This is a genomic window from Streptomyces sp. NPDC058685, assembly GCF_042714725.1.
GTDB lineage: Bacteria > Actinomycetota > Actinomycetes > Streptomycetales > Streptomycetaceae > Streptomyces.
The window spans coordinates 4,529-59,102 of record NZ_JBHXSL010000020.1; the positions used below are offsets into that span (position 1 = coordinate 4,529).

The 54,574-nt window shown below is 71.2% G+C and carries 55 protein-coding genes (1 of these 55 only partly in view); 22 read left to right on the plus strand and 33 right to left on the minus strand.

Annotated elements, in window-relative coordinates; genetic code table 11:
* Positions 1-545: 545 nt before the first annotated feature.
* Genes ACFWU3_RS18270 through ACFWU3_RS18290 form a run of 5 tightly spaced genes read right to left on the minus strand, consistent with a single transcriptional unit; the run spans position 546 to position 5,987 of the window.
* On the minus strand, positions 546-1,454 hold the full coding sequence (locus ACFWU3_RS18270; RefSeq protein WP_384438108.1) for a Gfo/Idh/MocA family protein: 909 nt from the start codon (positions 1,452-1,454) through the stop codon (positions 546-548).
* Positions 1,455-1,498: 44 nt separating this feature from the next.
* On the minus strand, positions 1,499-2,701 hold the full coding sequence (locus tag ACFWU3_RS18275; RefSeq protein ID WP_384438111.1) for an ROK family protein: 1,203 nt from the start codon (positions 2,699-2,701) through the stop codon (positions 1,499-1,501).
* Positions 2,702-2,713: 12 nt separating this feature from the next.
* On the minus strand, positions 2,714-3,580 hold the full coding sequence (locus tag ACFWU3_RS18280) for a carbohydrate ABC transporter permease (RefSeq protein WP_313948185.1): 867 nt from the start codon (positions 3,578-3,580) through the stop codon (positions 2,714-2,716).
* Positions 3,577-4,551 (minus strand): carbohydrate ABC transporter permease, encoded by a 975-nt coding sequence (locus ACFWU3_RS18285; RefSeq protein ID WP_384438114.1) that lies wholly within the window; start codon positions 4,549-4,551, stop codon positions 3,577-3,579. The genes ACFWU3_RS18280 and ACFWU3_RS18285 overlap by 4 nt, the downstream gene beginning before the upstream one ends.
* A 32-nt stretch (positions 4,552-4,583) precedes the next feature.
* Positions 4,584-5,987 (minus strand): extracellular solute-binding protein, encoded by a 1,404-nt coding sequence (locus ACFWU3_RS18290; protein WP_384438117.1) that lies wholly within the window; start codon positions 5,985-5,987, stop codon positions 4,584-4,586.
* A 124-nt stretch (positions 5,988-6,111) separates the two neighbouring features.
* On the opposite strand from ACFWU3_RS18290, the gene ACFWU3_RS18295 reads away from it, so the two are divergent.
* From ACFWU3_RS18295 to ACFWU3_RS18330, 8 genes are all read left to right on the plus strand, one after another.
* The gene (locus ACFWU3_RS18295; protein ID WP_384438120.1) at positions 6,112-7,158 is read left to right on the plus strand and encodes a zinc-binding alcohol dehydrogenase; all 1,047 of its coding nucleotides are present in this window, start codon (positions 6,112-6,114) and stop codon (positions 7,156-7,158) included.
* 14 nt (positions 7,159-7,172) lie between these two features.
* Positions 7,173-7,973 carry a sugar phosphate isomerase/epimerase family protein gene (locus tag ACFWU3_RS18300; RefSeq protein WP_384438123.1) on the plus strand — a complete coding sequence of 267 codons (801 nt, stop codon included), beginning with the start codon at positions 7,173-7,175 and terminating at the stop codon, positions 7,971-7,973.
* Positions 7,970-9,331 carry a trehalase family glycosidase gene (locus tag ACFWU3_RS18305; RefSeq protein WP_384438126.1) on the plus strand — a complete coding sequence of 454 codons (1,362 nt, stop codon included), beginning with the start codon at positions 7,970-7,972 and terminating at the stop codon, positions 9,329-9,331. Before ACFWU3_RS18300 ends, ACFWU3_RS18305 begins: the two co-directional genes overlap by 4 nt.
* Entirely contained in the window at positions 9,328-11,274 is a 1,947-nt protein-coding gene (locus ACFWU3_RS18310) for a glycogen debranching N-terminal domain-containing protein (protein ID WP_384438129.1), read from the plus strand. Before ACFWU3_RS18305 ends, ACFWU3_RS18310 begins: the two co-directional genes overlap by 4 nt.
* Positions 11,275-11,456: 182 nt before the next feature.
* A complete protein-coding gene (locus ACFWU3_RS18315) occupies positions 11,457-12,647 on the plus strand; it encodes a polyprenyl synthetase family protein (RefSeq protein ID WP_384438132.1) in 1,191 nt (396 codons plus the stop codon).
* Entirely contained in the window at positions 12,644-14,194 is a 1,551-nt protein-coding gene (locus ACFWU3_RS18320) for a phytoene desaturase (RefSeq protein WP_384438135.1), read from the plus strand. The genes ACFWU3_RS18315 and ACFWU3_RS18320 overlap by 4 nt, the downstream gene beginning before the upstream one ends.
* Before the next feature lie 12 nt (positions 14,195-14,206).
* Complete coding sequence (locus ACFWU3_RS18325) at positions 14,207-15,238, plus strand: phytoene/squalene synthase family protein (protein ID WP_384438138.1); 1,032 nt, start codon at positions 14,207-14,209, stop codon at positions 15,236-15,238.
* On the plus strand, positions 15,235-16,260 hold the full coding sequence (locus ACFWU3_RS18330) for a DUF5914 domain-containing protein (protein WP_384438141.1): 1,026 nt from the start codon (positions 15,235-15,237) through the stop codon (positions 16,258-16,260). The genes ACFWU3_RS18325 and ACFWU3_RS18330 overlap by 4 nt, the downstream gene beginning before the upstream one ends.
* A 126-nt stretch (positions 16,261-16,386) precedes the next feature.
* Here the strand turns inward: ACFWU3_RS18330 and ACFWU3_RS18335 are convergent, their stop codons facing one another.
* The 5 genes from ACFWU3_RS18335 to sigK all read right to left on the minus strand — a co-directional run bounded on the left by ACFWU3_RS18335 (position 16,387) and on the right by sigK (position 21,596).
* A complete protein-coding gene (locus ACFWU3_RS18335) occupies positions 16,387-17,880 on the minus strand; it encodes an FAD-dependent oxidoreductase (protein WP_384438346.1) in 1,494 nt (497 codons plus the stop codon).
* A 56-nt stretch (positions 17,881-17,936) separates the two neighbouring features.
* Positions 17,937-18,671, minus strand: a complete 735-nt coding sequence (locus tag ACFWU3_RS18340) for a class I SAM-dependent methyltransferase (protein WP_313948196.1) — start codon at positions 18,669-18,671, stop codon at positions 17,937-17,939.
* Between the two features lie 12 nt (positions 18,672-18,683).
* On the minus strand, positions 18,684-19,970 hold the full coding sequence (locus ACFWU3_RS18345; RefSeq protein ID WP_384438145.1) for a lycopene cyclase family protein: 1,287 nt from the start codon (positions 19,968-19,970) through the stop codon (positions 18,684-18,686).
* A 325-nt stretch (positions 19,971-20,295) separates the two neighbouring features.
* Entirely contained in the window at positions 20,296-21,036 is a 741-nt protein-coding gene (locus tag ACFWU3_RS18350; RefSeq protein WP_384438147.1) for an anti-sigma factor domain-containing protein, read from the minus strand.
* On the minus strand, positions 21,033-21,596 hold the full coding sequence (sigK, locus tag ACFWU3_RS18355; RefSeq protein WP_384438350.1) for an ECF RNA polymerase sigma factor SigK: 564 nt from the start codon (positions 21,594-21,596) through the stop codon (positions 21,033-21,035). The genes ACFWU3_RS18350 and sigK overlap by 4 nt, the downstream gene beginning before the upstream one ends.
* Before the next feature lie 280 nt (positions 21,597-21,876).
* On the opposite strand from sigK, the gene ACFWU3_RS18360 reads away from it, so the two are divergent.
* Positions 21,877-22,383 carry a DUF664 domain-containing protein gene (locus tag ACFWU3_RS18360; protein ID WP_384438150.1) on the plus strand — a complete coding sequence of 169 codons (507 nt, stop codon included), beginning with the start codon at positions 21,877-21,879 and terminating at the stop codon, positions 22,381-22,383.
* 700 nt (positions 22,384-23,083) lie between these two features.
* On the opposite strand, the gene ACFWU3_RS18365 is transcribed toward ACFWU3_RS18360, so the two are convergent.
* The gene (locus ACFWU3_RS18365) at positions 23,084-23,284 is read right to left on the minus strand and encodes a DUF4236 domain-containing protein (protein WP_313948202.1); all 201 of its coding nucleotides are present in this window, start codon (positions 23,282-23,284) and stop codon (positions 23,084-23,086) included.
* 153 nt (positions 23,285-23,437) lie between these two features.
* Here ACFWU3_RS18365 and ACFWU3_RS18370 point away from each other — a divergent pair, with 153 nt between their 5' ends.
* From ACFWU3_RS18370 to ACFWU3_RS18380, 3 genes are all read left to right on the plus strand, one after another.
* A complete protein-coding gene (locus ACFWU3_RS18370; RefSeq protein ID WP_384438153.1) occupies positions 23,438-23,794 on the plus strand; it encodes a VOC family protein in 357 nt (118 codons plus the stop codon).
* Positions 23,795-24,024: 230 nt separating this feature from the next.
* Positions 24,025-25,692 (plus strand): ricin-type beta-trefoil lectin domain protein, encoded by a 1,668-nt coding sequence (locus tag ACFWU3_RS18375; RefSeq protein WP_384438156.1) that lies wholly within the window; start codon positions 24,025-24,027, stop codon positions 25,690-25,692.
* Between the two features lie 186 nt (positions 25,693-25,878).
* A complete protein-coding gene (locus tag ACFWU3_RS18380; protein ID WP_384438158.1) occupies positions 25,879-26,607 on the plus strand; it encodes a beta-glucanase in 729 nt (242 codons plus the stop codon).
* A 92-nt stretch (positions 26,608-26,699) separates the two neighbouring features.
* On the opposite strand, the gene ACFWU3_RS18385 is transcribed toward ACFWU3_RS18380, so the two are convergent.
* Together ACFWU3_RS18385 and ACFWU3_RS18390 are read right to left on the minus strand one after the other, a co-directional pair.
* Positions 26,700-27,416, minus strand: a complete 717-nt coding sequence (locus tag ACFWU3_RS18385; RefSeq protein WP_384438161.1) for a PH domain-containing protein — start codon at positions 27,414-27,416, stop codon at positions 26,700-26,702.
* Positions 27,417-27,515: 99 nt separating this feature from the next.
* The gene (locus ACFWU3_RS18390; RefSeq protein ID WP_384438164.1) at positions 27,516-28,445 is read right to left on the minus strand and encodes an oxygenase MpaB family protein; all 930 of its coding nucleotides are present in this window, start codon (positions 28,443-28,445) and stop codon (positions 27,516-27,518) included.
* Positions 28,446-28,646: 201 nt separating this feature from the next.
* Here ACFWU3_RS18390 and ACFWU3_RS18395 point away from each other — a divergent pair, with 201 nt between their 5' ends.
* Positions 28,647-28,850, plus strand: coding sequence for a cold-shock protein (locus ACFWU3_RS18395; RefSeq protein ID WP_313948208.1), 204 nt, complete (start codon positions 28,647-28,649; stop codon positions 28,848-28,850).
* A 181-nt stretch (positions 28,851-29,031) separates the two neighbouring features.
* Complete coding sequence (locus ACFWU3_RS18400; RefSeq protein WP_384438167.1) at positions 29,032-30,393, plus strand: NAD(P)/FAD-dependent oxidoreductase; 1,362 nt, start codon at positions 29,032-29,034, stop codon at positions 30,391-30,393.
* Between the two features lie 69 nt (positions 30,394-30,462).
* Here the strand turns inward: ACFWU3_RS18400 and ACFWU3_RS18405 are convergent, their stop codons facing one another.
* On the minus strand, positions 30,463-30,888 hold the full coding sequence (locus ACFWU3_RS18405; protein WP_384438170.1) for a VOC family protein: 426 nt from the start codon (positions 30,886-30,888) through the stop codon (positions 30,463-30,465).
* Positions 30,889-31,680: 792 nt separating this feature from the next.
* Here ACFWU3_RS18405 and ACFWU3_RS18410 point away from each other — a divergent pair.
* Positions 31,681-32,043, plus strand: a complete 363-nt coding sequence (locus ACFWU3_RS18410) for a MerR family transcriptional regulator (RefSeq protein WP_352208060.1) — start codon at positions 31,681-31,683, stop codon at positions 32,041-32,043.
* A 240-nt stretch (positions 32,044-32,283) separates the two neighbouring features.
* Here the strand turns inward: ACFWU3_RS18410 and ACFWU3_RS18415 are convergent, their stop codons facing one another.
* The 5 genes from ACFWU3_RS18415 to ACFWU3_RS18435 all read right to left on the minus strand — a co-directional run bounded on the left by ACFWU3_RS18415 (position 32,284) and on the right by ACFWU3_RS18435 (position 35,758).
* The gene (locus ACFWU3_RS18415; protein WP_384438174.1) at positions 32,284-32,526 is read right to left on the minus strand and encodes a DUF6411 family protein; all 243 of its coding nucleotides are present in this window, start codon (positions 32,524-32,526) and stop codon (positions 32,284-32,286) included.
* A gap of 226 nt (positions 32,527-32,752) precedes the next feature.
* On the minus strand, positions 32,753-33,130 hold the full coding sequence (locus ACFWU3_RS18420) for a hypothetical protein (RefSeq protein ID WP_384438177.1): 378 nt from the start codon (positions 33,128-33,130) through the stop codon (positions 32,753-32,755).
* A gap of 11 nt (positions 33,131-33,141) precedes the next feature.
* Complete coding sequence (locus tag ACFWU3_RS18425; RefSeq protein ID WP_384438180.1) at positions 33,142-33,447, minus strand: SCO5918 family protein; 306 nt, start codon at positions 33,445-33,447, stop codon at positions 33,142-33,144.
* Between the two features lie 239 nt (positions 33,448-33,686).
* Positions 33,687-35,219: a DEAD/DEAH box helicase gene (locus ACFWU3_RS18430; RefSeq protein WP_384438183.1), complete on the minus strand. Its 1,533-nt coding sequence runs from the start codon at positions 35,217-35,219 to the stop codon at positions 33,687-33,689.
* Between the two features lie 335 nt (positions 35,220-35,554).
* Positions 35,555-35,758 (minus strand): cold-shock protein, encoded by a 204-nt coding sequence (locus ACFWU3_RS18435; RefSeq protein ID WP_030228921.1) that lies wholly within the window; start codon positions 35,756-35,758, stop codon positions 35,555-35,557.
* A 425-nt stretch (positions 35,759-36,183) separates the two neighbouring features.
* Between ACFWU3_RS18435 and ACFWU3_RS18440 the strand changes: the two genes are divergently transcribed.
* Positions 36,184-36,633 (plus strand): hypothetical protein, encoded by a 450-nt coding sequence (locus tag ACFWU3_RS18440; protein WP_384438186.1) that lies wholly within the window; start codon positions 36,184-36,186, stop codon positions 36,631-36,633.
* A gap of 182 nt (positions 36,634-36,815) precedes the next feature.
* Here the strand turns inward: ACFWU3_RS18440 and ACFWU3_RS18445 are convergent, their stop codons facing one another.
* Positions 36,816-37,304 (minus strand): hemerythrin domain-containing protein, encoded by a 489-nt coding sequence (locus ACFWU3_RS18445; protein WP_384438189.1) that lies wholly within the window; start codon positions 37,302-37,304, stop codon positions 36,816-36,818.
* Between the two features lie 317 nt (positions 37,305-37,621).
* Between ACFWU3_RS18445 and ACFWU3_RS18450 the strand changes: the two genes are divergently transcribed.
* Entirely contained in the window at positions 37,622-38,176 is a 555-nt protein-coding gene (locus ACFWU3_RS18450; RefSeq protein ID WP_384438192.1) for a cysteine hydrolase family protein, read from the plus strand.
* 16 nt (positions 38,177-38,192) lie between these two features.
* On the opposite strand, the gene ACFWU3_RS18455 is transcribed toward ACFWU3_RS18450, so the two are convergent.
* From ACFWU3_RS18455 to ACFWU3_RS18465, 3 genes are all read right to left on the minus strand, one after another.
* On the minus strand, positions 38,193-38,420 hold the full coding sequence (locus ACFWU3_RS18455) for a DUF5133 domain-containing protein (protein WP_313948219.1): 228 nt from the start codon (positions 38,418-38,420) through the stop codon (positions 38,193-38,195).
* A 142-nt stretch (positions 38,421-38,562) separates the two neighbouring features.
* Positions 38,563-39,018, minus strand: a complete 456-nt coding sequence (locus tag ACFWU3_RS18460) for an ATP-binding protein (RefSeq protein WP_384438353.1) — start codon at positions 39,016-39,018, stop codon at positions 38,563-38,565.
* 161 nt (positions 39,019-39,179) lie between these two features.
* Entirely contained in the window at positions 39,180-39,539 is a 360-nt protein-coding gene (locus tag ACFWU3_RS18465; RefSeq protein ID WP_384438195.1) for an STAS domain-containing protein, read from the minus strand.
* Between the two features lie 198 nt (positions 39,540-39,737).
* Here ACFWU3_RS18465 and ACFWU3_RS18470 point away from each other — a divergent pair, with 198 nt between their 5' ends.
* A complete protein-coding gene (locus ACFWU3_RS18470; protein WP_384438198.1) occupies positions 39,738-40,028 on the plus strand; it encodes an SCO0607 family lipoprotein in 291 nt (96 codons plus the stop codon).
* Positions 40,029-40,043: 15 nt separating this feature from the next.
* Here the strand turns inward: ACFWU3_RS18470 and ACFWU3_RS18475 are convergent, their stop codons facing one another.
* Positions 40,044-41,933 (minus strand): ABC transporter ATP-binding protein, encoded by a 1,890-nt coding sequence (locus ACFWU3_RS18475; protein WP_384438201.1) that lies wholly within the window; start codon positions 41,931-41,933, stop codon positions 40,044-40,046.
* A gap of 306 nt (positions 41,934-42,239) precedes the next feature.
* Between ACFWU3_RS18475 and ACFWU3_RS18480 the strand changes: the two genes are divergently transcribed.
* Entirely contained in the window at positions 42,240-42,482 is a 243-nt protein-coding gene (locus ACFWU3_RS18480; protein ID WP_384438356.1) for a DUF2630 family protein, read from the plus strand.
* 323 nt (positions 42,483-42,805) lie between these two features.
* Here the strand turns inward: ACFWU3_RS18480 and ACFWU3_RS18485 are convergent, their stop codons facing one another.
* Positions 42,806-43,429, minus strand: coding sequence for a CGNR zinc finger domain-containing protein (locus tag ACFWU3_RS18485; RefSeq protein ID WP_384438204.1), 624 nt, complete (start codon positions 43,427-43,429; stop codon positions 42,806-42,808).
* A 57-nt stretch (positions 43,430-43,486) separates the two neighbouring features.
* On the opposite strand from ACFWU3_RS18485, the gene ACFWU3_RS18490 reads away from it, so the two are divergent.
* Positions 43,487-44,287: an AzlC family ABC transporter permease gene (locus ACFWU3_RS18490; protein WP_384438207.1), complete on the plus strand. Its 801-nt coding sequence runs from the start codon at positions 43,487-43,489 to the stop codon at positions 44,285-44,287.
* Complete coding sequence (locus ACFWU3_RS18495; protein WP_384438210.1) at positions 44,284-44,598, plus strand: AzlD domain-containing protein; 315 nt, start codon at positions 44,284-44,286, stop codon at positions 44,596-44,598. Before ACFWU3_RS18490 ends, ACFWU3_RS18495 begins: the two co-directional genes overlap by 4 nt.
* A 180-nt stretch (positions 44,599-44,778) precedes the next feature.
* On the opposite strand, the gene ACFWU3_RS18500 is transcribed toward ACFWU3_RS18495, so the two are convergent.
* Positions 44,779-45,270, minus strand: a complete 492-nt coding sequence (locus tag ACFWU3_RS18500; RefSeq protein ID WP_327685859.1) for a peptidylprolyl isomerase — start codon at positions 45,268-45,270, stop codon at positions 44,779-44,781.
* Positions 45,271-45,408: 138 nt separating this feature from the next.
* On the opposite strand from ACFWU3_RS18500, the gene ACFWU3_RS18505 reads away from it, so the two are divergent.
* Positions 45,409-46,377, plus strand: coding sequence for an SDR family NAD(P)-dependent oxidoreductase (locus ACFWU3_RS18505; RefSeq protein ID WP_384438213.1), 969 nt, complete (start codon positions 45,409-45,411; stop codon positions 46,375-46,377).
* Positions 46,378-46,520: 143 nt separating this feature from the next.
* Here the strand turns inward: ACFWU3_RS18505 and ACFWU3_RS18510 are convergent, their stop codons facing one another.
* From ACFWU3_RS18510 to pgm, 7 genes are all read right to left on the minus strand, one after another.
* Positions 46,521-46,685, minus strand: coding sequence for a hypothetical protein (locus ACFWU3_RS18510; protein ID WP_384438216.1), 165 nt, complete (start codon positions 46,683-46,685; stop codon positions 46,521-46,523).
* A 185-nt stretch (positions 46,686-46,870) separates the two neighbouring features.
* Positions 46,871-47,575, minus strand: coding sequence for a class F sortase (locus ACFWU3_RS18515; RefSeq protein ID WP_384438219.1), 705 nt, complete (start codon positions 47,573-47,575; stop codon positions 46,871-46,873).
* Between the two features lie 190 nt (positions 47,576-47,765).
* Entirely contained in the window at positions 47,766-48,389 is a 624-nt protein-coding gene (locus ACFWU3_RS18520) for a hypothetical protein (protein ID WP_384438222.1), read from the minus strand.
* Between the two features lie 292 nt (positions 48,390-48,681).
* Positions 48,682-49,950, minus strand: a complete 1,269-nt coding sequence (locus ACFWU3_RS18525) for a PucR family transcriptional regulator (RefSeq protein WP_384438225.1) — start codon at positions 49,948-49,950, stop codon at positions 48,682-48,684.
* Between the two features lie 105 nt (positions 49,951-50,055).
* Positions 50,056-53,004 carry a LuxR C-terminal-related transcriptional regulator gene (locus ACFWU3_RS18530; RefSeq protein ID WP_384438228.1) on the minus strand — a complete coding sequence of 983 codons (2,949 nt, stop codon included), beginning with the start codon at positions 53,002-53,004 and terminating at the stop codon, positions 50,056-50,058.
* A 214-nt stretch (positions 53,005-53,218) separates the two neighbouring features.
* Entirely contained in the window at positions 53,219-54,169 is a 951-nt protein-coding gene (locus tag ACFWU3_RS18535; RefSeq protein WP_384438231.1) for an alpha/beta hydrolase family protein, read from the minus strand.
* A 336-nt stretch (positions 54,170-54,505) separates the two neighbouring features.
* On the minus strand, positions 54,506-54,574 hold the 3' end of the coding sequence (gene pgm / locus ACFWU3_RS18540; protein WP_384438234.1) for a phosphoglucomutase (alpha-D-glucose-1,6-bisphosphate-dependent). Its footprint extends 1,572 nt past the window's final position; the window shows 69 of its 1,641 coding nt (coding positions 1,573-1,641); its start codon lies beyond the right edge, outside the window — the gene reads right to left on this strand; its stop codon occupies positions 54,506-54,508.

Sequence of the window (54,574 nt, forward strand, 5' to 3'; positions counted from 1 at the left end):
TTTTCCTCTCTATTTCCGCGGGTACGTCGGGGTGGTGCGTATTGAGGGTGTGGTTCCGCTGGCGTAGGGGGCGGCGGACCCACGGAACGGCCGCGGGAGTGGTGCAGGGGGAGTGCGCGGTGGAGAGGCGCGGGCCGCGGAGGCGGGACCGTCACCGGTCGGGCGGGGAGCACGAGGGAAGGCGCCCGTCCCACGGGCCGCGCAGGCGTCGTGGACGGGAGTGGGTGCCCGGACGGGGCCCGGTCAGGAGATGGCTAGCCGTGGCCGTGGAGCGCGCGGCAACGAATCCGCGGCGCGAAGGGGCGCATCGCGGACGGGGCCCTTCGCAGGCACTCCCTCATCGCGTGTGTGCAACCCATGAGGGGAGTGTACGTGGCACGGAGCACACCGGAATCCACTCGCGGTGGTCGTGGCAGCGGACCGCGGTTCTCCCACCTCAGTGGCGGTACATGAATGGTCACGGTCGCCGTGGACACCACGTGCCCACAGCGGAGGCAGGGCGCGCTGCCGCAAGCGAGCCCTGCCCTCCAACCGGTTTCACCGTCCTACCGCGGCGACGCTCCCTCGGCCATCGCCAGCAGTTCCTGGAGCCGCAGGCCGCGGGCGGCGTTCAGGGGGTGATCGGCACCGGAGCGGACCGCGGCCGCGAATTCGCGGCGCAGCACCGGCCAGCACTCTTCGTGGTCCATGTCCGCTGTGTCGTAGACGAGTTCGTCGCCCGGCCCGAACAACTCGATCCGCGTCCGGGCCCGTTCCAGTTTCACCGAACCGGACAGTGACGCCTGGCTGACGGCTCCGTCGGCGTGCTCGCAGGTCAGCTCGATCCAGCGGCGGGGGTCACCGGTGCTGCGGATCGAGCTGATGGGGCCGACCGCGACGTCGAGCAGATCGAGCAGATGCGGACCGAGGTCCAGCAGGGCGCCGTGTTCGAGGCGCCAGGAGGTGGCGAAGTCCCCACCGAGGAACGCCCCGTGGAGGTAGCAGGACCGGGCTCCGCTCACCGCCAGTCCGGCCGCGCGGGCGAGGAAGTCCCGGGTGCGGGGGTGGTAGCGCTTGGTCAGGACGAGCTGGGTCACGACCTCGTGCTCGGCGACGGCGTCGGCGACCCTGCGGGCGGATGCGAGGTCGGGCCCGAGCGGCTTCTCCAGCAGCATCGGCCGGCCCGCCTTCGCGGCCCGTACGGCGAGTTCCGCCTGTACCGCCGGAGGGACGGCGAACGCGACCGCCTCGCACTGCTCCAGCAGTTCGTCGAAGGACGCGGCGACCCTGGCGCCGAAGGGAGCGGCCGTCTCCCGGGCCGCCTCCGGGCGCCGTGCCCAGACGGCTGTCAGTGTCGTCTCGGGGCCGGCGGCGAGCATTCGGGCGTGCATCGCCCGTGCCCAGGGACCGGCGCCGACCAGTCCGACCCGTACGGGAGCCGGGTGGGAGTCGTCCGAAGGTGAGGGGTGGTGCACGGGTGCTCCTGGGAGGACAGCGCGAAAAGCGTGGGGGAAGGTGGTCAGGAGGACGAGCCGGCCGTTGCCTGGAGGCGCGCGTCGGCCAGTTCGGGGGCGTAGAGGTGCTCCACCACCATCGCGGCGGCTCCGCTGAGGGCCGCGTATTCGCCGAGCCGCGAGGTGACCACGTTGAGGTGGGCGGTGGTGCGGGGCATGGCCCGCTGGTAGAGGAGTTCCCTGACGCCGGTGAGGAAGGGGGTGCTGGCCAGGTCGCCGGCGAGCACGAGGACGCCCGGGTTGAGGAGCGTCACGACCGTCACCAGTACCTCACCGACGCGTTGCCCCGCCTCACGCGCCAGCCGTACGGCATCGGGCTGCCCGGCGGCGAGATGGGTGCGCACGTCGGAGCCGGAGGACGTGGGGACACCCGCCGCGGCCAGCTGCCCGGCGATGGCCCGGCCGCTGGCCACGGCGGCGAGGCAGCCGTAGGAGCCGCACATGCACAGCGCGTCGGAGCGGTCGTGCAGCCGGATGTGGCCGATGTCGCCCGCGCCGCCGTCGATGCCCCGGTAGGGCTCACCGCCGACGACGACCCCGGCACCGATACCGGTGGAGACCTTGACGAGGACGAACGCCGAGCAGTCCGGGTAGTGGTGGCGCTGCTCGGCGTACGCCATGAGGTTGGCGTCGTTGTCGACGAGGACCGGGATGGGGGCCGCCGCCGGGTTCACCTGCCGGGCGTACGCCTCCTGCATCCGTGCCCGGATCGGGTACTCGTCCCATCCCGGCATGATCGGGGGCTGTACGACCCGCCCGGTGTCCCAGTCGACGGGACCGGGTACCGACAGCCCGATCCCGCACACCGCGGCGGCGTCGACACCCGCCCTGGCGAGCAGGTCCGGGAACCAGGAGGCGACGGTGTCCAGGACCGGATCGGGGCCGTCGGCGATGAGCAGGTTGGCCGTGTGCTCGGCCAGGATGCGTCCCGAGAGGTCGATGACGGCGGCTCGCCCGTGCCGGGTCTCCAGGTCGACGGCGAGCACCACGGCGTGCGTGGAGTCGAACTCCAGGCGCACCGAGGGGCGTCCGCCGGTCGAGGTCCCTGTGGTGTGGGACAGCCAGCCCGCGTCGAAGAGCTGGTCGAGGCGGTGGCCCACGGTGGAGCGGGAGAGTCCCGTGGCGAGTTGGAGCTCGCCCCGTGTGGTGGCCTGTCCGCTGCGGATCAGTTGCAGCAGATGGCCCGCACTCGCCTGGTTCGCCGGCATGGTTCTCGACTCCTAGCTCTTGTCCGCGCCGCTGGTCAGACCCTCGGTCAGCAAACGTTCCGCGGCGAAGAACAAGAGCACCACGGGAATGGTCAACACGACGGAGCCTGCCATGAGGACGGTCTTCGGGACCTCGATTCCGTTGGCGAGCTGCTGCAGGCCGAGGGAAACCGTCCAGGCGTCGGGGTCCGCCGCCAGGAAGAGGAGCGCGAAGAGGAACTCGTTCCACGCGATCATGAAGACATACAACCCGGTCGCCATCAGCGACGGCAGTGCCAGCGGAAGGATCACCTTGCGCAGTGCCTGGAAGCGGGTGCAGCCGTCGAGCGCCGCCGCCTCCTCGATGCTGTACGGGATGGTGACGAAGTAGTTCTTCATCATGTAGATCGACACGGGCACAGTCTGGGCGATGTAGACGATGGCGAGACCCAGCAGGCTGCCGGACAGCCCGACCTTGGCGAACATCACGAAGAGCGGGACGGCCAGCAGGGTCGCCGGGAAGAGGTAGACGGCGAGGAAGATCGCGCCCACCTGCCGGCTGCCGAAGAACTTCAGCCGGCTGATCGCATAGGCGCCGGGCACCGCGGCGGCGAGGGTGAGCAGCACCGTTCCGAGGGAGACCGCGGCGGAGTTCCCCAGCAGGCGCAGGAATCCCTGGCCGCCCTCCGAGGTCGGCCGCAGCACCGCGCGGTAGGTGTCGAGCGTGAAGTCCGTCGCCGAGACCCACAGGGAGCCTGGATCCAGCAGCAGTGCGTCGATCGGCTTCACCGACAGCAGGAGCATGTAGTAGAAGGGCACGATGGTGATGACGGCCAGGAAGGCGATGGTCACCCACCGCAGCACTCCGAACAGTCTCTCCTCGAACTGGGTACGGGTCATGACCCCTCCTCCTGGACCCTCTTGGCGAAGAACGTGAAGTAGATGCCGAGCAGGACGACCAGCACGCCGGCCAGGACCAGGGCCTGAGCAGCTGCCGCGCCGACGTCGTAGCGGGCGGTGAGGAAGTCGTAGACACGCACGGCCACGACATCGGTGCCCGAGCCGCCGCCGGTGAGCAGATAGACGTCGTCGAACTTGTTGAACGTCATGATGAAGCGCAGGACGCACAGCAGTGCCATGACCGGCATCAGCTGCGGCAGAAGTATGTGGCGGAACCGCTGTGTCGGGGTGGCGCCGTCCACCCGGGCGGCTTCCTCGAGGCTCTCCGGGACGGCTTGCAGTCTGGCCAGGAGGAACAGGAAGGCGAAGGGGAAGTAGCGCCATATCTCGAAGACGATGACGGTCAGCAGCGCGAGGGGGATGTCGAAGTGCGCGCCGAGGACGTTCAGCTCGTACGAGCGGGTGGACAGGAACGCGATCGGGTCGTCCCAGCCGAGAAGCTTCGAGCCCCACTCGTTGACGATGCCGTACTGGGGGCTGAGCGCCACCTCCCAGGCGAAGGCGACGGCGACGACGGGTGCGACGTACGGCAGCAGCATCGAGCCGCGCAGCACACCTCGGCCGCGGAAGGGCTTGCGCAGGGCCAGCGCGGCGACGAGGCCGAGCAGCACGGATCCGGCGGTGGCTCCCACGGTGTAGATCAGGGTGGTGCTGAGGCTGGTCCAGAATCCGGCGGAGCCGAAGATCTTGCTGAAGTTGTCCAGGGTCCAGTTGCCGAACAGGCTCATGTTCTGGATGTCGACGAGCCTGGCGTTCTGGAAGGCCAGCAGGACGGTCCACAGGATCGGGATGATGACGACGACCAGGACGACCAGGAAGGTCGGGGTGACGAAGGCCAGTCCGGCCCGGTTCTGGCGTTGTCCGGAGGTCAGATGGCGGCGCTTCGGTGCGCCGGGTGGTGCAGTGGTCATGGCAATCCTCGACGGGGCGGCGGGGGCCGCGGTTACTGGAGGGACTTCTGCAGGGCGGAGACTTCCTCGTCCGCCTCGCGGGCGGCCTCGCCCGGCGAGATCTGGCCGCTCGTCATGGCGCCGATCGCCTTGGGAACGGGCAGTTCGCCGTTGGTGGCGCCGACCAGGGCGCCCTGGCCCTCGGTGATGCCCCAGCGCTTCATGTTGCCGACGCCCTGGGTCAGTTGGTCCAGCAGCGCCGCGGAGTACGCCTCGTTCATGGGCTTGCGGGTGTCGACGCCGACCTCGCTCGCGCGCCAGGCGCGCTCGTAGCGTTCCGGGTCGTCGGCGGTGCCCGGGCGGACCGGGATCTTGCCCTCGGGCGCCATGCCGATCCAGTCCTCGTAGCCGCTGTTCATCATGTACTCGACGAACTTCTTGGACGCGGCGGTCTCCGCGGTCCTGGTGACCGCCCAGGAGGTGACCTCGCCGAACTGGGCGGGCTCGGCGCCGCCGGGCCCCTGGAGCGCGGTGACGATGCCGCTGTTGCCCGAGAGGAAGTCCTTGTCCTTCTTGCACAGGGCACAGCTGGGCAGCGCGTCGTCGCGCAGCCCGGCCAGCTCGTCGAGGAGGAACGAGGACCAGACGATCATCGACGAGGTGCCGGAGAAGTAGCTGGCCCGGGTGGAGTCGACGGACTGGGTCCCGGGGGCTCCGTAGGTGCGGCCGAGCTTGTCGTACAGATCGAAGGAGGTCTTGCAGGCCGGTGAGTCCAGCCGCACCTCTCCCTGCTCGTCGACGAGACGGCAGCCGTTGGCGAGGGCGAGGTTCTCGAAGCTCTGCTGGGTGAAGACGTCGCCGGGGTCGGTGGCGACCGAGATGCCGTCACGGCCCTTCGTGTCGAGTCCCTTGGCCGCCTGGAGCAGCTTGTCGTACGTGTCGGGGACCGGCAGCCCGGCCTGGGCGAGCAGGTCCTTGCGGTACACGAGGAGCTGCAGCCAGGCGTCGGAGGGGACGGCCAGCTGCGTGCTGCCCTCCGAGGTGAGCCGCAGGGCGTTCGCGTTGAACGTCTTCGTGCCGAGGCTGTCGACGATCTCGCGGCTGACCTGCGTGTTCAGCAGTTTGTTGCTGTACATCTGCCAGACCTGGCCCATGGGGACCGCGCCGATGACATCGGGCAGCTTGCCGGCGGCGGCCGCCGACATGATCAGCTGCGGCAGCTGGCCCTCGTCCACGCCGACGAGGTCGACCTTGATCCCGGTCTGCTTCTCGAACCGATCGATGATCTTGTTGGTCGCCGCCATCCGCGGAGGCAGGTTCTCCTGGGACCACACGGTGATCCTGTTGTCCGGCCGGGCCGCGTCGCCGGGGTCGGCGCAGCCGGCGAGGCCGCCGAGGCCCACGATCGCGGCCAGGCCCGCCGCCGTCGCCTTTGACCGACGGATCCACTTGAGCATGTGATGTCCTCACCGTGCTTATGTCGAGTTCGAAAGCATCACAGCATCACTTTTGCGTGTTGACAAGACATAACCCTGGGATATCTTCGACCTAAGTGGAGAGTCCAACCCCTCGGAGCCCCTCGTGGAACGTGTTGTCCAGTTCACCGGCCCTCGCCAGGTCGACGTCGCCGAGCACGCCGGTGCCGCGCTGCCTCCCGGTCATCTACGGGTCCGCACCCGCTACTCCGGCATCTCGGCCGGCACCGAACTCACGGCCTACCGGGGCACGAACCCCTACCTCACCCGCACGTGGGACCCCGAGGCGCGCCTCTTCCGCGACGGAGCGGCCGGGATCGAATACCCCGTCGCGGGCTGGGGGTACTCCGAGGTCGGCGAGGTCACCGAGGTCTCGCCCGAGCTCGTCGGCACCCCCGGCATGCCCGTCGTGGGCGACCTGGTCTGGGGCATCTGGGGCCACCGCAGCGAAGGCATCGTCCCCGCCGAGCGCATGCGCGGCCACACCCTGCCCGACGGGCTGGACCCCCTGGCCGGCGCGTTCGCCCGCGTCGGCGCCATCGCCTACAACGCGGTCCTCTCCTCCGACATCCACCTCGGCGAGGACGTCGCCGTCTTCGGCCAGGGCGTCATCGGACTGCTCGCCACCCGCCTCGCGCATCTGAACGGCGCACGGGTCACCGCGGTCGACGCCCTCGACAGCCGGCTCGCCACCGCAAAGGAGTACGGAGCGGTCCACACGCTCAACGCCCGGACGGATGCCGTCGCCGAGCGCATCCGCGAGGCCACCGGCGGCCGTGGCGCCGACACCGCGATCGAGATCAGCGGCGTCTACCCGGCCCTCCACGAAGCCCTGCGGTCCGTCGCCGTCGACGGCCGGGTCGTCGCCTCCGGCTTCTACCAGGGAGACGGCCTGGGACTGAGGCTCGGCGACGAGTTCCACCACAACCGAGTCCAGCTGATCTGCTCCCAGATCGGCGGCGTCCCACCGCAGTTGTCCGCCCGCTGGAGCGTGGAGCGCCTGCAGCAGACCTTCCTCGCCCTGGTCGCTTCCGGCCAGGTCGACGTCCGGTCCCTCGTCAGCCATGTCGTGCCCGTCGAGGAAGCCGCCGACGCCTACCACCTGCTCGACGAGCGACCCGCCGAAGCGCTCCAGGTCGTCCTGGCATTCTGAAAGGCCATCCACCCATGCTCAAGACCGCTTGCCAGGAACAACTGCTGCCCGGCGACACCCTCCAGGAGAAGTGGGACTTCGCCCAGGCCGCGGGCTACGACGCGATCGAGCTGCGCGGCAAGGGGGACCGTCACTTCGAGGGCCGGCTCCCCGAACTGCGCGCCGCCCTCAAGGACGGCGTCGTCATGCCCACGGTGTGCGTCGACATGCTGCACTTCTTCGGGGCGTTCGACGCGGACCTGCGCCGCGACGCCATCGACCAGATGAAGTCCCAGCTGTCCGTCATCGGCGAACTGGGCGGCACGGGGGCCCAGACGCCCGCCTCGTACGGCATGTTCTCCCGCCGGCTGCCTCCCTTCGAACCGCCCCGCGGCGAGGAGGAGGAACGCACCGTCCTGCTCGAGGGGCTCACCGAACTGGGCGAGCACGCCCGGCGCGTAGGCGTGACCCTCTACCTCGAACCTCTCAACCGGTACGAGGACCACATGGTCAACCGCCTCGACCAGGCCGTGGAACTGATCCGCACCGTCGGCCTGGACGCGGTGAGGATCGGCATCGACAGCTACCACATGAACATCGAGGAGGCCGACCCCGCCGCCGCGATCCTCGCGGCCGCGCCGTACATCGGGCACGCCCAGGTCAGCGACTCCAACCGGTTCCAGCCCGGCGCAGGACACCTCGACTGGCCGGCCTGGCTCTCCGCGCTGCGCACCATCGGATACGGCGGGTACCTCGCCGCCGAATGCCGTCTCACCGGCGACCCGACCGCCGCGGTCCGTTCCATTCCCGCCTTCCTGCGCAGGTCGGGAGCATGACGATCGCCCTCGCCGACGCCCCGAGCGCCGTCCGCGACCACCGCAGCGTGGAGCGGGAGGCCGCCCGGGTGCTGCTGACCAACTGGACCGGCGCGTCCACCGTGCCGTCCCACACCCTCTATCCCCACCAGTGGAGCTGGGACTCCGCCTTCATCGCCATCGGGCTGCGCCATCTCTCACCGCGCCGCGCACAGCGCGAACTGGAGACCCTGCTCGGCGGCCAGTGGGCCGACGGACGCATTCCCCACATCGTGTTCAACCCGGCGGTGCCGCTCGACGCCTACTTCCCGAGCCCCGACTTCTGGCAGTCCACGTCGGCGGGCAGGGCCGCGGGTGCACCGGCCGGCATCGAGACCTCCGGCATCGTCCAGCCGCCCGTCCACGCGCTCGCGGCCGCGCTCGTCCACGAGAGCGACCCCGAGACCTCCCGGCGGCGCGGCTTCCTCGAACGGCTCTACCCCCGGCTCGTCGCCTGGCACCACTACCTCACCCGCCACCGCGACTTCGGCGGCGGGGGACTGGCGGCCGTCCTGCACCCGTGGGAGCCGGGCATGGACAACAGCCCTTGCTGGGACGAACCTCTCGCCCGCGTCGAGCCCGCCCCCGCCGCCTCGTTCCGCCGCGCCGACCTCACCCATGGCGACGCCGCCGACCGGCCCACCGACCTGGACTACGGACGCTATGTCCGTCTGGCCGGCGACTACCGCGACCACGGCTACCGCGACGCCGGCACCGAGCACTCCTTCGTCGTCGAGGACCCCGGGTTCAACGCCCTGCTGATCCTGTCCGAGTACGCGCTCGCCGACATCGCCCAGGCCCTGGGACACGACGCCGAGGCCCACCGGACACAGGCCCGCCGGCTCACCGACGCCCTGGTGGAGCGGCTGTGGGACGACGACGCGGGTCTCTTCCTCTGCCAGGACGTACGGGCCGGGCGGGCCATCGAGGAGAAGAGCGTCACGGGCCTTCTGCCGCTCGCCGTTCCCGGCCTCCCCGACGACATCGCCCGGACCCTGCTGCGTACCGCAGCCGGTGAGCACTTCGGGCTGGGCTCGACGACCGCCCTCACACCCAGCTACGACCTGCGCGGCCACGTCTTCGATCCCTCGCGCTACTGGCGCGGTCCCGCCTGGTTCAACATCAACTGGGTGCTGGAACGAGGGCTGCGCCACTACGGCACCGCGGACTGTGCCGACACCCTGCGGCGGGCCGTACTCACGGCCGGCGCGGAGTCCGGCTTCGCCGAGTACGTCGACCCGTACACCGGCCAGGCGCGGGGAACCACCGACTTCAGCTGGACCGCCGCCGTCGTCCTCGACCTGCTGGCCGACGTCAACCGCGCGGGAGGGACACGATGACGGCACCTCAGCTGCTCGTCCACGCCGGCACGTTCGCCGCGCTCAGCGGCGGCGGGGACATCTCCGGCACCCGCGGCACCTCACCCGACGGACTGTTCGTCCGCGACGCCCGCCATCTCAGCCACTGGCGCCTCACGGTGGACGGCACCGAGCCCACCGTGCTCGTGCCGGCGTACGGCGACGGGGGAGCCGCCGCCGTGCTCACCGCGGCCGCGACCCGCGACGAACCGTCACCGTGGACGCTGCACCGCCGACAGGCCCTGTTCCACGGCCGGTTGACCGAGAACCTGCGGCTCGCCAACAACACCGCACGCGAGATCACCGTCATCGTCGCCATCGATGCCGACGCGGACTTCGCCGACCAGTTCGAACTGCGCAGCGACCGCCGGATCTACGACAAGGCCGGCGCGCACATCACCGTCTCGGACTCGGCGGACGGCACCCGCTTCGCCTATCACCGCGAGGAGTGGCAGGCGGACACCACGGTCACCGCCGACCCGGTGCCCGCGGTCACCCCGGCATCCCGGGGCACGCTCCGAACCCTTGCCTGGCGCGTCCGGCTCTCTCCGCACGACACCGCGGAGATCACCGTCGCAGTCACCGCCCATGCGGGCGGCGCCGATCCGAGCCCCGTCGGGCCGGCCGACGTCCGCTCGGTCCTCGCCCTGATCCGGAGCGAGAGGGACGACTTCACGCACGAGCCCCCGCTTCCGGTACGGGACGTCTCCGACGACCTCGTCCGTGCCTGCGAGCAGGGCCTGCGCGACCTCGCCCGGCTGCGCGTCCCGGCCGTCGGACCGGACGGCGAGGACCTCCTGATACCCGGCGCCGGCGTGCCGTGGTTCCTCACCCTCTTCGGCCGCGACTCGCTGCTGACCTCGCACTTCGCGCTGCCCTACCGGCCGGAACTCGCGGAGGCCACCCTGCGCGCCCTCGCGGCCACCCAGGCGACCGAGCACGACGCGGCACGCATCGCCCAGCCCGGGAAGATCGTGCACGAGATCCGCCACGGCGAACTGGCCCACTTCCGGCAGGTGCCCTACGGCCGCTACTACGGATCGGTCGACAGCACCCCCTTGTTCCTCACCCTGCTCGGAGCCCACGCCGCGCGGACCGGGGATACCTCCCTCGCCCGGCGACTCGAGTCCCACGCCCGCGCCGCGATCGGCTGGATGTTCGCCGACGGCGGCCTCGACGAGCGCGGCTACCTCACCTACGAGGCCGACACCCACGGTCTGCTCAACCAGAACTGGAAGGACTCCGAGGGAGCGATCTGCTTCACCGACGGCACCCAGGCGACGGGCAGCATCGCCGTCGCCGAGGCACAGGGCTACGCCTACGACGCCCTGCGCCGATCGGCAGAGCTGGCCCGCACCGTCTGGGACGACCCCGCGTGGGCGGATGAGCTCGACGCCCACGCCAAGGCCCTGCGCGAGCGCTTCCACACCGACTTCTGGATGCCGGAGCAGAACTACTACGCCCTCGCCCTCGACGGGAAGGGACGCCAAGTCGACGCGCTCGCCTCGGACGCCGGTCATCTGCTGTGGTCCGGCATCCTCGACGACGTCCACGCGCAAGCCGTCGGCCGTCGGCTGCTGGAGCCCGACTTCTTCACCGGCTGGGGCATCCGTACGCTCGCCGCGGGCCAGGACCCGCACCACCCGCTGTCGTACCACCGCGGCAGCATCTGGCCCCACGACAACGCCGTGATCACCCTCGGTCTGGCGCGCCACGGCCTGCACGCCGAAGCCGCCACCGTGACCGCCGCACTCGTCGAGGCCGCGGCCCACCACGGCGACCGGCTGCCGGAAGTGATCGCCGGTCACACCCGGCAGGAGGACGAGGGACCCGTCCCCTACCCCCATGCGTGCTCCCCCCAGGCGTGGGCGGCGGCGACCCCCCTGGCCCTGCTCACGGCGGCGGGAGCACGGGCGGAAACCTGACCTTCCGCCCGCGTCTGCCGGAGCCCCCGCGGGCTCCGGCAGACGTGTTTCCGCGCGGCCAAAGGGGCGAACGCCCAACGATTTCCCCGCCGAACGGGCAGAGATCACCGCATCCGAACCCGGTCTCCCGACCGAAGAGTGGATGTCCAGTGACAACTCCCCGTTGAACAGAGGCGGCGTGCATGCTCGGTACGCAGGTGGTGCAGAACGGCACGGACATCCTCACCGGCCGCCCGCAGACCGGCACCCCACCGACAGCAGGCCCGCACGTCGACCGGGACGTCACCGCCGCGGTCGAACAGGTCCTCGGCCGGTACGTACGCGAGCGGGTGCACGAGGCTTCCCGCGTCGACGCACGGTTCGCCGCCGATGTGGCCGAACAGCTCGCCCAGTTCGTCATACGCGGTGGCAAACGGCTGCGGGCGGGCTTCCTGTGGTGGGGCCGGCGGGCAGCCGGAGGCGCCACGGACGGCGAGGAGGCGGACGCGGCACTGCGGCTCGGAGCCGCCATCGAACTGCTCCAGGGGTGCGCCCTCGTCCATGACGACGTCATGGACGAGTCACCCGTGCGCCGTGGCGCACCCGCCGTGCACGCCGCCTTCGCCCAGGCGCACACCACACAGGGAATGCGCGGATCGAGCGCCGCCTTCGGGACCGCCGCCGCGATCCTCGCCGGAGACCTGGCGCTGTCGTGGGCCGACGATCTGATGACCTCCACCGCGCTGATGTCCCCTCAGGGTCCGCGCGTCCACCGGGAGTGGCAGGCGATGCGCACGGAACTCGTCGCCGGCCAGTACCTCGACATGCACGCCCAGGCCACCGGGTCCTCCTCGGTGGTCGAAGCCGTACGCATCGCGGGTCTCAAGAGCGCGCTCTACACGGTCGAGCGTCCGCTGGCGCTCGGCGCCGCCCTGGCAGGGGCCGACGAACGCACCACCGACGCGCTGCGGTCCGCCGGCCGCTGCGCGGGCATCGCCTTCCAGCTCCGGGACGACCTGGTCGGCGCGTTCGGTGACCCCGCGTGCACCGGCAAGCCCTCGGGCGACGATCTACGTGAGGGCAAGGCCACCTACCTCCGCGCCGTGGCCGTGCGTCTCGCCGCCCACGGTGGTGGCACGGACGTCGCCGACGCGCTGAACCCCAGCGGCGAGAGGCGTTCACTCACCGACGACGAGGTGGACCGGCTGCGGCAGGCCATCGAATCGACCGGCGCCCCCGCCGTGGTCGAGGAGAAGATCCACCGCCTGGTGGAGCTGAGCGTCCGCCACCTCGAGTCCCTGGACAGTGAGCCGCACGTCGTCGACGAACTCACCCGCCTCGTCGGCAGAGCCGCCGGCGTACAGCCGAACCACCGGACCGGAGAGCGGGCATGAAGACCGTACCCGGGGCCACGGACCATGTCGTCGTCGTCGGAGCGGGCCTGGCGGGGCTGGCGGCTGCGCTGCATCTGCTCGGCGCGGGCCGCAGCGTGACCGTGGTGGAGCGGGCGCCCGAGCCGGGTGGCCGCGCGGGACGGGCCGACATGGGCGGCTACAGGATCGACACCGGCCCGACCGTGCTCACCATGCCGCACCTCGCCGACGAGGCCTTCGCCGCCGTGGGGGACTCGCTCGCCCGGCGGGTCGAGCTGATCGAGCTGCACCCCGCCTACCGGGCGCAGTTCGCCGACGGCTCCGCGCTCGACGTGCACACCGGCGCCGAGGCGATGGAGGAGGAGGTCCGCCGCTTCGCCGGACCGGACGAAGCGGCGGGCTACCGGCGGCTGCGGCACTGGCTCCAGGCCCTCTACCGGGCTCAGATGCGCCGCTTCATCGACACCAACTTCGACTCGCCCCTGCAACTGCTCCACCCCGACCTGGCCCGGCTCGGCGCGCTGCGCGGATTCGGACGCCTGGACGCCCAGATCGGCCGCTTCCTCTCCGACCCGCGCCTGCGCCGGGTGTTCTCCTTCCAGGCCCTGTACGCGGGTGTGCCACCGGCCCGCGCCCTCGCCGCGTACGCCGTGATCGCCTATATGGACACCGTGGCGGGGGTCTACTTCCCCCGAGGCGGCATGCACGCCCTGCCGCGCGCCATGGCAGACAGCGCACGCGACGCGGGGGCGGATTTCCGGTACGGGACCGAGGTGACCGCCCTGCGCCGGTCCGGGGGGCGGATCCGCACCGTCGCGCTCTCCACCGGCGAACAGCTCGCCTGCGACGCCGTGGTCCTCACCCCCGACCTGCCCGTCACCTACCGGCTGCTCGGCCGTGAGCCACAGCGGGCCGTGGCCCTGCGGCACTCGCCCTCCGCCGTCATCCTGCACGCCGGCACCGACCGCACATGGCCCCAACTGGGCCACCACACGCTGTCGTTCGGCGGCGCGTGGGAGCGCACCTTCGACGAGATCACCCGCACCGGCCGTCTGATGTCGGACCCCTCCCTGCTGATCACCCGGCCGACGGCGCACGATCCGCAGCTCGCTCCCGAGGGAAAGCACCTGCACTATGTGCTCGCTCCCTGCCCCAACACCCGGACGGGACCGGGCGTCCGGGAATGGCGCGACCTCGCCCCCCGCTACCGCGACAGCCTGGTCGCCGAGCTGGAGCGGCGCGGACTGCACGGATTCGGCGACTCGGTCGAACACGAACGCCTGGTCACCCCGGTCGACTGGACCGAGCAGGGGCACGCGGCCGGCACGCCCTTCTCCGCGGCCCACACCTTCGCCCAGACCGGCCCGTTCCGGCCGCGGAACCTCGTCCGCGGCATCGACAACGCCGTACTCGCCGGCTGCGGCACCACACCGGGCGTCGGCGTCCCCACCGTCCTCATCTCCGGCAAGCTCGCCGCCGCCCGCATCACCGGACAGGCTCGCCCGCCGCGGCGAGGCTCCCGCATGGCCCCGAAGAGCACGTCCGACCTCTCCCTGCCCAGCCGGTGAAAGGCACAGCCGATGACCGCACGTGAACTCGACGCGGCAGGCATCACCGACGCCCGCCTGCGCTCCGCCTACACCCGGTGCCGCCACCTCAACGCCCAGCACGGCAAGACCTACTTCCTGGCCACCCGGCTCCTTCCGGTGGACCGGCGCAGTGCCGTGCACGCGCTGTACGGCTTCGCCCGCTGGGCCGACGACATCGTCGACGACCTCGCCGCAGACCTCACGCCCGTGGAGCGGGACCGCGCCCTCACCCGCCTCGACCGGCAGTTGGACGAAGGGCTGAGAGACGGTCGCAGCGACGAGCCGGTGGTGCAGGCGGTGGCGGACACCGCTCGCCGTTACGCCATTGATCCCGTGCTCTTCCACGACTTCATGGCGTCCATGCGCAGTGACCTCCATGTCACCCGCTACCCCACCTACGCCGACCTCCGCGCCTATATGCACGGGTCGGCGGCCGTGATCGGCCTCCAGATGCTGCCCGTCCTCGGGACCGTCGTACCGCGCGAGGAGGCCGCCCCGCACGCGGCCGCCCTCGGCGTGGCCTTCCAGCTCACCAACTTCCTGCGGGACGTGGGGGAGGACCTGGACCGCGGGCGGGTGTATCTCCCGGAGGATCTGCTCGCCGCGCACGGCGTGGACCGTGAACTCCTCCAGTGGAGCCGCGACTCGGGGGCCGGTGATCCGCGGATCAGGGCGGCGTTCGAGCAGGCGGCGGAGCTCACCCGCGGCGTCTACCGGGAAGCGGAACCGGGACTCGACATGCTGGACCCGCGGGTACGCCCCTGCATGCGCACCGCGTTCACGCTGTACGGCGGCATCCTCGACGCGATCGCCGAGGACGACTACCGCGTGCTGCACCGGCGCTCCGCGGTGCCCCGCCGGCGCCGGGCGGCCGTGGCACTGACCGCCCTGGCCGGGATCGTCGGTGCCCGGGCGCGCTCCCGCGTCACCCGGACACCCGCGAGTGTCCGGCCCCGAGCCGGTGCCCCCGTCACGGTGTCGGGCCCCGGCACGGACGCCGGACGGGAGGAGCGTCCCCGATGAAGGACCGCACCGGCCGGCGGCGCCGGTCCCTTCCGCTGCGGATGCGGCCCCGCCTCTCGTGGGAGAAGCAGCGGCCGACCTGGCAGGCGGCTCGCCCCGCGCTCATCGCGGGCGCGCTCAAACGCGCCGCGGCGCGGCCCTCCGGCAACTGGTACGTGATCGGCGCCTCGCGCGACATCGGCTCCGGCCCCCGGCCGTTCGGACGGACCGTGGGCGGCGTGGAGGTCGTCGCGTGGCGCACCGGGACCGGCGAACTCAGGGCGGGCCCGGGTGCCTGCCCGCACCTCGGGGCTCCGCTGCGCGACAGCCGGGTCGTCTGCGGCACGGTGGTCTGCCACTGGCACGGTCTGTCCCTGGACGGCGGCCCGTTCGCCGGCTGGGAGCCGTTTCCGGCGTACGACGACGGAGTGCTCGCCTGGGTCCGCCTCGACGCGCTCGGCGGGGAGGCACCCCTCGACCGGCCCGTCGTACCGCGGCGGCCGGAACGGGGCGCGCTGGACGCGGTGTTCACCGCGGTGGGGCGCTGCGAGCCCGAGGACATCGTCGCCAACAGGCTCGATCCCTGGCACGGCTCGTGGTTCCACCCGTACTCGTTCGTCGATCTGACGGTGGTGAGCGTTCCGGAGGGGCCGGTGGGGGACGACGGAGCGGACACCGAGGACGCCTTCGTCGTCGACGTCTCCTTCAAGGTGGCCGGACGCCTGGTGGTGCCGGTACGGGCCGCGTTCACCGCGCCCGAGCCCCGGACCGTGGTCATGCACATCACCGACGGCGAGGGGATCGGCTCGGTCGTCGAGACGCATGCCACCCCGCTGGGGACCGACGACCGGGGTGTGCCCCGGACGGCCGTGGTCGAGGCCGTCGTCGCCACTTCGGACCGTCCCGGATTCGTCGGCGCACGGGCTGTCGCTCCGGTACTGCGGCCGCTGATGCGCTGGGCCGCCGGGCGGTTGTGGCGTGACGATCTCGCGTACGCGGAGCGACGCCGGCAGTTGCGCAGCTCCGGCCGCTTTCCGGGCTGACTCCGCGAGGCACCGCGCGCTGCGGGCCCCGCCGGCTCCTGGCCGCCGCCGGTTCGCGGCGGCCAGGAGAACGGTCGGAGCAGACGACCGAGCCTGCGTCGGCCCACCCACCCGAACGCGAACGGCTCAGGAACGGCTCAGGGACGCCAGTGTGCGCAAGGTCCGGGACCGGCCCTCGCGCGGCACCGTCCACAGCGGATGCCCCCGGACGCCCCACCGCCGCAGCAGGGCGTTGGCCGCGAGAAAGCCGGTGGTGGCGGCCCGTTCCATCAGCGCCACCGGCAGATCCGTACGCACGATGTCACCGGCCAGCACCAGGGAGGGATGGGGCGTACTCACGGGCGGACGTGTGAGATGGCCACCCACCGGGAACATCGGGCAGTCCGCGCGCCACTCGTGGCGCGCGTCGATCACCTCGGCCTCGCGCGTCTCGGGGTAGACCTCGTGCAGCTGACGGAGCAACCGCTCCTGCATCCGCTGCCGGCCCGTCCCCTCGTCGACGGCGTATCCGTGCAACTCGACCACACTGCCGCCGGTGCGCCCGGCCCAGCGGGCGGCTTCGCCCTCCCAGCGGTCGAGCACACTCACGTTGTCGAGCCCGCCGAAGCCACTGGTGCCCAGGAACCCCGCACGGTCCGCGGCGACGGGCCGGTCGAGCCAGAGGCGCGAGACCACGAACGGCGGGGCGCAGCGCAGCCGTTCGACGTTCTCGCGCCAGACGGCGTCGCCCAGGTGCGGCGAGTCGGAGACGACTGTCCGCAGACCGCGGACGTCCAGCGCGAGGACGACGGCGTCGTACCGTTCGACGGGCCCGTCGGTGTCGAGGAGGAAGGTGTCATCGGTGTCCGGTCGCAGCGACGTCACGGCCGTGCCCGTCCGCACCTCGACCCCGAGACCCCGCAGATAGCGCTCCAGAGGGTTCCACAGCGCCTGCGGGAACGGCTCCCGGGGGACGTCGAAGAGCAGCCCCTCCGCGGATCCGAGGAAGTAGATGTGGAACATCACCAGCAGCTCCGCCGCGGAGAGTTCCCGGGGATCGGCGAAGAAGCTCCGTGAGAAGACCTCGAACGCCAGATGGCGCGCGGCCTCGGGGAAACGGATGGAGCCGAGGAAGTCCGACGCGCTGACGTCGTCGTAGCGCTCATAGACCTCCGGAACCCGCACATCCAGCAGGGGCAGGGCCGCGACCGGGTCCATTCCTGCCAGGTCCCGCCAGCCGAAGGTCGGGCTCAGGGCGACGAATCCCAGAGCGCTCCACGGCGGTGTGCGCGGCACGCGGGCGAAGCTGTCGGTGGTTCCGCTGCGGTGACGCAGCGGATAGTCCGGCAGAGGGGTGAGTACCGAGAGACCGGGGTCCGCACGGCGCAACAGCCCACGCAGGTTGTAGTACTGGCGGAAGAACGCATGGAAGCCGCGGCTCATCGTCGCCGTGGACCCGTCGGCCAGTTCCACCGGCCAGCCGGCGAGCCGTCCGCCCAGAACGGCCTCCCGCTCGAAGAGCGTCACCCTCACCCCGCGCTCGGCGAGAGCCGTCGCTGCCGCGAGGCCCGCGATGCCACCCCCGACCACCGCCGTGCGCGGCGCGTCCCCCGCGCATCGCTCCCGGCCCCGGGCGGGCATGAGGACCTGCGCCCTGCGGTCCCTGCCACGGCGGGCGGGACGGACGTCCGCCGCGCTCACGACGTGGACCTCCGCTCGCCCGGCGCGCCCCGCCGGGCGAGGAACGTCTGAAGGATCCCGGTCTGCCAGCCCGGCATCGGGAGGGCTCGCGCCTCGTGGAAGCCCCCGCGGACCAGCCGGTCGACGAACTCCGGTGCCCGGTCGAAGGCGAGCACGCTCCGCCACAGATAGCGGTAGAGATCGCGGTCGCCCATGAGGGTGCCCGCGGGGACGATGACGCCTCGGCACACCGCCGACCACAGCGCGTGGTGCACCGGCGAGCCGCTGAGGCTGTACTCGTGCACCGCCAGCCGTCCGCCCGGCCTCAGCAGTGCGTGCACCCTGTCCAGTACGGCGTCCGGGCGCGCCACATTGCGGAAGAGGTAGGCGGCGAAGACGGCGTCGAACGGCCCCTGGACTCCCGCACGCGCGACCTCTTCCACCGGTGCGTGCACCCATCGCACGTGCCCGGCCCACGACTTCGCGGCCGCTCGTTCCAGCATCCCCGCGGAGGCGTCGACGGCCGTGATCTCGGCCCCCGGCGCCACTCGCAGAAGTGCCGCGGTCGACGCGCCCGTACCGCAGCCGATGTCGAGCACCCGCAGGCCCTCGCCGCGGTCGGGCAGGCGCAGGCGGCGTGCGGAGCGCCTCAGGTCGGCGTGGTAGCCCGGGTTCATCGAGACGAGGCGGTCGTAGCCGGCCGCGGCATGGTCGAAGGCCCGGGTGAGATCCCGGTCCCGCAGAAGGGTCATCAGCTGCTCATTTCACGGGGGAGGAGGGTCATGGAGGAGAGGCGCGCCGGTGACCGGTGCCTGAGCGACGGCTGTCCGGGAGTCGCCGGCGGGCCGGCGGGGGAGGAACGGCAGCTCCAGCGCGGTGCGCAGCATCGGCCACATGGGTACGGCGAAGCCGATGCGGAGATCTTCGAAGAGGCCGGTACGGCCGTCCAGGAAGCGCAGCAGCCGTTCCGGTGGCGTACGGCGAAAGAGCGTGGAGAAGAAGTGCGCGCCCTCGACACGGCCGGTGTCGAGGGCCCGGAGCATCACCGCGTCCATCGCCATAGCCCTGCGGGACCAGGGCGCGGGCACGGCGTCCCCCCGTCCCTCGCGCAACGCGGCGGCGATGTCCTGTGTCTGCCGCCGTGAAGCCGAGAAGGTGTATCCGGTCGCCGGCCGGGTGGCGCCTCCGGCGGCTCCGATACGGAAGACACCTGCCCCGGCCCGTCGGGTAAAGCGGGCGTCGGTCATCGGGATCACCCCCTGTTCGGCGTCCCGGATCTCCAACTCGCCGAGCTTCAGCACGTCGGCCGTGTAGTGCCGCAGAGCCCGGTCGTACGACTCCCGCGACAGCGGGGCGCGTGAGAACCGCGTGTACTCCACCAGGGCGTCGCGGGGCCCGAGCGGCAGCACATAGCCGAACGCGAGCCCGTGGGGTGGCTGGGGCACACGGAAGTCCATCAGGTCGGCGACCTCGGGATCGAAGACCGGCCGCCGGGTCCGCACGAACCAGCCGCGGAAGTGCTGGAGCAGGGTGGTGCGCGCAGGCGGCAGCGAGGGGAGAGGCCGGGAGTCGAAGACGCTGCGGCCGCGCACGCGCGCGGGCAGTCCGTCGGTGGTGGTGCACCGGACCTCGGCGCCGTCCGCGGTGGCACGCACCTCGTGTGCGGTCGCCCGCAGGAGGCGGACGTGTTCCAGGTCGGAGAGCCGTGTGTGGACGAGACGTTCGAAGGCGCCGGAGCGGATCATCTTGTACCGCAGGGTGCCGAGATCGCCGCCGAACACGTGTCCGTCGGCTCCGTGGACGCGCAATCGGCGCCACGACGCGGTCACCGCGTCGTCGAACTCACCGGCCGTCTCCTCCCAGAAGCACCATGTGCGCTCGGCGGGGCGCAACGGGCCCTCGGGTGCCTCGACGAGGGCGACGGACAACCGGTCCGAGCCGCCGGAGGGCCTGCCCGCGTCGTCCGAGGTCGCGAGGGCGTGGGCCAGCGACAGGCCCGAGGCGCCACCACCGATGATCACGACGTCGGCGTCCGTCTCCCGCACGCTCAAGCCGGCTCCTTCGCTGACGTCTCTCTGCACGACTCCTGCACGACCACCCGGCGGTGCCGGCGACCGGGACCACTCCCGCACGACCGCCCGGCGGTGCCGGCCACCGGGACCATCAGAGCAACCGTGGCGCCGAAGTCCACGCGACACCCCGGATCCGGCTTTCACCGCATGAGAGGAATTCCCCTGGGGAGGTGCTCCCGGATGCACCCGTTCGGGTGGGGGCTTCTCCCCGGGCCGCGACCGGCGCAGTCGGCCGCAGAAGCAGGCGCCCGGGACGACGGTGCCGGAGCGGCTCCTGACAGCTGACCGGACCCGTGGCCGCGTATCAGGCTGTCGGCACCTTGATGACTCCGAGCGGAGCGGAGGTGGGCTGCTGGGAGCCGCCGGCCGGTTCGACGGTGATCGCCACAGCCGTCGCCCCGGCCACCGGTCCGTCGAGCAGCACCAGTTGCTGCTCCTCGGTGCCGCTGATCAGCCCGGCCGGCCTGGTGGCCCCCGTCCCGGCGAACCATGCCTCGTACACCTTGGTCGCGGGCAGCTCGGCCAGACCCGCCAGGATCAGAGCCGCGGCGTCCTTGCTGGGGGCGTACGCGACCGTTCCCGTGGACCCGTCCTTCCATTCCCGTGTCTGGAGCCGGACGTCGGGTGCGGCCAGCACATCGGCCACGCCCGCTTCCCGCTGCTCGGCCTGCCGGACCGAAGCCCGGGCCTCCTCGGCCTCCTGGTGCTGCCACAGGGCGATCCCGCCGCCCGCCACGGCGAGTGCCAGGCACGCCGCGAGAACGACCCGGGACACCTGCACGGTCCGCCTGACGCGCAACGCCGGCGGGAGCAGCCCCTCCTGACGGGTGTCCGCCACCCGCCGCATGACCCGGTCGCGCATCTCGGCCGGCGGGGTGACGGTCATGGCCGACCCGAGGCGTGCCGCCGTCGCCCTCAGTTCGGCGACTTCCTCCCGGCACGCCTCGCAGGCGGCCACATGGGCCTCGAAAGCCCTGCGCTCGTCGGGGGAAAGCGCATGCAGGACGTAGGCACCCGAAGCCATGTGCAGATCGGCGCCGGTCATCTCGACACCCCGAGGCAGTCCCTGAGGCGGATCAGACCGTCGCGCAGGCGGGTCTTGACGGTGCCCAGCGGGAGGGAGAGCGCTTCCGCCACTTCCTTGTGCGTCAGGCCCTGGTAGTAGGCGAGTGTCACGGCCTGCCGCTGCATGTCCGTGAGCAGACGTACGCACCGACGGACCTGCTGCCACTCCAGCTGTGTCTCGACGCGCTCGGTCACCTCGTCGAACGGCCGGGTCCGGTCCAGCAGCGCAGCCTTCTGTTCGCGCTCGTTCCTGGCCTCGGCGGACCGGATCCGGTCCACCGCCCGGTGATGAGCGAGTGTCATGATCCATGTCTTTGCGCTGCCCTCCTCGGGCCGGAAGCGTGCCGCCGTGGCCCACACCTCGACCAGTACGTCCTGGGCCACTTCCTCGGACTGCGCCGTGTCCCGGAGGATGCGGCGCACCAGCCCCAGGACAGGGCCGCTGGCCGCGTCGTACACGCCCGTGAAGGCGTCTTCGTCGCCCTGCGCGGTCCTGAGCAGCAGTTTGTCCAGGTCGTCCTCGCTGTGCGGAGGTCCGATCTCGGGTCCATGACTGACGGAAGGCACCAGGATCCCTCGCTGCCGGGTCAGGGGCCCTGCGCGCGCGTGACGGTGGTCGCGCCCGTGCGGAGCCACTCATCCATCTCAACATCGCTCGGCGTCCGCCGCATGTCACGCCCGGCCCGGTTCTGCGGTCCCGGGCCGGCATGGACCCCGAATGTCCCGGCACGTTTGCCTTTCGCGCCGACCGGGCCCGAAAAGTACATTGGTGCTGTCCTCGGCGGAGCCCGCCGGGGCGGACGCGGCCGGGGAGCAGGACATGAACAGTGTCGACGCGCTGGTGGACGCCTTCGGACGGGTCCAGGAGGCGGTGCACGCAGCGGTGGACGGTCTGTCCGCCGAGCAGCTCAACGCACGGATCGACCAGGACGCGAACTCCATCGCCTGGCTGGTGTGGCACCTGACACGGGTTCAGGACGATCATGTCGCCGACGCCGCCGACCTCGAACAGGTGTGGCACAAGGGTTGGGCGGACCGGTTCGAGCTGCCCTTCGGCCCGGGCGCGACGGGGTACGGCCACAGCAGCAAGCAGGTGGCGGCCGTCCGCGTGGACTCTCCCGACCTGCTGCTCGGCTATCACGACGCCGTCGTGGATCAGACGCTGCGTTACGTCGAGGGACTCGATGACGAGGCGCTCGACCGCGTGGTGGACGAGGCCTGGAGCCCGCCGGTCACGCTGGGGGTGCGCCTGGTCAGCGTCATCGCCGACGACCTCGAGCACGCCGGCCAGGCCGCTTTCGTGCGGGGCGTGGTCCTACGGCGGTGAGCCCGCATGCCCCGGCACCGGGTCTGTCCGTGGGCATGCCCGCCCTCGCCCCGGACACACGGTCGGGGACACCGGCGGCGACGCAGGGGCGTGGACCGTGTTCGCAGGGTTCGCAGGGTTCGCAGGGTTCGCAGGGTTCGCAGGGTTCGCACAGGGCGGACCGCGAGGGCGGGGGCGACCGACTGCGCGTGCGCCACGTCGGCGCCGGTCCGGCCGTCCTGATGCCGCACGGCCGTCCGCGGAGCACGCCCCATGGCACCGGATCGCGCCCCTGCTGACGGCGGCGGGCCATATGGTGGTCCGGCCCCGGACCTGCGGGGCTGCGGCGGGTCCTCGAAGCCCGTCACAGACGGGGACCGGCGTCACGATGAGGGGGACCGGCCCGCGGGCCGGCGCATCCGCTGTCCGCTCCAGGTGCTCCGGGCCACGGGTGACGACACGGTCGATCTGTACGGCGATGTGCTCTCCATGTGGCAGGACTGGGCGGGTGCCGGGCTGGAAGGCGCCCCCGATCACGTCCGGACATCACATCGACGAGGACGCGCCCAGCGCCCAGTGAACGCGTCGCCGCCCTGAGTGACTTCCGGGACGGCGGACGCCGGGAGCCCCGCGCCGGCGACAGACGGACGCTAGGGCACCGCGATCGGGGCAGGGTTCCGGCGCGGAACCCTGCCCCGATCGGGGCCCGGTGCCGCCCTCGTCAGTGCCGGCCGGAGCCTCCGGTCGTCTTGCGCCACCCGAAGGGACCCGGCAGGTTCATGGACGTCGTACGGCGTCCGGTGCTGCTGCGGGTGTGGCGCGGGCCGTTCTTGCCGCCCGTGGTGATCGACCAGGACTTGCGATTGATGTTCAACGTCACGCCCGGCAGGATCCTGAAACTCTTGCGGAAGGTGAGCGGCATGGTGCCTCCTCGGTTCGGAAGGCCGATTGCCTTGTGGCTGCGACCAGTTGGCCATCGTGTTGCCCGTGGACGGAATTCCATGTCCGCCGGATTTCTGCTCCTGCCGTGCGCGTCCGTGGCACGGCGGTCCGCGCGGCCACTACGCTCCGCGGCATGTCCTTGGAGTGGGAACAGCTTGTCGTGGACGCCGTCGACCCGGTCGCGCTCGGGAACTGGTGGGCCGGCGCGCTCGGTTGGGTCGTACTGAACGATGCCCACGACGAGTTCGAGATCCGCCCGGCGGCGGACCGTCTGCCCGGACTCATCTTCGAGCCCGTGCGGGAGCTGAAAGCGGGGAAGAACCGGCTGCATCTCGACTTCAGGCCGGACGACCAGGACGCCGAGGTCGCGCGCCTGCTGGCGCACGGGGCGCGCCGTGCCGACATCGGCCAGGGAGACGTGCCGTGGGTCGTCATGGCGGACCCGGAGGGCAACGAGTTCTGCGTCCTCGCCCCGCGTCGCACTCCATGACCGCGCGTTCCGGCAGGGGCCGGCGGCGTGATGGGCATCCCCGGGCAGCCCGGCCGTGGGGTGCGTCGTCGCCGTCCGGCGTTTTCCCCGCACGACTTACCCACGGAAACACCTTTCCCTGCTGATCCGCCTGCATCACTATGGGCTCTTGTTTCCTGCAGGTAACACCGGCGCGTTTCTCCGTGGCTGCGGACACGTCGGTGGTGCGTACTGAACGAGGAGTCAACAGGGTGCCAGAGCTCCACCAGGTCGGTCCCGACCCCGCCGACCACATGCAGGTCTACGCCGCCCTGTCGGACGCGGAACTGACCGACCGTATACGCGCCGGCGCCCCGCCCGCCTTTCCGGCCACCCAGGAGCTCAAGCGCCGCCACCTTCCCGCCGTGCTCTCCTACGCCCGGCTCTGCGGGCGCGACCAGGTCGCCGGCAACCAACTGGCCGTCCAGGCCTTCGACCTCGCGGCCCAGGAGGCGATCCGCGGCATCGAGCCGCGCGGGAACTGGCGCCACCACCTGCTGATGCTTGTTCAGCGAGTGGGCCTGACCTGGGCCGAGGGCAACCGCCGCGACCGGCTCGAACCGGACTTCGCGGCGTGGTCCGACGAGTCGGCCGACCGCGCCGAGTGGAGCCTGCCGGAGTCCCGGCGCCTCCCGTTCGAGATGTCGTCCGCCATGCTCGCCGGCTTCTACGGGCTCCCCGAGCTGACGCGGGGCATCCTCTGGTACGCCGTGGTCGACCGTGAAAGCGACGACACCACGGCGACCTACCTCGGCGTCCGGCCCGACGTCGTGTCCGAGCAGCGGACCAAGTCGCAGGACGCCATGCGCCAGGCCTACATCAGGGCCTACCTCGCACGGTCCGACGACAAGAGGTGCTCCGGCTTCCAGCGCATCATCGAGGCATCGGTGCGGCCGGGGGACCGGCGGCGCAGCGACGACCTGACGAACCACCTGGCCGAATGCACCGGCTGCACCCGGCTGATGGCGAACCTCGCCCGTATGACCGCCAACCCCCGCGGTGTGTTCGCCGAAGGGCTGCTCCAGTGGGGCGGGGCGGCCTACGCGGCCCGCCGCCCCGTGCGTGCCCTGCTCGACGCCGTACCCGCCCAGCCGGAGCGGTCGCCGGCCGTGAACCACCGATCGGCACCTGCCGTCTCGGAGCCCCGGCGGGGCGCGCGGCTGCGGACCCGGCCCGTGGTACTCGCCGCTGTGGCGGTGGCGGCCGCGGTGATCGCCGGCACCGTGCTGGCGACCACGTCCGGGGACACCTCAGGACCCGTGGCGAGCGACCGTCCGACGACGCAGCCGCCGCAGCCTGCCTGGCCCCCCGCGTCAGCGCCCTCGCCCGCACGGTCTCCGTCACCGAGCCCCACCCGCGAGGCGTCGAAGACCCCCGAGCCCCGGCCGACCCCCACCGCGTCCGCACCCGCCCCCGAGTCCCCGGCGCCCACGCCCTCCAAGGCAGTTCCGCCCCCACCTGCGCCGATCGTGCCGGGCGGCGGCTACACGCGCGTCGTCAACGCCGGTTCGGGGCTCTGCCTGGACATCGAGGACGGTGTGATGGAGAACCGGACCGATGTCATCACGGCCCGCTGCAACGGCGCCGAGACCCAGCAGTGGAGTCTGGAACCCGGCGGACTGCTGCGCAACAACGCCGACTCCGACTTCTGCCTGGACTCACGCGGCGACACCGACCGGGGCGTGGGCATCTGGTCCTGTTCGTCCGCCGACGGCAAGAACGGCAGGAACCTCCGGTTCACCGTCGACGCGTCCGGAGCCGTACGGCCGTACGTCGCCCTGGACTTCGCGCTCGAACCGTCGGGCGGGTCGGAGGGCAGTTCACTCGGCTTCGACCCGGCCGACGGGAACAGCGACCAGCGCTGGACCGCCGGTACCTGACGCCCTGTGCCGCCCGCCCGGACCCGCATCACGGCGGCGGCATCGGGTCGCGATCGGCCGACGGCCGTGACGGGAGTCGGTGGACCGGCCGCGTCAGGACGCCCCCTCGCTCGTTGAACGAGGTGGCGGACAGCATCCTCGGCGTGCGCACTCGGCATGCGCTGTTGCTGTCGGAGATGAGGCAGCATGACTGAACAGGCGTTGTCGGTGTTCGGCCGGATCAGGCAGCGGCTCGCCGGGTTCGTCCCGGGCCCGCGACGACCGCGTGGCCGGCTGGTGTTCACCGCCGACTTCTCGTCGACGGACCAGTGGGTCGCGGGCCGCTCCTGGGCCTATCCGAACGGCGGCCCCACCAACCCCGGCGACCACAAGCTCGATCACCTGGTGTCGGACCCCTCCTACTCCCGGCGCGGCGTGTTCCGCGCGACGCCGGGCCCCGACGGAACGTGGTACGCGGGACTGCTCACCACCGAAGGCAGCCGGGACGACTTCATGGTGCGTACGGGCGATGTGCTCGAAGCCCGGGTGCGCCTGCCCCGCGAGGTGGGTGCGTGGCCCGCGATCTGGACCTGGTGGGAGGGCGGCAACGAGATCGACGCCTTCGAGTACCACCCCGACAACCCCGATCTGCTGGAACTCTCCAACCACATGAGTGGTGCGGGTCATTACCACCGGGATCCCGGTATCCGACCCGGCGCATGGGTCGATCTCCGCGTCGAGCTCGGCGCCCGGTCCGTCGTCTGGTGGGTCAACGGGGTGCGGGCCTTCACCGACGACGCCGGCCTCGACCGCGACTGGCGCGCCCACCTCATCGTCAACCTCTCCGTCGCCGACGGCACCTACCACCCCGCGCCGGAACCCGGCCGGACGTCCCTGTCGTACGAGGTACGGCGGCTGCGCGTGTACCGCTCCTGAGTACCCCGGGGCCGGGCACCGGCCGATATGCGGGCCCGGCCAGGTCAGCCCGGCCCGCACCGAGCACCGACAGACCGACCGCGCCTGCGGTCTCAGATGTTCCGCAGGCTGCGGCGATAGGACGCGAGCGCCGTCAGGACGAAGATCAAGGGCAGGCCGACACCCATCACCGCCCAGGGGCTGAGCACCGATTCCAGCCCTTCCGGCAGGTCGGCGAAGAGGGGCACCAGCATGACGGCGATGAGCGGGAGAAATCCCAGCATGGTCCACGACATGCCGGACAGGAGCGCGGCCTGCCGGGCGTTGCGGCGGTCGATGAGCACGGCGGCCTGTGCGTCTGGTGCCCAGTCGTCCCCGCGCAGTTCGGTCCAGATGTCCGTCAGCAGCGTCATCTCCCGCTCCATGGACACGTGCTGGTCGTCGACGTAGGGCAGTTGGAGCTTCTTGCCGTCCCGTCCGTAGACGAACGTGATGTAGGTCGGAGCGGCGCTCTGCATGGCCGCGGCAGGATTCAGCTCCGCGCGGATGTCCTGGATGTCCTCCCAGGCCACCCTGCGGTGCCGGAAGAATCCCCGGACCCCGATGGCCTTGATGTCGGCTCTCGTGGCACAGCGCCGGGAGCCGTACACCAGCCAGCCGAACAGCGCCACGACGGTCAGCGAGACGACGGTCCTGATGCCCGTCGGGATCTCCTCGATCGTCAGCACGGGCAGCAGCGCCGCCGGTGTCGCGAGCAGGATCATGGTGATCAGCATGCGCAGACGTCCGGAGCTCATCCGGTATTCGAGCGGCAGTCTCTCGTAGCTCACGCCCTACCCCCGTAGTCGCCTTCGTGCCGCACCGGACTGGCGGTGTCGTGCCGCACCGGACTGGCAGTGTAGAGACGTACGGCCGGCGCAGCCAGAGCCTCAACGAGCAGGCGGGACAGGTGAGTTGGGAGTGACCGCCGATTCCCCAGCCGGCCGGACGGCCGGTCGCGGGGGCGGCTTCATCGCCCATCGGATGGTCCGGGTGAGAGCGTGCCCGGCGGGCCGGACGACGGCCGTTTCCATGGTGGGCAGACGGGGGAGTCCCAGCAGCTCGCGCGCATACGGGGGAAGGGTGGAGACCGCGTTGGCGGCCAGGACGGCGTACGGACCGCGGGCGACCCACGGCAGGGGCGGGTGCCGCAGGACGAACCGCGCGGCCTCGCGTGCCTCTTGGGTCGCACGCAGCTCCGGCCGGTACGCGGCCAGCCGTTCGGCGAGACCGGCACGGTCCAGCGGTGGGTCGGGGATGCCGAGTGCTCGGGCCACGCGTGCGGTGTCGGCCACGTAGGCGTCGCACCCCGGTCCGTCCAGAGGCCGTCGCCCGTACCGCTGATGGGCACGCAGGAAACTGTCGACCTCGGCGACATGCACCCAGGCGAGCAGATGCGGATCGGCGGCGTGGTACGGCTCGCCGGCGGCCGTCGTCCCCATGACGCGGCTGTGCACCGCCCGTACACGGTCGACAGCGCTCTGGGCGTCGTCGGCCGTGCCGTAGGTCGTCACCGCCAGGAAGGTGCTGGTGCGCTGGAGCCGGCCCCAGGGGTCGCCGCGGTAACCGGAGTGGGCCGCCACCGCGGCCATGGCCAGCGGATGCAGGGACTGGAGCAGCAGCGCCCTGAGCCCGCCGATGAACATGGACGCGTCCCCGTGAACGATCCGGATGGGCCGCTCGGGACCGAACCAGCGGGGTCCCGGTGCGCCGTGGATACGCGCACGGTTGTCCGGACCCGCGGGGCCTGCGACGCGGGTGAACAGGCTGCTGCCCAGGCGCTCGCGCAGGGCGGAGACCCGGGGCACGGGGATGTTCACATCTCAAGTATCCACCCGGACAGCCGGACGCCGCGGATCCGCGCGACCCGGGTGTATCCGCGGCCTGGAGCGCCGGGCCGCAGAAGGATGACATGACTGCAACCGCCCAGGGGTATGGCTGTTCTCGGCTCCCCCGAAGGAGCTGAGGCGGTCCGCGACCCGGTCCGCCTCGGGAATGGACACAGAAGGACACACACCAGCATGGCCAGTGGCACAGTGAAGTGGTTCAACTCCGAGAAGGGCTTCGGCTTCATCTCCCAGGAGGGCGGTGGACCGGACGTCTTCGCGCACTACTCCGAGATCCAGGGCAATGGCTACCGCGAACTGACCGAGGGGGAGCACGTCACCTTCGACATCGGTCAGGGCCAGAAGGGTCCGCAGGCGCAGAACATCGTCCGGGGCTGAACGGCGCCTCTCGCCGCGGGGCTGCATCCGTACGGTTCGCAGCCCCGCATCCCGCCGGCCCGCCGCCGCGACGGCCGAAGACTTGCGGGTGTCACAGAGGTCGCAAGGATGGGGGTGTGCAAGACCGCCGAGGCTGGGCAGCCGACGATAAGACCTGCCGGGCGGAGAAAGGACGGGCATCGTGGCACGATCGCGGATTCTTGTGGTGGGGGCCGGCTTCGCCGGCATCGACTGCGTACGCCGGCTGGAGCGCAAGCTCTCCCGGACGGATGTCGAGATCTCCCTGGTCACCCCGTTCTCCTACCAGCTCTACCTTCCGCTGCTGCCCCAGGTGGCCGCGGGTGTGCTGACGCCCCAGTCGGTCGCCGTCTCCCTGCGCCGCAGCGCCAAGCACCGCACGCAGATCATTCCCGGCGGCGCGATCGGTGTGGACACCAAGGCAAAGATCTGTGTGATCCGCAAGATCACGGACGAGATCGTGAACCAGCCGTACGACCACCTCGTGCTGGCTCCCGGCAGCATCACCCGGACGTTCGACATCCCCGGACTCGTGGAGCACGGACGCGGGATGAAGACGCTCGCCGAAGCCACCTACATCCGCGACCATGTGATCGCCCAGCTCGACCTCGCCGACGCCAGCCACGACGAGGCGGAGCGCGCCTCCCGCCTCCAGTTCGTCGTCGTGGGCGGCGGTTACGCCGGCACCGAGACGGCCGCGTGCCTCCAGCGGCTCACCCAGAACGCCGTGAAGCGGTATCCGCGCCTGAACCCCGAACAGATCAAGTGGCATCTGATCGACATCGCCCCCAAGCTGATGCCCGAACTCGGCGACAAACTGGGCCTCGCGGCGTTGGAGATCCTGCGCAGGCGCGGCATCGAGGTGTCCCTCGGGGTGTCGGTCGCCGACGTCGGTCCGGAGAAGGTGACGCTCACCGACGGACGCGTACTGCCCTGCCGCACGCTCATCTGGACGGCCGGCGTCGCCGCCAGCCCGCTCGTCGGCACTCTGGACGCGGAGACCGCCCGCGGACGGCTGGTGGTGCGCCCCGACATGACCGTCCCCGACGCCGACGGTGTCTTCGCGCTCGGCGACGCCGCCGCGGTGCCGGACCTCGCCAAGGGTGACGACGCGATCTGCCCGCCCACCGCCCAACACGCCCTGCGGCAGGGCCGCAAGGTCGCCGACAACGTCATCGCCCAGCTCCGGGGCCGGCCGCTGGAGCCGTACGCGCACAAGGACCTGGGCCTCGTCGTGGACCTCGGCGGCAAGGACGCCGTCTCCAAGCCGCTCGGCATCGAGCTGCGGGGACTGCCCGCGCAGCTCGTGGCGCGCGGCTATCACTGGTCGGCCCTGAGGACGCATGTCGCCAAGACCCGTGTGCTGACGAACTGGATGCTCAACGCCGTCGCCGGCGACGACTTCGTCCGTACGGGCTTCCTGATGCGCGGCCCGTCCACTCTGCGGGACTTCGAGCACACCGATGCCTATCTGACGCCCGAGCAGGTGCGGGAGCACACGGCCTCCCTGCGCGCGCGAGCCTGAGGCGACCGGTCGGCCGCGGGACCGGACCGCCGTCCCGCGGCGACCCGGCCCGTAGCCGTGCGCACGCCGTCAGGAGACCAACTGCCCGATGCCCAGCATGTTCCCCTCGCTGTCGCGGAACCACGCGCCCCGTTCGCCGCGGGCCCCCTTGCTCGGGTAGTTCCCCTCGATCTCGGCGATGGCCCCTCGGGTGCGCAGCCCGGGCAGATCGACCTCCTCGAACACCACGCCGCGCCGCTGCAGTTCGGCGACGACGGATTCGATGTCGTCGACCTCCCAGCCCATCTGGGTGAACGTCCCGGGCGACCCACCGGCGGAGAGGAACAGGGCGAAGTCCACGCCCCCGCACCGGTACAGCAGTCCGCCCGGCCGTTCGTCGACCGGCTCCAGGCCGAGCTTCTGCGCGTAGAACAGCCGCGCTCGCTCCAGGTCCTGGGCGGGGAGCCGGGTGGCCACGCGGGAGCGGCCCAGCATGCTCGTGTCGTCTGCGTTCATGTCTCCACTGTGCCCGCCGAGCAGGCCCGGCGCCGGGATGAGCGCCGGTTGGGCGGGTACCCGGTCGTCATGGATACGAGCAGGATGCATACGAGCAGGCAGGACGTTCCCGGAACCTGGGCGCTGATGACCGCGGTCGCTGTCGCGACGATCGTCACGGCGCTCCTGATCGTGATCATCTAGGACCCTCCCGGCCGTACCACCGTCCGCCCGCGGTGCCCGCTGTCTCCGCCGAGTCTCGATGGACCGGCAGTGGCGGACCGCGGCGGACGGGTCCGTCGGCCCGACGTGCCTCACCGGAAGACGCCAGAACTTCGGGCTCCCGGCCATGAGGAAAACTGTCGTGGCGGTGGTAGACATGCTCTTGGTCGAGGACTACAGTCTCCCCTGAGACCACAAAGTGAGTGAGGCGCGGCAGACAAGAACTGCCGCGCGGCAGGAGTGGCACGGCAGTGGAGTGATGGGGCCGGACGCAGGAGTGGGTCCCCTCGCTGGCTGCCGGACCAGGTGGCCCCAGGGGCCATGCAGTACCCCAGTACCGAAGAAGGATCAGAAAGAGGCAAGGAGGCAGACGCCATCAGGATCCCCCGGGCGGACTTCGAAGCGCCCGGGTACCGCAGGCCCCGGATTGGAAGGTGGTCCCCGGTCACGCATATGAGATCCCCGCACACCCGTCCCGAAGGACAGGTAAGCGGAAACAGAGAGCCGGTGCTGTAACAGACCGGCAGATGGTGTTGAAAACCCCTCGGGGCCTGGGTGCCACTCGGTACCCGGGCCCCTCGACGCGTTCCGATGGATGAGGTGTCAGTGACCGCAGAAAACATTCCCAGCCCGCACGATCGTCTCGACGACGATGACTATCCCGCGTACACCATGGGCCGAGCCGCCGAAATGATCGGGACGACTCCCGCCTTCCTCCGGGCCATCGGCGAAGCCCGTCTCATCACGCCGCTGCGCTCCGAGGGCGGCCACCGGCGGTACTCCCGCTACCAGTTGCGTATTGCCGCGCGGGCGCGCGAGCTCGTGGACCAGGGGACACCGGTCGAGGCCGCCTGCCGCATCATCATCCTCGAGGACCAGCTCGAAGAAGCCATGCGTATCAACGAGGAACTGCGCCGCCCCGCCGCCGGATCCCATCCGAAGGCCGACGCCTGACCGGTGGGCCCGCCGCGGCTTTGTTGTGCCGGGGAGCAGGCGCGCTTTCGCGTGCCTGACCCGGTCGGCCGTCCGCCGTCGAGGCAGGCCCGGGCCGGTCAGCCGTCCCGTCCGTGGTCACTGTCACCGGGACGGTTCCGGGGCCGCCGTGACCGGTGGCGATAGGCGAGTACGACCAGCACGATCACGCCGGCGAGCAGCAGAAACTTCACTTTTCTCGTCTCCCGGGTCGTGTCGCTGTCAGAACGGCATCTTGCCGCGCGCACGACGGCCGGCGGAGCCGCTCTTTCCGACAGCCCGCGAGCTGCTGTGGAACGGCTTGCTGAAGAGCCGGCCGAGCGGACCGGGAGCCTTGCTGCCCGCGCGTGCCCCCATGCCGAGCGAACGCTGCGTTCCGCGTTCGGGGTGCCGGGAGAGGCGCGGGAGGAAGAAGGCGAGTACGGCGAGTACGACACACAGGGCGATGACGCCGGCGATGACCATGAGGGATTCCTTTCGAAGGTGCGGTGTCTGCCGCGTGCCCGTCATGCATGCATCTACGCCCGTCGGCGCGTGTGGGGTACCTCGCCCTGGCCTGCGGACTTGTGTCCGCCTCCGCCGTACAGCCCTCGGCCCGGCGCCACCACCGGCCCCTGCGGATTCCGGTGGTCTGCGCGGTGTGGCCCCGGTTCGCCTCTGTGCCCGGCGGGTCCGGGCACAGAGGGTGCCGTCAGTTGTCCGAGTAGCTGAAGTCCCCGACAGTCCAGGCGCTGACGTCCTTGATGGCGATGCGGTACATGCCACCGGTTTCCGGGATTCCGAGCGTGCCCTGGAGGATCCGGGCGACGTGGAAGTGCAGATGCGTCGACGGCTGCCCCTCCTCGCGCCGGTGGGCGGCAACCTCGGTCTTCATGAAGATGCTGGAGAACGGTCCCAGCCGGTCCGAGTCCTTGAGGACCTCGGCGACCCGCTGCCTCCACACGGCTTCGGGGGCCAGGCGGCCGGTGATGACAGCGCCGTGCACGACCACGGTCAGGGACATCTGATTGGTTTGCTCCGACTCCACCATCGCGGCGACTTCGACGAGCAGATCATCAGGCTTCGACATGGGCAGCGATTCTACTGTGCGGGAGTGCCGAGAAGCGCTGAGGCGTTCTCGACCGGAGTCAGCGCGACCGCCGGCTCCTCGACGGGGACGGAGCGGCAGGTGAACCCCAGGCGGACCAGGGCCCGGGTCACTTCGGCGGCGGTGAAGTCGCGGCGGTCCTGCCGGGTGATGACTTCACCGACCTGCTTGACGGGGTAGTGCCGTCGGCCGATGATCACGGACTCTCCCGTGATGGGTTCGGGCTTGATGCCCTTCATCGCGTCCTGCACTTCGTTCTTGAACAGGTCGAACGGGAAACGGGCGATGACGCAGCGCATGATGCCTCACAGGTCGAGGGGAAGGCAGGGCCGGGTTGCGGTCCGCGGGATGGAGTACACGGTACGGGCGATGGCCGGTGGCCGGGTGCGACTGTGCACCGGCAGGCGCCGTGGAGACGGTGACTTCGGGGTGAAGCCGCGTCGACGGAGCCTGCCGGTACGGGTGGTTCACGAAGATGTCGTCGTGAACGGGAGCCGTGTCCCTCGGGACCGGCCCGCCGGGGATGACGGGACAGCCCTTACGCGGCCGCGCCCCGGCCCTGCCGCTGCGAACTGCCCGACGGCGTCCGGGATGTGCTGCCGGCACGGCGGGCCTGCGCGGGCCGGCTGCGCCTGCCGCGCGAGGAGGAGGACGCACCGCGCTTGGCGCGCTCCGCCACCGGTGCGGCGATGGTGACCGGAACACCCGACGGCGCCTGCGCGCCGGTGATACGGCTCAGTTCGGCCTCACCGGAGCGGACCTGCGCGGTCTGCGGGGTGATGCCGGCGTCCGCCATCAGCCGCACCATGTCGCGCCGTTGGTTGGGGAGAACCAGCGTGACGACACTGCCGGACTCACCCGCGCGAGCGGTGCGCCCACCGCGGTGGAGGTAGTCCTTGTGGTCACTCGGCGGGTCCACGTTGACGACCAGGTCGAGATTGTCGACATGGATGCCGCGCGCCGCCACGTTCGTGGCGACGAGCACCGTGACGTGCCCCTCCTTGAATTGGGCGAGGGTGCGCGTGCGCTGCGGCTGGGACTTGCCGCCGTGCAGGGCCGCCGCCCGTACACCGCTGTTCAGCAGATGCTTCGTGAGCCCGTCCACGGCGTGCTTGGTGTCCAGGAACATGATCACCCGGCCGTCGCGTGCGGCGATCTCGGTGGTCGTCGCGTACTTGTCGGTGACGTGGACGTGCAGCACGTGGTGCTCCATCGTCGTCACCGCGCCCGCCGAGGGGTCGACCGAGTGGACCACCGGGTCGTGCAGGTAGCGGCGCACCAGACGGTCCACATTGCGGTCCAGGGTGGCCGAGAACAGCATCCGCTGGCCCTCGGGGCGTACCTGGTCGAGCAGTGCGGTGACCTGGGGCATGAAGCCCATGTCGGCCATCTGGTCCGCCTCGTCGAGAACGGTGATGGCGACCCGCTCCAGTGAGCAGTCGCCCCGGTCGATCAGGTCCTTGAGGCGTCCGGGGGTCGCGACGACCACCTCGGCGCCGCCGCGCAGCGCGCCTGCCTGACGGCCGATCGACATACCGCCGACCACGGTCGCCAGTCGTAGCTTCAGCGACCGGGCGTAGGGGGTGAGTGCGTCGGTGACCTGCTGGGCCAGTTCACGCGTGGGGACGAGGACCAGGGCCAGCGGCCGGCGCGGCTCGGCGCGCTGACCGGCGGTACGCGCCAGCATGGCCAGGCCGAAGGCCAGCGTCTTACCGGAGCCGGTGCGCCCGCGGCCCAGGACGTCGCGCCCGGCAAGGGAGTTGGGCAGGGTGGCGGCCTGGATCGGGAACGGCACGGTCATGCCTTCCGCGGTCAGGGCGGCCAGCAGGGGAGCCGGCATGTCCAGGTCGGAGAAGGCCGCGGCCGGGGGCAGCGCCGGGGTGATGGTCACCGGGAGAGCGAACTCGCCCTGGAGCGCGGCCGGTCGACGTCCGTAGCCGCCGGAGCGGTTGGGGGCGCCGGAGCGGTTGGGAGCACCCGAGCGGCCGCCGGCCTGGGAGCGGTAGCCGCCCCTGGCGGAGCCGCCGCTGGTGCGGGAGTAGCGGTCGTTCGTGCGAGTCGTGCGGTTCATGAAGAACCTTCCTCGATGCGGTACGTATCGAGGAATTCCGGCAGCGGCATGCCGCACGGAGATTCGCAGGAACGGACCGGAAAAAGATGGAGCGAAACAGGGGGAATACGGCTGCCTCGTCTGTCTGCGGGAGGCGAGAATTCGCCTGAAGGCAGGGAAAGTACGGGCTGAACGGACCCGGTCGGGCCTTTTTGCCATCGAGAGGCGCGTTCAGCCGTTGCGGGCCGGGGGCCGGATCGGCCCCTCACGACACCCGCGTGCCGATGCTGCGAAAAGCAACGAGCTGGGGCCCGCACCCCAAGGTGCGGGCCCCAGCTGCGTCGTACGTGTCAGCGTCAGGCGGGAACGATGTTCTCGGCCTGGGGGCCCTTCTGGCCCTGCGTGACGTCGAAGTTCACCTTCTGGCCTTCCTGAAGCTCACGGAAGCCCTGGGTGGCGATGTTCGAGTAGTGGGCGAAGACGTCAGCGCCGCCACCGTCCTGCTCGATGAAGCCGAAACCCTTTTCCGCGTTGAACCACTTCACGGTGCCACTGGCCATGTCATATCTCCTTCGGGGCGTTGCCCAGAGGACCGCACTGTGCGGACCTCGAGTCGCCGTGATGATTGCCCCGTTCCGGAGGACCGGAAATGCAAAAGTGCTCTCGCCGGTTCAGAAAACCGGTGAGGGCACTTGAAGTCTTTGGGAACCACAACTGCAACTGAGATCAACATTAGCACGGTGGCGCCGATAGTGCTCGTGACGTTGCTTGTCGCCGGGAAATGGCGGCCAAAATTATTGCGGCCGTGGAGGCTAATTCTCCAGTTGCCGTAGGAGAAATATTTCCGGGGCCCTGGACAGGCGCCGGGCGCCGGCCGGCGCCGAGGGTGGGAACCCGCCCCTCGGACGCCCTGGCTGCCCGTCCCGCTGCGAAGACCACCCGAAGTGCCGAACATGCCCCGGTGGCAGCAGGGGACACGTCAGGGGTGAGTGACGAACGGAACGACGGCCCCGACGCGGCGCACCGCCGCCCGGCGGGTGTGCATGACAAGACGGTCGAGGCGCTGGGCGCCTTGTCGAAGGCTCTGGAGACCACGGAACGGGCGCGCGGGCATCTGTACGGATTCCACCAGCTGACCGGTTCGGCGGACCTCCAGCTCGACGACGCCGTCCGTCTCCTCCGCGAGGCCGGCCACGATCGCCTGGCCGACCTCGTCGAGCGGGAGATCCTCGGCCGCAATGTCATCCCCGGCCATTGGACCTTCCAGATCGTGGAGGCCTACAACGAGACGTACTACCGGCCGTTCCAGGACGTCGAACGTCAGGTTCGTGATCAGCTCGCCGAGGGCCGCGACCATCTGTACGAGGCCGAGATGAAGGAGGCGCGCCGGACCCGGCGGCATCCCGATCACACGGCGCTGCCGCCGGGTTCCTGACGGGCGCCGGGGAGCCGGGCCGGCAGGGCGCCACCACGGTCGCCGAGGGGAAGGCCGGACGGGCGCCGGAAGGGCAGCAGGCGCGGAGAGGGCCGGCCCCGTGACGGCGCAGGGGGCCGGCCCCGTCGCGGCGCCCGGCGGCCTGCCCCGTCGCGGCGCGGGATACCCGGCCCCGGCGGGGCTCAGCCCCGGACGAGACGGCGTACGTTCTCGATGTCTCCGCAGTCGGACGCCAGCTGGTCGGCCCTGGCCTTCAGGAATGCCTTGCCGAGCTCGGCGCGGCGCTCGTCGGCCACGTTCTCCCGGGCGTCGTTCAGCAGCGTGCGCTCCTCCTCGTCGAGGTGGTGCGCGACGGCCTCGGACAGCTCCTCCAGCTTCTCGTCCCACTCCTCGCCGCCGGTGTCCTCGACCTCCAGCAGGTGCAGCAGCGCCTCATGGCCCTCGTCGTGCTCCTCCGAGCCGTGCTCGACCTCGTCGTTGTCGATGTCCTTGTACCGCTTCAGTGCCGGGTAGACCTCGGACTCCTCCGCCTCGGCGTGCGCGACGAGGAGTGCGGAGAACTGCCGCAGCGCCTTCGCGCGGTCCTCGTCGACGCTGCGCATCCGACGGAAGAGATCCTCCATGCTCCGGTGGTCCTCGAGGATCAGTTCCACCACGTCGTCGGAAGCCATCTGCGACCACTCCTCTCCTGCGCGCCGTCGGCCCGGACTCGTGGCCGGGCCCGGCGCAACCTTCGATGTGCCGAGCGTGTTCCCCGCGACGGGGCACCCACTCCGGGTGATCGGACCGGCCATCCGTTCGCCCTGCGGTACGGCAGGGATGCCGGGCGGCTGCGGGGCCGGCTCCTCGGTCTCGTGGTATCGCGCCCGTGCTTCCAGGACCGGTGCCTGCCGGTGATCCACAGCCGTGTCCCGGCCTGTTCCCGCAGCCGCGACGAGCACGCGCACGGCCCCTGCGTGATCATGACGGGCGTGGAACCATGGGCAGCATGACCACCGCGGAGAGCCTGGGCAACCGTGCCGTCATCGTGATCGACATGATCAACACCTACGATCACCGCGATGCGGATCTGCTCATCCCGTCCGCCGAGCAGGCGGTGCCCGCGGTGGTGCGACTGATCGAACGCGCCCGGGAGCACAAGGTCCCGGTCATCTACGTCAACGACAACTTCGGGCAGTGGCGCTCCCACCACGGCGAACTCCTCGAGGCGGCTCTGTCGGGCCCCCACGCGGACCTGGTCGAACCGCTGAAGCCCGATGACGAGTCGCTGTTCGTCGTCAAAGCACGTCACTCGATCTTCTTCGAGACTCCGCTGTTCTACCTTCTGGGCCAGCTCGGCGTCGACCACATCGCCCTGTGCGGTCAGGTCACCGAGCAGTGCGTGCTGTACTCCGCCCTGGACGCCCACATCCGGCATCTGCGGGTGACGGTGCCGGAGGACGCGGTCGCGCACATCCATGCCGATCTGGCCGAAGCGGCGCTGCGGATGATGGACCGCAACATGAACGTGGAGATCCGCGGTACGGACAGCATCGAGTTCTGACGGGAGCGCGGGCGCCTCAGCTCACGACGAGCGACTCGCCCTCCGGGCAGGCGCCGGGGAGTTGGCGGCGGGCGGCGATGAGCGCGGCCGTCACATCGCGGGTGCCCGTGGACACGCACAGGGTGTAGGCGATGTCGTCCATCCGCTGGCGGACCCGGGCGCTGCCGGTCTCGGCGTGCAGCGTCCTCAGCGTCTCGTACCGGTCGATCAGGTTCTTCAGAACCGCAGGGTGAGCCATCAGCACGGCAGGTCTCCTTGTCCGCCACAAACGCCCAATTGCCCCTGATAGTGGACCGGCTGCCCGATACCTGCATCTCCATGCCCCATGCACCTATGGAGGGTGCGGCGGTCCGGGTGCCTTCCCGTCGCCCCGGTGGCCCGCAACGTCAGGGCGAGCCGGGTACGAGCGGCACCCGGACCTTGATCCTCTTGCCGAAAGGTTCCCGCTGTACCTGGAAGCCCTCGGACAGTGCCATGACGATCTCCAGGCCGTGCTGCCCGACGCGGGTGGGCTCGGGGCCGCGGACGAGCGGCAGCGCGGGACTGGAGTCCGACACGGTGATCTCCAGTGTCCGGCCGGCGACCTCCAGGCTCAGCGAGGACGGGCCGGGGGCGTACTTGCAGGCGTTGGTGATCAGCTCGCTGACGACCAGCTGGACGGCGCCGACGGCGTCACGCGCGACGGCGATGCCGTGCCGGACCTGGAGCCGGGTCAGGAAGTGAGCGGCGAAGTGCCGTGCCGCTGCGATGGAGCCCGGTGCGCCGTCGTACGCGGCGCCGGCCCAGGCGGCGGGTTTGCGGGCGACGGCGTCCGTCGCACTGCCATCGGCCCCCGTATCCATCATTCACGGCCCCTGTGTCCCACACCATGTCCCACAACATTCACGCCACACACGACTGTGGCGGCCTCTACCCGCCTTCCACTCTCGCACTCCCCGCACGCCCGTGAGATCTGGTTGCGCAATCCCGTGGGCCCATCGGTCCGCGTGGCGCCGCAGCGCCCTCAGGTCGTGGTGGCCTCGTCCACCGACGGCCGGAGATCGAGGACCCCGTCGGCGCCGGTCAGGTCGAGAAGGCGCTCGAGTTGCGCGCCCGGCGCCGCGATGCGCAGGTCGGTGGCCTGGTGGATGCGCAGGAGCAGGTTGAGGAACGTGGAGTCGGCGAAGGTGATGCCGGAGGCGTCCAGCACGACCGTGGCGTGCGTTTCGGCTGCCTGGGTGAGGGCTTCGGTGAGCGGCGGGAGGTTGTTGAGATCGACCTCGCCCCGGGCGACGACGACCCAGACGTCGCCGACGGCGTACTGCGTGTCGAGGGGTCCCGTGGAGGCCCATCTGTTGCCGGACGGCAACTCTTCGCGTGTCATGGCGCCCATCGAAGCGAATATGCCAGTCGATCCGCAAGGACATGCGGGGACGAGATCACCGAATGACAGAACACGGCGGAATGAAGTCCGTTCCGGCCGGCCCCGGTCTGCTACCCATCGCCGGTTGAGTACGCGTACTCATCAAGGGCACCTCGTTCACGGACAGACTGACCGGACCGACGAGAGAGGCTCTTGAGAATGCTGAAGCACCGACGACTCCGGTACTCCTCCCTTGCCGTGGCGGGGGTGGCCGCGGCCTTCCTGGTCACCGGCTGCTCGATGGAGGACGCCATCTGCGGCAACGGCGAGTACCCGGTCAAGGCCGTCGGGGGCACCACCGGCAGCGCCTGTGTCCCCGACGACGAGGAACCGCCCAAGGGATACGTCCGCTACCCGAAGGGCAAGGTTCCCGAGCACGTCGACGACAAGTGGGACAAGTACTGGAGCACGGTCGTCGTCGACGAGAACGGGAACGTCGTCAAGGACTGACGGCGCGTCGGCCGTTCAGCCCACCGGCTGCGCCTCCGCGGTGCCCGGGCGGTCGAACTGCGTCCGGTACAGCTGCTCGTAGCGGCCGCCCTCGGCCAGCAGTTCGCTGTGGGTGCCGCGTTCGACGACCCTGCCGTCCTCGACGACGAGGATCAGATCGGCCGCCCGAACGGTGGAGAGCCGGTGGGCGATCACGACGGCGGTGCGCCCCTCCAGCGCCTCCCCCAGCGCTTCTTGGACGGCCGCTTCCGAGGTGGAGTCGAGGTGCGCCGTCGCCTCGTCGAGGATGACGACCCGCTGACGGGCCAGCAGGAGCCGGGCGATCGTGAGCCGTTGACGTTCTCCGCCGGAGAGGCGGTAACCGCGCTCGCCCACGACGGTGTCCAGACCGTCGGGCAGTGAGGCCACGAGTCCGTCGAGACGCGAACGCCGCAGTGCGTCCCAGATGTCGTCCTCGGTGGCGTCCGGCCGCGCGAGCAGCAGATTGGCCCGCACGGACTCGTGGAAGAGGTGGCCGTCCTGGGTGACCATGCCGATCGTGTCGCGGATCGAGTCCGCGGTCAGATCGCGCACGTCGATGCCGTTCAGCCGTACGGAGCCCTCGTCCGCGTCGTAGAGCCTCGGCAGGAGCTGAGCGATCGTCGACTTGCCCGCGCCGGACGAGCCCACCAGGGCGACCATCCGTCCGGGTTCGGCGCGGAACGAGATGTCGTGCAGCACCTCCGTGCCACCGCGGGAGTCGAGCGTGGCCACCTCTTCGAGCGAGGCGAGAGAGACCTTGTCGGCGGAGGGGTAGCCGAAGCGCACGCCGTCGAACTCCACCGACACGGGCCCGTCCGGCACACGGCGGGCGTCCGGCTTCTCGGCGATCAGCGGCCTCAGATCGAGAACCTCGAAGACCCGCTCGAAGCTGACGAGAGCGCTCATCACCTCCACCCGGGCGCCGGCGAGTGCGGTCAGCGGGGCGTAGAGGCGGGTGAGGAGCAGGGCGAGAGCCACCACGGCGCCCGGCTCCAGGCTGCCGCGGAGCGCGTAGTACCCGCCGAGCCCGTAGACCAGGGCGAGCGCCAGTGCAGACACCAGGGTGAGCGCGGTGATGAAGACGGACTGTGCCATGGCGGTACGGATGCCGATGTCCCGCACCCGGCGAGCGCGGGCGGCGAACTCGGCCGACTCGTCGGCGGGCCGTCCGAACAGCTTGACCAGCGTCGCTCCCGGTGCGGAGAAGCGCTCGGTCATCTGGGTCCCCATGGCGGCGTTGTGCTGCGCGGCCTCACGCTGGAGCCGGGCCATCCTGGCTCCCATACGGCGGGCGGGGACGACGAACACCGGCAGCAGAACGAGCGCGAGCAGGGTGATCTGCCAGGAGATGCTCACCATCACGGCGAGGGTGAGCAGCAGGGTCACGAGGTTGGAGACCACACCCGAAAGAGTGTTGCTGAACGCCCGCTGCGCCCCGATGACGTCGTTGTTGAGCCTGCTGACGAGTGCGCCGGTACGGGTCCGGGTGAAGAACGCGACCGGCATCCGCTGCACGTGGTCGAAGACCGCCGTCCGCAAATCGAGGATCAGGCCCTCGCCGAGGGTCGCCGACAGGCGGCGGGTGAGCAGACCGAGGCCGGCCTCCGCGACGGCGATGACGGCGATGAGCAGTGCGAGGCGGGTCACCGTGCCCGAGTCATGGCCCTTGACGATCGCGTCCACGACCCGTCCGGCGAGTACCGGCGTGGCGACGGCGAGCAGGGCGGTGATCACGCTCAGCAGCAGAAACCGGTAGAGCTCGCCGCGGTGGGGCCGGGCGAATGCCGCGATGCGGCGCAGGGTGGCCCGGGAGAAGGGCCTCCTGTCCTCCTGGGCGTTCATCGCGCTGTGCAGCGATGTCCACGCGGTGACTTCCATGTCCATGGGTGGTGCCTCCGGAGAGTGTGGGCCGGCGCTAGGATCCCGTCGGCCGGCATGGCGCGGGGCGCACGGACAAAGCTAGGACCTCAACCAAACTTGAGGTCAACTGCTGAGAGCGGTTCGGGTTCCCGTGATGGGGGATCGGTGGCGAGCGCCGGTTCGACGGCGGCTGCCGTACGGCGTGCGGTGGACATCTCATGGTGCGCTCCGGCCCGGCTGCCGCCGACCGCGTCGGGTGCCCGGGGGAGGGCTACAGTCGTGAAGAGGGCGACCGCGATCTCCCCCATGACGAGTCACTCCGAGGAGCACATGATGCCGGATGACATTCTTCAGACGATCGACGCCCTGGTCGCGGAGGAGCACCAGCTCCGTTCCCAGGCGCCCGGTTCGGGTCTGGACGCCGCCGAGCGGGCCAGGCTGGAGCAACTGGAACAGCGTCTCGACCAGTGCTGGGACCTGCTCCGCCAGCGCCGTGCGCGTGTCGAGGCGGGCGAGGACCCGGCGGACGCCCGGGCCCGCCCGATCGACGAGGTCGAGTCGTACCAGCAGTAGCCGAGGGTGGGGCGGGCGGTCCGGCGGCGGGCCCGAACGTACAGCTCCTCCCGCGTGCGGCTCGATGCGTCAAGCCGTGCGCGGATGCCAGGGTTGATGTTCCTGCCGCGACGAAGGCCCCGGCGATGAACTCGACACACTGGTCGGTCACTTCGGCGCGGCGACGTACACGCTCGAAGGGTCCCGTCGGCGGGGCAGGCCGGGCGGAGCGAGGGGACGCTGATCCTGCCCGGTGTGTCGGCCGCGCAGGGAAGACCGGCGGCAGCCCCTGACCGGCCGACCGCGGACGAGAGGGTCCTGGACCACGGGTCCGGAGTGACGCCTCAGGATCCGGGGCCGCCCTGCGGGCCTGCCGACGGGTGCTTCCTGGCATAGTGCCGCCGCGCACGGTCCCTGTTCCCGCAGTCGCCGGAGCTGCACCAGCGGCGGGTGCCCGCGCGAGTGCGGTCCAGGAAGAACCAGCCACAGCCGGGGCCCGCGCAGCGGTGGACGCGGCGCAGGTCGTCGCTTGCGAGGAGTTGCTCGGCTTGCAGGGCAAGCGTGCCCCGCAGTGCGGCGAGGCCGGGCGGGGCGGGCTGCCAGCGCAGGGGAAGCTTTGCGGGCAGCACGGCCTTCGCTCTGGCGTCTACCAGGGCGCGGTGGACGGACTCCCATGAGGGCTGCGGCAGTGGCCGGTCGTCGACCAGGGCGTCGAGGACGGCCCACAGGGCCTCGCGCAGCTCGACGAGGGCGTCTCGCGCCGACTCGTCCGTGGCCGGCCCGGAGGCCGCTCCGGGTTGGAGGACTCCGGCCGCGACACCCCAACGGGCCCAGGCGTCCGCACTGTTCACGCGGTCCGCTCGGCGCGCGTCGTCATGCCGCCAGGCGACCGTGTTGACGAAATCGAGCACCGGGTGTCCGCCGATCATCGCGACGTCGGCAGCGGTCGCAGGGTCTTCCTCACTCACAGGACCAGCCTACCTCTCTAACGGCCATAGAGCCATCATGGGTGTTAGTCTGAAGAAATGAACGCTGCACGGTTCCGGGAAGGCATGGCCGTCGGATCAGGGCTCGCCATGGCGGCGTTCGCGCTCGCCGTGAGCTTCGGTGCCCTGTCGCAGACCCAGGACTGGGGCATGGTCGCCCCGATCGTCTGCTCGGTGATCGTCTTCTCCGGCTCGGCGCAGTTCGCACTGCTCGCGACGTTGGGCGCGGGAGGCGGGGTCGTGACGGCCGTCGCCGCTGCGGCCCTCATCAACAGCAGGTTCCTGCCCATGGGTATCGCCGTGGCGGGTGATCTGCGGGGCGGCCCGGTGCGCCGGTCGCTGGAGGGGCAGACCGTGGTCGACGGCTCATGGGTCGCCGCACACCGCGGCGGCGGCCGGTTCGACCGCGACCTGCTCCTGGGCGCGACCGCGGTCCAGTGGCCGGGGTGGATCGGTGGAACCGTGGTGGGTGTCGTGCTGGCGCCGGACGCGGATCTCCTCCACACGCTCGGTCTGGACGTGCTCACTCCGGCGTTCTTCGTCGCGCTCCTGCTCGACGAGGTGCGCAAGGAGCGTGCGAACCGTGCCGCGGCCGTGCTCGGCGCCGTCGTCGCCGGTGTTCTGGTGATCTTCCTGCCGACAGGGCCTGCGCTCATCGGGTCGGCGTCCGCTGCGCTGATCGCCCTGTTCGTACCGCGGAAGCAGTCGGGGAGTGGGGGCGGCACACCGGGCGGGACCGGGGCTGTGGGGACCGTGGAAGCCACGGCCGCCGGGACGAGGTCCGCGGGGACCGGGTCCGTCGAGGCCGGGTCCGCCGAGACGGAGGACGCAGCGCGATGACCATGACCACCCTGTGGATCGCCATAGCCGCGACCGCCCTGGTGAGCTTCGCCTTCAAGGCCGTCGGCCCCGTCGTCCTGGGTGGCCGGGAGCTGCCCGACCGCGCGCGGTCCGTCATCGCGCTGCTCGCGCCCGCGTTGTTGGCGGGCTTCGTTCTGGTGGAGACCGTCGGCCCCGGCTGGCGCGATCTGGATCTCACGCTGCTCGCGGGTCTCGGCGTCGCGCTCGGGCTGCGACTGCTGCGTGTGCCGCTCGTCGTCTCGCTGTTCGCGGCGGTCGCGGTGACGGCCCTGCTCAGGCTGTGGGTCTGAGCCGCCACCGCCGTCAAACGGCGATGGCTCGCCGGCGCCGACATCGCCGGGCAGGGCATGGTCCAACAGTCAAGCGCGCCGCGGCTGTTGCCCGCCCGAGGCACTCACGACGCACGGTCGTACCCGTCCGGGGGCAGGGGGCGTCGCACCCCCTGCCCCGGACCTGTGCCGACCGAAGGGTCAGAGCGTCCCGGACTCCGTGATGGCGATGCTCGCGGAGGTCCGCCCGTTCTGCGAGCCATAGCTCTCGATCTTCGTCACGAGGTCCTGGCCCGACGTGACCTCGCCGAACACGACGTGCTTGCCGTCCAGCCACGGGGTGGGGATCGTCGTGATGAAGAACTGCGAGCCGTTGCTGTTCGGACCCGAGTTCGCCATCGACAGCAGGAACGGCCTGTCGTGCTTGAGCTGGAAGTTCTCGTCCTCGAACTTCGCGCCGTAGATGCTGCGGCCGCCCGTGCCGTTGCCCGCGGTGAAGTCGCCGCCCTGGAGCATGAACTGGGGGATGACCCGGTGGAAGGGCGCGCCCTTGTAGCCGTAGCCGTGCTCACCGGTCGCGAGCGCGCGGAAGTTCTCCGCGGTCCTGGGCACCACGTCGTCGAACAGATCGAACTCGATCCGGCCGGCGGGTGCGTCATTGATGCTGATGTCGAAGTACACCTTGATCGTCATAGTCCTCATCCTGACATCTCGACCGCGCGGGTCGACAATTCATCGACACAGGGTGGCGTGGCGGCTGCGGTGTGTGCCCGGCCGGGCGCCGATCCAGCCTACGCGCGGGCTCGCGCCCCCGCGCGTAGGCTGAAAAGTATGGACCCACGACAGCACAGCATCGGATCGGGGTTCGGAGCACTCAGCACCACGGACGATGTCCTGGCCGGCATCGACCTCACCGGGAGACTCGCCGTCGTCACCGGCGGCTACTCGGGAATCGGCCTGGAAACAGTGCGCGCCCTGACCGGCGCGGGCGCCCGTGCGGTGGTACCCGCACGGCGGGTCGCCCGGGCAGAGGAGGCGCTCGAGGGAATCGCCGGCGTGGAAGTGGGCGAACTGGACCTCGCCGACCAGGAGAGCGTACGGACGTTCGCCGAGCGCTTCATCGCCTCCGGCCGCAGCATCGACCTGATGATCAACAACGCCGGGATCATGGCAGCCCCCGAGACGCGTGTCGGTCCCGGCTGGGAGTCCCAGTTCGCTACCAATCATCTGGGCCACTTCGCCCTGGTCAACCGGCTCTGGCCGGCCATCGCGCAGGGCGGCGGGCGCGTGGTCTCGGTGTCCTCCAGGGGCCACCAGTTCTCCGGAATCCGCTGGGACGACGTCCAGTTCGAGCGTGGCTACGACAAGTGGCAGGCGTACGGGCAGGCGAAGACGGCCAACGTGCTGTTCGCCGTGCAGCTCGACGCCCTGGGGCAGAGTTCCGGAGTGCGGGCGTTCTCCCTCCATCCGGGCGGCATCGCGACCGCTCTCGTCCGCCATCTCCCGCGGGAGGAGATGATCGCCGCGGGCTGGGTGGACGCCGAGGGCAATGTCACCATGGAGGGCCTCAAGACACCGGTGCAGGGCGCCGCGACGCAGGTGTGGGCGGCGACTTCCCCGCAACTGGAGGGGATGGGCGGCCTCTACTGCGAGGACTGCGATGTCGCCGAACCGGCCGCGGACGACGCCGTGATGACCAGCGGGGTCAAGGCGTATGCGACCGATCCCGAGGAGGCGGCACGGCTGTGGGTCCTGTCGGCCGAACTCACGGGCGTGGACGCTTTCGCGGCAACGGCCTGACGCAGCCGCACCCGCGGTACGGCGACCGTCCGGCACGGCCGAGCCGGCCGAACGTGGGCCGGCCGACAGAGGCGCAGGCGCACCCGTCGAATGGCCACCGCCCGACGTACGCGTACCCGTACCGGACGAACCGGGAAGAACCCTCAGCCGTCGGCGTCGATGACGCGCACGAGGAACGAGTCGGTGTCGAGGTCCATCACCACGGTGGCGGCGACGCCCTGTTGCTGCTGCTCGGCGGCGAACTCCTCGGCGTCCCATGACCCGCGGGGAGACCCGGCGGGGAAGGTTTCGAGAACTGTCTGGCTCATGACGTGTCCCTCCGCCATCCGACTGCGGTTCGCATCCGGTTCCCTTGGCTTGTTGCCCGTCGGTCGGCATCCATACCACCAGCCGCACCCGGCACGACCGAGGCCCCGACCCGGTGGAGCCCGGGCCCGTCGTGCGGACCCTGGTTCCTCGGATCGGGGCCTCGGGCCCCTGCTCCTGGCCTGCCCTACGCGGCCGCGTCGAGGTGGGCGAAGACGACCACGTTCTCCGTGTAGTCCTTGGCCTTGTGGTCGTAGTCGCCGCCACAGGTGATCAGCCGCAGCTGGGCGTCCGGAGCGTCGGCGTAGACACGGTCGTTGGGGAAGTCGGCCTTGCTGAAGCTCTCCACGGAGTCGACGAGGAAGTACGCGGTGGTGCCGTCCTTGCGCTTGATGTCGATCTTCGTGCCGGGAAGTACCGTACCGAGCTGGGCGAACACGGCGGGGCCGGTCTTGGTGTCCACATGACCGGCGACGATCGCCGTCCCGCGCGCGCCGGGGGCGACGCCGTCCTTGAACCAGCCGACCAGATTGTCGTCGGCGGCAGGGGGTGCGTCGAGCTGGCCGGACTTCCCGATGGCCAGTCCGGTGAAGGGAGCGTCGACGCCGATCGCGGGGATCGACAGTCGCGTCGGTGCGGACGGCGGCATCGCCGGTTTCTCTTCCGCAGGGGCGTCCTGCTCCGGTGCCTGTGCGACCACGGGCGGGACGGCACTTGTCGTGCCCTGCGTCATGCCCTGGGCGGTGGTCTGCGCCGAGGGGTCGAAGGAACCGGTGATCAGGACGAGGCCGAGCCCGATCGCGGCAGCCGGCCACAGCAGGCGGCGGAGAGCGCTGCGTGAAGCGCGATCGGACCAGGACGAACCCTCAACCGGGGACAACTGACCGGCCATGACGGAGCGCCTTTCCTTGTGCGGCGGACGTACTGAACGGTGATACGGAGACGCGAGGGTGGTGCGGGAGACGGTTACGAGGAGGTAACCGTAATACCAGAAATATGATGGTGAAACGGGATATGGCGCTGCCGTGGCCGCCTTTCCAGCCGGCCACGGCAGCGCGGTACTTCACGTGCGGGTCACACCATCAGGCGGCGTTGGCGCCGACGGTGCCACGACGACGCAGCATGTACGCGCCGGCACCGAGACCACCGAGGAGCAGAACCGTGCCCGCGGCCGCGGCACTGCCGGAGGTCGCGAGGCCACCACCGCCGGTGTGCACGCCACCCTGCGGCTTGTCGTGCTTCCACGACTTGTCCTCGTCGCTCTTGCCGTACCCGCTGTCCTTCTCCTCGCCCTTGTCCTTGTCCTTCTCCCAGTCGTCGTTCGAGACCGTGGCGAGCGCGCCGCCGCCGGTGTGGACGCCGCCCTTGGGCTTGTCGTGCTTGCCGGAGTCGTCGTCGTCGTGCTTGGAGGAGGAGTCGTAGTCCTTGTCCTTCTCCTTGTCCTTGTCCTTGTCCTTCTCCCAGTCGTCGTTCGAGACCGTGGCGAGCGCGCCGCCACCGGTGTGGACGCCGCCCTTCGGCTTGTCGTGCTTGCCGGAGTCGTCGTCGTCGTGCTTGGAGGAGGAGTCGTGGTGGTCGCTGCTCGAGGACGAGCCCTTGTCCTTCTCCCAGTCGTCGCCGAACGTCATGGCGTACGCGGACGGCGCCGAGATCGAGAGGGCCGCTGTGACAGCGGCCGAGGCGAGCAGAATGCGGGCAGAGCGCATGAGAGGGTCCTTCCGCCGCAACTGCGTAGGCTGACACATCGTCCGCTCAGGGGTCCGCAGTGGCGACATGATCTACCGTCAGACGAATGCGGCATTCCCACCACTGGAGAGATCGGTTCGAGAGCCGCTTCTTGACCCCTTCGGGTGGAGTGGGCCGGATCTTCACCCGATGGACGGCACGCCACGCCGAGGGCATGTTTCGCCGTTCGTGTCGTCCTTGAAGGACGCCGGCACCCTCTCGGCACCCTTTCGGTGTCCTTCAGTGGCGAGCTCCCGCCCCCCGACCCCGTTCTCAGTCGCGCAGCAGGCGCCGCGCCGTGAGGGCCAGCGTGAACTCGACGACGTCGGCGGGGCGGGTGAGGGACCGTCCGGTGAGCTGCTCGCAGCGGCGGAGCCGGTTGAGCACGGTGTTGCGGTGGCAGTAGAGCCGGGCGCCCGCGCGCTGGGCCGACCCGTCGCAGTCGAGCCAGACGGCGAGGGTGTCCAGCAACAGGTCGCGGTCGGAGGGGTCGAGTCGCAGCAGGGGGCCGAGGACTCGGTCGGCGAGCGCCGTGCCGAGCGCCGGGCTCGAGACGACCAGGGCGGCCGGAAGGTGTTCGTCGAGCAGTACGGTGCCGCCGCTCGCGGGGCAGGCGCGCAACGCCGTCTGAGCGAGACGGCGGGCGTCACCGACGGCGGCCAGTCCCTCGACGGCCGAGCTGATGCCGATTCGGGCGCCGGGCGGGCCGGTCATGTCCTCCGCCAGCCGGGCGAGACCGCCGTCGCCGATCAGCACGATGCCGTGCTCGGCGTCGGCACCGGTGTGCCACACCGTCCGGGTGCCGGCGACCCGGCCCGCCGGCCGTGCCCCCGCGTAGGCGGCGCTCTGCCCGCCGTCGATCAGGACGACCGCGTACCTGCCGTCCTCCGGGAGACCGAGGGCATCGGCCACCTCCGGCAGGTCGCCGATGCGGGTGGTGCCGTCGAGGAGTGCAGCCGTCATCACCCGCAACCGGTTCTCGCGCCGCCAGGTCAGCCGGCGCTCCACCTGCCGGTAGGCCTCGGCGACCAGGGCGCAGTGCTCGTCGACGAAGTTCCAGACGTCGGCCGCCACATGTACGAGCAGCCGTACGTCGTCGGGACAGTGACGGGTCGTCTCGTCGACGAGCCCCTGCCAGACCATGCCGCCACCGAGCCGGAAGGCGTGCAGCAACGCGTCCAGGGGGAGGCCCTGTTCGGCGCGGGCCGCGCCGATCTTCCGGGAGCAGCGGTGGGCCGCTTCCCGGTTCTCCCGCGGGTCGAGCAGCGAATGGACACTGTGCCGCAGCGACCGGTGGGTCTCCTGCCATACGTCGGCGGCATCGGCCTCGATCGCCGCCCGGTAAGCGGGCTCCTGCTCCCGCAACGCGGCCAGCAGCTGGTCGGTGAGTTCCGGCAGGCCGTCCAGCAGCACCCGGGCGGCGCGGTGGAGGACGTCGCGTGCCTCCTTGTCGACCTGCGACCGGACCCGGACCGTGCCTCGCGCGGCGGCGGTCGGAACTGCCGTGGGTACCTGGATCCGGGTTCGTACGATGTGCTGCATCGCGGCCCTCCGCCAAGGTCGACTCCGTCCGGCACACGCAGCGGAACCGCTTCGCGGCCGGGACGTTCGTTGAGTCCGAAGAATGGCATACCGTCCGGTCGGTCCCTAGGGGTCCGGACGATTCTTTTCCGCCTGGTCCACGAGCCGGGACAGCTCGACACGGGATCGGACCCCGAGGAGAGCGAAGACATTGCGCAGATGGTGGTCCACCGTGCGCGGGCTGACCGAGAGCTGGAGGGCCACTTCGCGGTTGGTCGCGCCGTCCGCGACACACCGGGCGATCCGCAGCTGCTGCGGTGTCAGACACGACAATGGACCGGACTGTTGTTCCCGCCCGCCCGCCCCGCCGGTGGCCCGCAGCTCCGCCCGCGTCTGCTCGGCCCAGACCAGGGCACCGGAGCGTTCGAAGGCGAACAGCGCGTCCCTGAGCCGGCCCCTGGCCTCCCGCAGCCGCCGCCGTCGCCGCAGCCACTTCCCGTACACCAGCAGGGTGCGGGCGCGTTCGAAGTCGCCGCCCGCCAGTTCGTGCCGGACCAGGGCGTGCTCGTACAGCGCCTCGGTCTCCTGGGCGCAGGCCAGCAGGGCGCGGCACCGCGAGAGTTGGGCGGGTGCCTGCGGATCCGCTCCCTGGGCCGCCCACACGGCGAACTCCTCGACCGCCGGGGCGGCGTCCCCCGGCTCTCCGGCGAGCACGGCCGCCTCGACGTAGCAGGGCACCGCGAGCATGCGTACGGCGAAGTGGCCGCGCCGGTGGCCGGGCCGCACCAGTGGGCCGAGCCGCGCGGCCGCGTCGGCGGCCCGGCCACGTCCGAGGTCTGCCCGTGCGCGGGCCCATTCGGCGAGCGTGGCGGCCTGGGCGAGTCCGTGCGGACCGGCGATGGCCAGGGCGGCTTCGGCATGCGCGGCGACCGATTCGCCGTCCCCCTCGACCGATGCGGCCAGGGCCAGGATGGCGTGGTGATGGGCGACGGAGTTGCGCCGGCCGGTGCGGTGGGCGGCGCGCAGACCCTCCTCGGCATGGGCCCGCGCGCGGGCGTGCCGCCCGGCACGCAGCTCGGCGTAGGCGAGATGTTCGAGGATCTGCGGTACGAGGGGCACGTCATTCCGTGCCCGCGCTGCCGCCAGCGCCCGGGCGTTGACATGGCACGCTGCGGCGATGTTCCCGAGGACGAGGGCCGCGACACCGGCCCGTACGAGCCGCGCCGGGTCGTGGTCGGTGGCGGCCCGGTCGAGTACGCGCCGCAACGGCCGCCGCGCTTCGTCGAGACGCGCCCCGAGCGCGTGCAACATGCCCGCCCGGTAGTCATGGAACAGCTCGCCGTCGCCGCCGGGCCTTTCGGCGCTGACGGCGGACGACCAGGCGGCCGGTGTGCGGAATCCGGTCGGCGCGGAGACGGCATCTGGGGGGAAGCCTGTCTCCGCGGGCTGCCGGACGTGCCGCCACCGTGCCGGCAGGTCGTCGGGGTGCGCGCGCTCCCCGGTGAAGGCGTCCGCGCCGGGCGCGCCCGCCGTCCGAGGGGCGCCGCCCAGTGCGACGAGGCAGGCGGGGACGTCACCCGCCGACCACGCCGCCTCGGTCGCGCCGAGTCTCGCCGCCAGCATGCTTTCCTGGTCGTACGGGCCGAGCAGAGCGGCAGCGAGCATCAGGATCTCGTACGCGTCGCCCACCGGACCGTCGTGCAAGGTCAGGGTGCCGCGCACCAGTTCGGCGCAGCCCCGCACGGCGTCGTGTGCCGACTCCTGGCGGCCCGCAGCGAGCCATTCGCGGGCTCTGGCCGGATCCCCGGCGAACCACGCATGCTCGGCGGCCGCCGTGAGCCGCGAGGTCCGGGCACTGCCGGGTGGTGTGAGGCGGGCCGCGCGGCCGAAGGCGACGGACCGTTCGAGGGGCGTCGCCCGTACATCGGGGGAGTCGGCGGCGGCCGCGAGACAGGCCGCGAGAGCGGGGTCGGGACCGTCGGCGGCCAGGGCCCGATGCAGCAGGCGCGGCAACCGGTGGCGTTCGCCGCCGAGCACCGCCGCCAGCAGGCGATGCGCGGCACGACGCCGGGGGAGGGCCGCACCACTGAGAACAGCACGCAGCAGCAGCGGGTCGTCGAACCGGATGCGGTTCCCGGCGCTGCGTGTCACAGCGGCCGCCTCGGCGGGTTCCAGGGCCGCGGGGTCGAGGCCGGCCGCCCGTGCCGCGCGCATCAGCAGCGTCGCGTCCGCCCCGGCTCCGTCCGGATTCTGCTCCTGTGCGGCGGCGACCAGAAGCAGCAACTTCCGTGTCGGTAAAGGTAGTTCGTCCAGCCTGCTGCCGACGACGTCCAGGAGCGCTGCCCCGTCGGTGAGCGGTCTCGGCAAGGGGGCGTGCCCCGCGAGCTGAGCCACGGACAGCCGCCGGACGACGGCGATGAGCAGGGCAGGGTTGCCCATCGCCTCGTGCAGCACCGCCTCTCGAACGTCCGGGTCGGCAGGGGCGGCGGTCAGTTCCTCCGCCAGCTCGTCCATCAGGGTCGTCGCGGCGTCCTCCGCCAGGGGGCCGAGGCGTACGACGGGGAGACCGGCGAAGTCCGCGGCGTCCGCCCGGTGTGCGGCCACCGAGAGCAGCAGCCCGACGGCCGGCAGCGCACCGGCGCGCCGGGCGGCATATCCCAGTGCCGCGCGCGACGCGGCGTCCCACAGATGTGCGTCGTCGACGCAGACGAGGAGGGGGTCACGGGTGGGTCCGCGCCGCAGGGCGTCGTGGAGCTCCGTGGGCGACGTGCACGCGGGCGGGACCCCGCCCGGCGGGTCCGGTAGCAGGGGAGCCCCGGACAGGAGCGAGTTCACACCGCTGTAAGGGAGATCGCGCTCGGCCCGCGCGGCGCGGACATGCAGTACCGCCCCGGCAACGTTGTCGCGAACGGCCTGCTCCAGCACAGCAGTTCGCCCGAGTCCCGGTTCCGCGGCAAGCACCAGCGCGGCGCCTCGCCCGGACCGGAGCCGGTCCGCCAGTGCGGCCACGGCCGCCAGTTCGGTGGTGCGGCCGTAGAGCCGCAGAGAGTGTCGTGCGGGCGTCCTTCCGGTCACACCGTCACGTTACGGCCGCGTCACCAACGGCGGAAAGCGTGGGCCTGCGGCGCACCCGTCCCCGCTTCGGTCCTCTGAGCTGCAAGAACAGTGGGCCGGGACGGCATCGGCCCGGATCCATCGGTGGGGCGGCTCCCAAGGATGTCGCGCCACGGCTGTGCGGCGGCACAGGCCGGTGGCGGCCGAGGTACGCGGCCGCCACCGGTGGTGTCCGTCAGGAGGTGTGCGGGCAGTTGCCGCGGTACTCCTCGATGGTCAGGCTCGGACGAGGGAGCGGGCACAGGAACTGCTCGTAGCGGGTGTCATTGTCGATGAAGCGCTTGAGCCACGAGATGCTGTATTTCGCGATCGTCGTGTTGGACGAGTTCGGCGTGAAGTGGGAGGCGTTGTTCAGCTCCAGATACGCCTTGTCGAGCGAGGACGGCAGGGACGTGTAGAACGGCTCGGAGTGCGAGGAGACGGGGGCGATCGTGTCGCCGTCCGCCCCCACGACGAGCGTGGGCGTCCTGACCTCGGGCCAGGACTTGTCGAGGTTCCAGCCGGTGAGCGGGATCGCGGCCTGAAGCGACGGCCGGCTCTTGGCCGCCTCCAGCGTGCCGCCGCCGCCCATCGAGTGCCCCATGACACCGAGTCTGCCGCTGTCGATCCGGGTGCGTACGGTGCTGCGCTGGGTCAGGTGGTCGAGGGCCGCGAGGAGTTGCCGGCCGCGGCTGTCGGGCTGGTCGAGCGTCGTCAGGGTGTCGATCGTGAAGACGACGAAGCCCTGGGAGGCCAGGCGCGGGCCCAGCCAGGCGATGGACGACTGGCTTGCGGTGTAGCCGGGGGAGATGGCGATGGCGCCGAACGTCCCGTCGGCGGTGGACGTCGGGTAGTAGATGGTGCCGCCGCCGAATCCGCTGACGCTCAGCGACGACACGGTGGTCTGCGACACGGAGTACGACCCGCGTGATGCCTCGATGCTCGACGTGGTGGGGGCGGGCCCGCGTTCGTAGGGGTTGTCGGCGGCCTGCGCGCCCGGGGTCAGGGCGGTGCCGAGTCCTACGGCGGCCAGGGCGGCCAGGGCGGCCGTCCACCGACGGGAGCGCTGCCTGCCGTCCTGGTGGGGCGCCCCGGACGGGGCGCGGCCGAGGTGCGGGTGGGGGGTGGCGCGGTTGCTCTGCTGCACGACGGAGTCGTCCTCTCGGTCGTGGCGACCGCTCAGGCGGACCTCTCCGGTACCCGGCGTCTGGGCCGGGTGCGGCTGCCGGCGGGTCCGCGTGGCATCGCCGTATTCGCTGGCGGTGCCACTGTCACGGCGCGTCCTCCCGTGCGGCATCGGTGTAATCACCGGTCTTGGCGTCCTCGGCCCGGCGTCACGCCGGGCCTGCCGGCCGGATGAACGTGCTCACCGGTTCGACGCCGTCCCGCGGGCGATGAGGGGCCGGCGCCCCCGGCAGACTCGTGCCGGAGCGGAACGACCCGGGGGATCAGCCGCCGTGACGCGGCTGATCCCGCAGGGACATCAGCTGTTCAGGGCCGCGGACACCACCGAACGGGCCTCCTCCTGGACACGGGCGAGGTGGTCCGGGCC

Excerpts from the sequence above, each read along its gene's own strand:
- ACFWU3_RS18275 (WP_384438111.1), bottom strand. The coding sequence starts at position 2,701 with ATGCCGGCGAACCAGGCGAGTGCGGGCCATCTGCTGCAACTGATCCGC.
- ACFWU3_RS18280 (WP_313948185.1), bottom strand. The coding sequence starts at position 3,580 with ATGACCCGTACCCAGTTCGAGGAGAGACTGTTCGGAGTGCTGCGGTGG.
- ACFWU3_RS18285 (WP_384438114.1), bottom strand. The coding sequence starts at position 4,551 with ATGACCACTGCACCACCCGGCGCACCGAAGCGCCGCCATCTGACCTCC.
- ACFWU3_RS18290 (WP_384438117.1), bottom strand. The coding sequence starts at position 5,987 with ATGCTCAAGTGGATCCGTCGGTCAAAGGCGACGGCGGCGGGCCTGGCC.
- ACFWU3_RS18300 (WP_384438123.1), top strand. The coding sequence starts at position 7,173 with ATGCTCAAGACCGCTTGCCAGGAACAACTGCTGCCCGGCGACACCCTC.
- ACFWU3_RS18305 (WP_384438126.1), top strand. The coding sequence starts at position 7,970 with ATGACGATCGCCCTCGCCGACGCCCCGAGCGCCGTCCGCGACCACCGC.
- ACFWU3_RS18310 (WP_384438129.1), top strand. The coding sequence starts at position 9,328 with ATGACGGCACCTCAGCTGCTCGTCCACGCCGGCACGTTCGCCGCGCTC.
- ACFWU3_RS18315 (WP_384438132.1), top strand. The coding sequence starts at position 11,457 with ATGCTCGGTACGCAGGTGGTGCAGAACGGCACGGACATCCTCACCGGC.
- ACFWU3_RS18320 (WP_384438135.1), top strand. The coding sequence starts at position 12,644 with ATGAAGACCGTACCCGGGGCCACGGACCATGTCGTCGTCGTCGGAGCG.
- ACFWU3_RS18325 (WP_384438138.1), top strand. The coding sequence starts at position 14,207 with ATGACCGCACGTGAACTCGACGCGGCAGGCATCACCGACGCCCGCCTG.
- ACFWU3_RS18330 (WP_384438141.1), top strand. The coding sequence starts at position 15,235 with ATGAAGGACCGCACCGGCCGGCGGCGCCGGTCCCTTCCGCTGCGGATG.
- ACFWU3_RS18335 (WP_384438346.1), bottom strand. The coding sequence starts at position 17,880 with ATGCCCGCCCGGGGCCGGGAGCGATGCGCGGGGGACGCGCCGCGCACG.
- ACFWU3_RS18340 (WP_313948196.1), bottom strand. The coding sequence starts at position 18,671 with ATGACCCTTCTGCGGGACCGGGATCTCACCCGGGCCTTCGACCATGCC.
- ACFWU3_RS18350 (WP_384438147.1), bottom strand. The coding sequence starts at position 21,036 with ATGACCGGCGCCGATCTGCACATGGCTTCGGGTGCCTACGTCCTGCAT.
- ACFWU3_RS18360 (WP_384438150.1), top strand. The coding sequence starts at position 21,877 with ATGAACAGTGTCGACGCGCTGGTGGACGCCTTCGGACGGGTCCAGGAG.
- ACFWU3_RS18365 (WP_313948202.1), bottom strand. The coding sequence starts at position 23,284 with ATGCCGCTCACCTTCCGCAAGAGTTTCAGGATCCTGCCGGGCGTGACG.
- ACFWU3_RS18370 (WP_384438153.1), top strand. The coding sequence starts at position 23,438 with ATGTCCTTGGAGTGGGAACAGCTTGTCGTGGACGCCGTCGACCCGGTC.
- ACFWU3_RS18380 (WP_384438158.1), top strand. The coding sequence starts at position 25,879 with ATGACTGAACAGGCGTTGTCGGTGTTCGGCCGGATCAGGCAGCGGCTC.
- ACFWU3_RS18395 (WP_313948208.1), top strand. The coding sequence starts at position 28,647 with ATGGCCAGTGGCACAGTGAAGTGGTTCAACTCCGAGAAGGGCTTCGGC.
- ACFWU3_RS18405 (WP_384438170.1), bottom strand. The coding sequence starts at position 30,888 with ATGAACGCAGACGACACGAGCATGCTGGGCCGCTCCCGCGTGGCCACC.
- ACFWU3_RS18410 (WP_352208060.1), top strand. The coding sequence starts at position 31,681 with ATGGATGAGGTGTCAGTGACCGCAGAAAACATTCCCAGCCCGCACGAT.
- ACFWU3_RS18415 (WP_384438174.1), bottom strand. The coding sequence starts at position 32,526 with ATGGTCATCGCCGGCGTCATCGCCCTGTGTGTCGTACTCGCCGTACTC.
- ACFWU3_RS18420 (WP_384438177.1), bottom strand. The coding sequence starts at position 33,130 with ATGTCGAAGCCTGATGATCTGCTCGTCGAAGTCGCCGCGATGGTGGAG.
- ACFWU3_RS18425 (WP_384438180.1), bottom strand. The coding sequence starts at position 33,447 with ATGCGCTGCGTCATCGCCCGTTTCCCGTTCGACCTGTTCAAGAACGAA.
- ACFWU3_RS18430 (WP_384438183.1), bottom strand. The coding sequence starts at position 35,219 with ATGAACCGCACGACTCGCACGAACGACCGCTACTCCCGCACCAGCGGC.
- ACFWU3_RS18435 (WP_030228921.1), bottom strand. The coding sequence starts at position 35,758 with ATGGCCAGTGGCACCGTGAAGTGGTTCAACGCGGAAAAGGGTTTCGGC.
- ACFWU3_RS18445 (WP_384438189.1), bottom strand. The coding sequence starts at position 37,304 with ATGGCTTCCGACGACGTGGTGGAACTGATCCTCGAGGACCACCGGAGC.
- ACFWU3_RS18450 (WP_384438192.1), top strand. The coding sequence starts at position 37,622 with ATGACCACCGCGGAGAGCCTGGGCAACCGTGCCGTCATCGTGATCGAC.
- ACFWU3_RS18460 (WP_384438353.1), bottom strand. The coding sequence starts at position 39,018 with ATGGATACGGGGGCCGATGGCAGTGCGACGGACGCCGTCGCCCGCAAA.
- ACFWU3_RS18465 (WP_384438195.1), bottom strand. The coding sequence starts at position 39,539 with ATGACACGCGAAGAGTTGCCGTCCGGCAACAGATGGGCCTCCACGGGA.
- ACFWU3_RS18470 (WP_384438198.1), top strand. The coding sequence starts at position 39,738 with ATGCTGAAGCACCGACGACTCCGGTACTCCTCCCTTGCCGTGGCGGGG.
- ACFWU3_RS18475 (WP_384438201.1), bottom strand. The coding sequence starts at position 41,933 with ATGGACATGGAAGTCACCGCGTGGACATCGCTGCACAGCGCGATGAAC.
- ACFWU3_RS18480 (WP_384438356.1), top strand. The coding sequence starts at position 42,240 with ATGATGCCGGATGACATTCTTCAGACGATCGACGCCCTGGTCGCGGAG.
- ACFWU3_RS18490 (WP_384438207.1), top strand. The coding sequence starts at position 43,487 with ATGAACGCTGCACGGTTCCGGGAAGGCATGGCCGTCGGATCAGGGCTC.
- ACFWU3_RS18495 (WP_384438210.1), top strand. The coding sequence starts at position 44,284 with ATGACCATGACCACCCTGTGGATCGCCATAGCCGCGACCGCCCTGGTG.
- ACFWU3_RS18500 (WP_327685859.1), bottom strand. The coding sequence starts at position 45,270 with ATGACGATCAAGGTGTACTTCGACATCAGCATCAATGACGCACCCGCC.
- ACFWU3_RS18505 (WP_384438213.1), top strand. The coding sequence starts at position 45,409 with ATGGACCCACGACAGCACAGCATCGGATCGGGGTTCGGAGCACTCAGC.
- ACFWU3_RS18510 (WP_384438216.1), bottom strand. The coding sequence starts at position 46,685 with ATGAGCCAGACAGTTCTCGAAACCTTCCCCGCCGGGTCTCCCCGCGGG.
- ACFWU3_RS18515 (WP_384438219.1), bottom strand. The coding sequence starts at position 47,575 with ATGGCCGGTCAGTTGTCCCCGGTTGAGGGTTCGTCCTGGTCCGATCGC.
- ACFWU3_RS18520 (WP_384438222.1), bottom strand. The coding sequence starts at position 48,389 with ATGCGCTCTGCCCGCATTCTGCTCGCCTCGGCCGCTGTCACAGCGGCC.
- ACFWU3_RS18525 (WP_384438225.1), bottom strand. The coding sequence starts at position 49,950 with ATGCAGCACATCGTACGAACCCGGATCCAGGTACCCACGGCAGTTCCG.